This window comes from Nitrospirota bacterium, from assembly GCA_030645475.1.
Lineage (GTDB): Bacteria > Nitrospirota > Nitrospiria > Nitrospirales > Nitrospiraceae > Palsa-1315.
This window is the reverse complement of record JAUSMA010000071.1, coordinates 115,344-171,775: the sequence shown is the minus strand read 5'-3', so window position 1 is coordinate 171,775 and position 56,432 is coordinate 115,344. Positions and strand designations below refer to the sequence as shown.

General features: G+C 56.7%; 59 protein-coding genes and 1 CRISPR repeat array (2 of these 60 cut by a window edge). Of the genes, 42 read left to right on the top strand and 17 right to left on the bottom strand.

Translation table 11 applies throughout. The features are described 5' to 3' along the window. On the bottom strand, nt 1–1,910 hold the 5' portion of the coding sequence (gene uvrA, locus Q7U76_18585) for an excinuclease ABC subunit UvrA (protein ID MDO8358391.1). The gene continues 880 nt to the left of window position 1, outside the view; 1,910 of the gene's 2,790 nt are visible here — the first part of the coding sequence; its start codon is at nt 1,908–1,910; its stop codon lies beyond the left edge, outside the window. A gap of 185 nt (nt 1,911–2,095) precedes the next feature. Between uvrA and Q7U76_18580 the strand changes: the two genes are divergently transcribed. Further along, entirely contained in the window at nt 2,096–2,674 is a 579-nt protein-coding gene (locus Q7U76_18580; GenBank protein ID MDO8358390.1) for a hypothetical protein, read from the top strand. Between the two features lie 113 nt (nt 2,675–2,787). Here the strand turns inward: Q7U76_18580 and Q7U76_18575 are convergent, their stop codons facing one another. After that, the gene (locus Q7U76_18575) at nt 2,788–3,312 is read right to left on the bottom strand and encodes a PilZ domain-containing protein (GenBank protein MDO8358389.1); all 525 of its coding nucleotides are present in this window, start codon (nt 3,310–3,312) and stop codon (nt 2,788–2,790) included. 355 nt (nt 3,313–3,667) lie between these two features. On the opposite strand from Q7U76_18575, the gene Q7U76_18570 reads away from it, so the two are divergent. Then, nucleotides 3,668–4,423: an arylamine N-acetyltransferase gene (locus tag Q7U76_18570; protein MDO8358388.1), complete on the top strand. Its 756-nt coding sequence runs from the start codon at nt 3,668–3,670 to the stop codon at nt 4,421–4,423. Between the two features lie 15 nt (nt 4,424–4,438). Here the strand turns inward: Q7U76_18570 and Q7U76_18565 are convergent, their stop codons facing one another. From Q7U76_18565 to Q7U76_18555, 3 genes are read right to left on the bottom strand one after another with little or no spacing between them, the layout of a single operon-like run. After that, nucleotides 4,439–4,777, bottom strand: coding sequence for a DUF3147 domain-containing protein (locus Q7U76_18565; GenBank protein ID MDO8358387.1), 339 nt, complete (start codon nt 4,775–4,777; stop codon nt 4,439–4,441). A 31-nt stretch (nt 4,778–4,808) separates the two neighbouring features. Further along, nucleotides 4,809–5,525: a CPBP family intramembrane metalloprotease gene (locus tag Q7U76_18560; protein MDO8358386.1), complete on the bottom strand. Its 717-nt coding sequence runs from the start codon at nt 5,523–5,525 to the stop codon at nt 4,809–4,811. A gap of 8 nt (nt 5,526–5,533) precedes the next feature. Further along, the gene (locus Q7U76_18555) at nt 5,534–7,135 is read right to left on the bottom strand and encodes a TolC family protein (protein MDO8358385.1); all 1,602 of its coding nucleotides are present in this window, start codon (nt 7,133–7,135) and stop codon (nt 5,534–5,536) included. 14 nt (nt 7,136–7,149) lie between these two features. On the opposite strand from Q7U76_18555, the gene Q7U76_18550 reads away from it, so the two are divergent. Continuing rightward, a complete protein-coding gene (locus tag Q7U76_18550; GenBank protein MDO8358384.1) occupies nt 7,150–7,602 on the top strand; it encodes a hypothetical protein in 453 nt (150 codons plus the stop codon). Nucleotides 7,603–7,698: 96 nt separating this feature from the next. Here the strand turns inward: Q7U76_18550 and Q7U76_18545 are convergent, their stop codons facing one another. Then, nucleotides 7,699–9,255, bottom strand: coding sequence for a M20/M25/M40 family metallo-hydrolase (locus Q7U76_18545; GenBank protein MDO8358383.1), 1,557 nt, complete (start codon nt 9,253–9,255; stop codon nt 7,699–7,701). A 107-nt stretch (nt 9,256–9,362) separates the two neighbouring features. Here Q7U76_18545 and Q7U76_18540 point away from each other — a divergent pair, with 107 nt between their 5' ends. The 6 genes from Q7U76_18540 to uvrB all read left to right on the top strand — a co-directional run bounded on the left by Q7U76_18540 (nt 9,363) and on the right by uvrB (nt 16,674). Next, nucleotides 9,363–11,420 (top strand): thioredoxin domain-containing protein, encoded by a 2,058-nt coding sequence (locus Q7U76_18540; GenBank protein MDO8358382.1) that lies wholly within the window; start codon nt 9,363–9,365, stop codon nt 11,418–11,420. 10 nt (nt 11,421–11,430) lie between these two features. Continuing rightward, entirely contained in the window at nt 11,431–11,682 is a 252-nt protein-coding gene (locus tag Q7U76_18535) for a hypothetical protein (GenBank protein ID MDO8358381.1), read from the top strand. Nucleotides 11,683–11,725: 43 nt separating this feature from the next. Continuing rightward, nucleotides 11,726–12,505 carry a hypothetical protein gene (locus Q7U76_18530; protein MDO8358380.1) on the top strand — a complete coding sequence of 260 codons (780 nt, stop codon included), beginning with the start codon at nt 11,726–11,728 and terminating at the stop codon, nt 12,503–12,505. 267 nt (nt 12,506–12,772) lie between these two features. Further along, entirely contained in the window at nt 12,773–13,063 is a 291-nt protein-coding gene (locus tag Q7U76_18525) for an RNA-binding protein (protein MDO8358379.1), read from the top strand. Between the two features lie 150 nt (nt 13,064–13,213). Then, entirely contained in the window at nt 13,214–14,554 is a 1,341-nt protein-coding gene (locus tag Q7U76_18520) for a DEAD/DEAH box helicase (GenBank protein MDO8358378.1), read from the top strand. Between the two features lie 116 nt (nt 14,555–14,670). Then, entirely contained in the window at nt 14,671–16,674 is a 2,004-nt protein-coding gene (gene uvrB, locus Q7U76_18515; protein ID MDO8358377.1) for an excinuclease ABC subunit UvrB, read from the top strand. A gap of 210 nt (nt 16,675–16,884) precedes the next feature. Here uvrB and Q7U76_18510 read toward each other — a convergent pair whose 3' ends face one another. Both Q7U76_18510 and Q7U76_18505 read right to left on the bottom strand, forming a co-directional pair. Next, nucleotides 16,885–17,145, bottom strand: coding sequence for a DUF4321 domain-containing protein (locus Q7U76_18510; GenBank protein ID MDO8358376.1), 261 nt, complete (start codon nt 17,143–17,145; stop codon nt 16,885–16,887). Between the two features lie 101 nt (nt 17,146–17,246). Continuing rightward, the gene (locus Q7U76_18505) at nt 17,247–18,080 is read right to left on the bottom strand and encodes an IS1 family transposase (protein ID MDO8358375.1); all 834 of its coding nucleotides are present in this window, start codon (nt 18,078–18,080) and stop codon (nt 17,247–17,249) included. A gap of 164 nt (nt 18,081–18,244) precedes the next feature. On the opposite strand from Q7U76_18505, the gene Q7U76_18500 reads away from it, so the two are divergent. The 3 genes from Q7U76_18500 to Q7U76_18490 are packed head-to-tail and all read left to right on the top strand — an operon-like array spanning nt 18,245 to nt 19,423. Then, complete coding sequence (locus Q7U76_18500; GenBank protein ID MDO8358374.1) at nt 18,245–18,652, top strand: type II toxin-antitoxin system RelE/ParE family toxin; 408 nt, start codon at nt 18,245–18,247, stop codon at nt 18,650–18,652. Next, entirely contained in the window at nt 18,630–19,103 is a 474-nt protein-coding gene (locus Q7U76_18495; protein ID MDO8358373.1) for a helix-turn-helix domain-containing protein, read from the top strand. The genes Q7U76_18500 and Q7U76_18495 overlap by 23 nt, the downstream gene beginning before the upstream one ends. Nucleotides 19,104–19,117: 14 nt before the next feature. Beyond that, on the top strand, nt 19,118–19,423 hold the full coding sequence (locus Q7U76_18490; protein MDO8358372.1) for a DUF3467 domain-containing protein: 306 nt from the start codon (nt 19,118–19,120) through the stop codon (nt 19,421–19,423). 29 nt (nt 19,424–19,452) lie between these two features. Here the strand turns inward: Q7U76_18490 and Q7U76_18485 are convergent, their stop codons facing one another. Then, on the bottom strand, nt 19,453–19,692 hold the full coding sequence (locus Q7U76_18485) for a hypothetical protein (GenBank protein ID MDO8358371.1): 240 nt from the start codon (nt 19,690–19,692) through the stop codon (nt 19,453–19,455). Nucleotides 19,693–19,884: 192 nt separating this feature from the next. On the opposite strand from Q7U76_18485, the gene ffh reads away from it, so the two are divergent. From ffh to Q7U76_18430, 11 genes are all read left to right on the top strand, one after another. After that, complete coding sequence (ffh, locus tag Q7U76_18480) at nt 19,885–21,231, top strand: signal recognition particle protein (protein MDO8358370.1); 1,347 nt, start codon at nt 19,885–19,887, stop codon at nt 21,229–21,231. Between the two features lie 47 nt (nt 21,232–21,278). Then, nucleotides 21,279–21,575, top strand: a complete 297-nt coding sequence (rpsP, locus tag Q7U76_18475) for a 30S ribosomal protein S16 (GenBank protein MDO8358369.1) — start codon at nt 21,279–21,281, stop codon at nt 21,573–21,575. A gap of 3 nt (nt 21,576–21,578) precedes the next feature. Next, the gene (rimM, locus tag Q7U76_18470; GenBank protein ID MDO8358368.1) at nt 21,579–22,115 is read left to right on the top strand and encodes a ribosome maturation factor RimM; all 537 of its coding nucleotides are present in this window, start codon (nt 21,579–21,581) and stop codon (nt 22,113–22,115) included. Next, on the top strand, nt 22,105–22,896 hold the full coding sequence (gene trmD, locus Q7U76_18465) for a tRNA (guanosine(37)-N1)-methyltransferase TrmD (GenBank protein ID MDO8358367.1): 792 nt from the start codon (nt 22,105–22,107) through the stop codon (nt 22,894–22,896). Before rimM ends, trmD begins: the two co-directional genes overlap by 11 nt. Continuing rightward, nucleotides 22,893–23,315, top strand: a complete 423-nt coding sequence (gene rplS, locus Q7U76_18460) for a 50S ribosomal protein L19 (protein ID MDO8358366.1) — start codon at nt 22,893–22,895, stop codon at nt 23,313–23,315. Before trmD ends, rplS begins: the two co-directional genes overlap by 4 nt. A gap of 70 nt (nt 23,316–23,385) precedes the next feature. Next, on the top strand, nt 23,386–24,024 hold the full coding sequence (locus tag Q7U76_18455) for a ribonuclease HII (protein ID MDO8358365.1): 639 nt from the start codon (nt 23,386–23,388) through the stop codon (nt 24,022–24,024). Continuing rightward, complete coding sequence (locus Q7U76_18450; protein ID MDO8358364.1) at nt 24,021–24,413, top strand: YraN family protein; 393 nt, start codon at nt 24,021–24,023, stop codon at nt 24,411–24,413. The genes Q7U76_18455 and Q7U76_18450 overlap by 4 nt, the downstream gene beginning before the upstream one ends. Before the next feature lie 7 nt (nt 24,414–24,420). Then, nucleotides 24,421–25,089, top strand: a complete 669-nt coding sequence (gene ftsE / locus Q7U76_18445; GenBank protein ID MDO8358363.1) for a cell division ATP-binding protein FtsE — start codon at nt 24,421–24,423, stop codon at nt 25,087–25,089. Then, nucleotides 25,086–25,985: a permease-like cell division protein FtsX gene (ftsX, locus tag Q7U76_18440; GenBank protein MDO8358362.1), complete on the top strand. Its 900-nt coding sequence runs from the start codon at nt 25,086–25,088 to the stop codon at nt 25,983–25,985. The genes ftsE and ftsX overlap by 4 nt, the downstream gene beginning before the upstream one ends. After that, nucleotides 25,982–27,169 (top strand): peptidoglycan DD-metalloendopeptidase family protein, encoded by a 1,188-nt coding sequence (locus Q7U76_18435; GenBank protein MDO8358361.1) that lies wholly within the window; start codon nt 25,982–25,984, stop codon nt 27,167–27,169. Before ftsX ends, Q7U76_18435 begins: the two co-directional genes overlap by 4 nt. Before the next feature lie 26 nt (nt 27,170–27,195). Beyond that, the gene (locus Q7U76_18430; protein ID MDO8358360.1) at nt 27,196–28,569 is read left to right on the top strand and encodes a S41 family peptidase; all 1,374 of its coding nucleotides are present in this window, start codon (nt 27,196–27,198) and stop codon (nt 28,567–28,569) included. On the opposite strand, the gene Q7U76_18425 is transcribed toward Q7U76_18430, so the two are convergent. After that, complete coding sequence (locus Q7U76_18425; protein ID MDO8358359.1) at nt 28,566–29,042, bottom strand: histidinol-phosphatase; 477 nt, start codon at nt 29,040–29,042, stop codon at nt 28,566–28,568. The genes Q7U76_18430 and Q7U76_18425 overlap by 4 nt on opposite strands. Before the next feature lie 112 nt (nt 29,043–29,154). Between Q7U76_18425 and thiS the strand changes: the two genes are divergently transcribed. The 19 genes from thiS to cas2e all read left to right on the top strand — a co-directional run bounded on the left by thiS (nt 29,155) and on the right by cas2e (nt 49,137). Next, entirely contained in the window at nt 29,155–29,415 is a 261-nt protein-coding gene (gene thiS / locus Q7U76_18420; GenBank protein ID MDO8358358.1) for a sulfur carrier protein ThiS, read from the top strand. Beyond that, nucleotides 29,405–30,178, top strand: a complete 774-nt coding sequence (locus tag Q7U76_18415) for a thiazole synthase (GenBank protein ID MDO8358357.1) — start codon at nt 29,405–29,407, stop codon at nt 30,176–30,178. Before thiS ends, Q7U76_18415 begins: the two co-directional genes overlap by 11 nt. A 204-nt stretch (nt 30,179–30,382) precedes the next feature. Continuing rightward, on the top strand, nt 30,383–31,015 hold the full coding sequence (gene thiE / locus Q7U76_18410) for a thiamine phosphate synthase (protein ID MDO8358356.1): 633 nt from the start codon (nt 30,383–30,385) through the stop codon (nt 31,013–31,015). A gap of 225 nt (nt 31,016–31,240) precedes the next feature. Next, nucleotides 31,241–32,917, top strand: coding sequence for a proteasome ATPase (gene arc / locus Q7U76_18405; GenBank protein ID MDO8358355.1), 1,677 nt, complete (start codon nt 31,241–31,243; stop codon nt 32,915–32,917). Nucleotides 32,918–32,929: 12 nt separating this feature from the next. Next, nucleotides 32,930–34,429: a depupylase/deamidase Dop gene (gene dop, locus Q7U76_18400; protein ID MDO8358354.1), complete on the top strand. Its 1,500-nt coding sequence runs from the start codon at nt 32,930–32,932 to the stop codon at nt 34,427–34,429. A 28-nt stretch (nt 34,430–34,457) separates the two neighbouring features. After that, a complete protein-coding gene (gene prcB / locus Q7U76_18395) occupies nt 34,458–35,285 on the top strand; it encodes a proteasome subunit beta (protein ID MDO8358353.1) in 828 nt (275 codons plus the stop codon). A 2-nt stretch (nt 35,286–35,287) separates the two neighbouring features. Further along, the gene (gene prcA, locus Q7U76_18390; protein MDO8358352.1) at nt 35,288–35,974 is read left to right on the top strand and encodes a proteasome subunit alpha; all 687 of its coding nucleotides are present in this window, start codon (nt 35,288–35,290) and stop codon (nt 35,972–35,974) included. 304 nt (nt 35,975–36,278) lie between these two features. Beyond that, nucleotides 36,279–37,655 (top strand): Pup--protein ligase, encoded by a 1,377-nt coding sequence (gene pafA / locus Q7U76_18385; GenBank protein MDO8358351.1) that lies wholly within the window; start codon nt 36,279–36,281, stop codon nt 37,653–37,655. Further along, entirely contained in the window at nt 37,652–38,662 is a 1,011-nt protein-coding gene (locus Q7U76_18380; protein ID MDO8358350.1) for a M23 family metallopeptidase, read from the top strand. Before pafA ends, Q7U76_18380 begins: the two co-directional genes overlap by 4 nt. A gap of 364 nt (nt 38,663–39,026) precedes the next feature. After that, nucleotides 39,027–40,013: a WYL domain-containing protein gene (locus Q7U76_18375; GenBank protein ID MDO8358349.1), complete on the top strand. Its 987-nt coding sequence runs from the start codon at nt 39,027–39,029 to the stop codon at nt 40,011–40,013. Between the two features lie 253 nt (nt 40,014–40,266). Then, nucleotides 40,267–40,629 carry a hypothetical protein gene (locus Q7U76_18370; protein MDO8358348.1) on the top strand — a complete coding sequence of 121 codons (363 nt, stop codon included), beginning with the start codon at nt 40,267–40,269 and terminating at the stop codon, nt 40,627–40,629. Between the two features lie 67 nt (nt 40,630–40,696). Continuing rightward, nucleotides 40,697–43,339 (top strand): CRISPR-associated helicase Cas3', encoded by a 2,643-nt coding sequence (gene cas3 / locus Q7U76_18365; protein ID MDO8358347.1) that lies wholly within the window; start codon nt 40,697–40,699, stop codon nt 43,337–43,339. Continuing rightward, the gene (casA, locus tag Q7U76_18360; GenBank protein MDO8358346.1) at nt 43,336–44,889 is read left to right on the top strand and encodes a type I-E CRISPR-associated protein Cse1/CasA; all 1,554 of its coding nucleotides are present in this window, start codon (nt 43,336–43,338) and stop codon (nt 44,887–44,889) included. The genes cas3 and casA overlap by 4 nt, the downstream gene beginning before the upstream one ends. Then, complete coding sequence (gene casB, locus Q7U76_18355; GenBank protein MDO8358345.1) at nt 44,886–45,404, top strand: type I-E CRISPR-associated protein Cse2/CasB; 519 nt, start codon at nt 44,886–44,888, stop codon at nt 45,402–45,404. Before casA ends, casB begins: the two co-directional genes overlap by 4 nt. Beyond that, entirely contained in the window at nt 45,401–46,555 is a 1,155-nt protein-coding gene (gene cas7e / locus Q7U76_18350; GenBank protein MDO8358344.1) for a type I-E CRISPR-associated protein Cas7/Cse4/CasC, read from the top strand. The genes casB and cas7e overlap by 4 nt, the downstream gene beginning before the upstream one ends. 3 nt (nt 46,556–46,558) lie before the next feature. Further along, a complete protein-coding gene (cas5e, locus tag Q7U76_18345; GenBank protein MDO8358343.1) occupies nt 46,559–47,239 on the top strand; it encodes a type I-E CRISPR-associated protein Cas5/CasD in 681 nt (226 codons plus the stop codon). Further along, on the top strand, nt 47,226–47,900 hold the full coding sequence (gene cas6e, locus Q7U76_18340) for a type I-E CRISPR-associated protein Cas6/Cse3/CasE (protein MDO8358342.1): 675 nt from the start codon (nt 47,226–47,228) through the stop codon (nt 47,898–47,900). The genes cas5e and cas6e overlap by 14 nt, the downstream gene beginning before the upstream one ends. A 24-nt stretch (nt 47,901–47,924) precedes the next feature. Beyond that, nucleotides 47,925–48,845 (top strand): type I-E CRISPR-associated endonuclease Cas1e, encoded by a 921-nt coding sequence (gene cas1e / locus Q7U76_18335; GenBank protein ID MDO8358341.1) that lies wholly within the window; start codon nt 47,925–47,927, stop codon nt 48,843–48,845. Continuing rightward, complete coding sequence (gene cas2e / locus Q7U76_18330; GenBank protein MDO8358340.1) at nt 48,826–49,137, top strand: type I-E CRISPR-associated endoribonuclease Cas2e; 312 nt, start codon at nt 48,826–48,828, stop codon at nt 49,135–49,137. The genes cas1e and cas2e overlap by 20 nt, the downstream gene beginning before the upstream one ends. Before the next feature lie 78 nt (nt 49,138–49,215). Next, nucleotides 49,216–51,806: direct repeats of the CRISPR family, unit length 29 nt; unit sequence GTGTTCCCCACGCGAGTGGGGATGAACCG. A 232-nt stretch (nt 51,807–52,038) separates the two neighbouring features. Here cas2e and Q7U76_18325 read toward each other — a convergent pair. The 7 genes from Q7U76_18325 to thiL form a co-directional block, all read right to left on the bottom strand. Continuing rightward, nucleotides 52,039–52,770, bottom strand: a complete 732-nt coding sequence (locus Q7U76_18325) for a hypothetical protein (protein ID MDO8358339.1) — start codon at nt 52,768–52,770, stop codon at nt 52,039–52,041. Nucleotides 52,771–52,969: 199 nt separating this feature from the next. Beyond that, nucleotides 52,970–53,335, bottom strand: a complete 366-nt coding sequence (locus Q7U76_18320; GenBank protein ID MDO8358338.1) for a hypothetical protein — start codon at nt 53,333–53,335, stop codon at nt 52,970–52,972. A gap of 235 nt (nt 53,336–53,570) precedes the next feature. Continuing rightward, on the bottom strand, nt 53,571–53,831 hold the full coding sequence (locus Q7U76_18315; GenBank protein ID MDO8358337.1) for a hypothetical protein: 261 nt from the start codon (nt 53,829–53,831) through the stop codon (nt 53,571–53,573). After that, nucleotides 53,828–54,055 (bottom strand): hypothetical protein, encoded by a 228-nt coding sequence (locus Q7U76_18310; GenBank protein MDO8358336.1) that lies wholly within the window; start codon nt 54,053–54,055, stop codon nt 53,828–53,830. Before Q7U76_18310 ends, Q7U76_18315 begins: the two co-directional genes overlap by 4 nt. Nucleotides 54,056–54,427: 372 nt before the next feature. Beyond that, a complete protein-coding gene (locus Q7U76_18305; protein MDO8358335.1) occupies nt 54,428–55,840 on the bottom strand; it encodes an HD domain-containing protein in 1,413 nt (470 codons plus the stop codon). A 10-nt stretch (nt 55,841–55,850) separates the two neighbouring features. Further along, entirely contained in the window at nt 55,851–56,339 is a 489-nt protein-coding gene (locus tag Q7U76_18300; protein ID MDO8358334.1) for a DUF2062 domain-containing protein, read from the bottom strand. Between the two features lie 21 nt (nt 56,340–56,360). After that, nucleotides 56,361–56,432, bottom strand: partial view of a thiamine-phosphate kinase gene (thiL, locus tag Q7U76_18295; GenBank protein MDO8358333.1) — the end only. It continues 984 nt past the right edge of the window; only the last 72 of its 1,056 coding nucleotides appear in the window; the start codon falls outside the window, past its right edge — the gene reads right to left on this strand; it ends in the stop codon at nt 56,361–56,363.

Here is a 56,432-nt window from a genome sequence, read left to right as displayed (position 1 = left end):
ACCAAGGTGCTCTTGCCGGACCCTGAGACGCCGGTGACACAGACCAGCATCCCGAGCGGAATACGGACACACAGATCTTTGAGGTTGTTTTCGCATGCTCCGGCAATGACAAGAAATTTTCCATTCCCTTTCCGTCGAGCGCGTGGCGTGGCAATCTCGTCCTCGTCACGCAGGTAGCGTGCCGTGATCGACCGCCGGTCCGCGATGAATTCCTGACGTGGCGCGGCGCAGATCACCTCGCCGCCTTTTTCGCCGGACAGGGGGCCCATCTCGACGAGATAGTCGGCGGCCAACATCATCTGGCGATCATGTTCGACGACGACGACCGTATTGCCCTGGCTCGCCAGCTCTCGCATGATACCGGCGAGCGTCGCGGTGTCACGGGGGTGGAGTCCGATGGTCGGTTCGTCGAGGACGTAGAGCGTACCGACTAGACGGGCGCCCAGTTGGTTGGCCAAGGTTGCGCGCTGGGCCTCTCCTCCCGAGAGCGTGCGGGTTTGACGGGAAAGGGTGAGATAGCTGAGGCCCACGCGGAGGAGAAAGCCGAGTTTGGCTGTCAGTTGCCGGAGGATGTCGCGGGCGACCTGTTCTTCATAGGGAGAGAGGGGGAGAGACTTGACCCAGGCGGCAGTCGCTTCGATCGTGAGTGAAGAGAGCTCATGAATGTCAGTGCCCGCGATCTTCACATAACGCGCGTCCGGTCTGAGGCGAGACCCCTGACAGGTCGGGCAGGAAACCGGTGTCCGGTAGCGGCTGAGCATCACGCGCACATGTAGTTTGTAGCGCTTCCCCTCCAAGTATTCGAAGAATTGTTGTACTCCCTCCAGCTTGCCTTCCCCCTGCCAGAGGATCTGCTGGATGTTCTGTGGCAGGTCCTTGTAGGGGATGGTGAGGTCGACTCCACGCCGCTTCATGGCGAGGAACATTTGCTTTTGCCACCAATCGCCGCTGGGTTTGCTCCATGGTTCAATCGCGCCTTGGGCCAGCGACTTGTCGTGGTCGGGGATGACGAGGTCGGGATCGTACCGCAGAATATTGCCGAACCCTTTGCACTCGGGACAGGCGCCGAGCGGATGGTTGAAGGAAAAGAGGACGGGCCGAATCGGCTCGAAGGTTCTACCACATTGTTGGCAGCGAAAGTCTGTGCTGTAGGTTCGGGGGCCCTGATCGATGACCTCTACACGGCATTGGCCCTCGCCTTCGCGAAAGGCGATTTCAATCGCTTCGACGAGTCGGGATCGATTGTCTCCCCGGATCACCAGCCGATCGAGGATCACATACAGATGGTCCGGCCTGACTGTGGGAAGGCCGAGTGTTTCGTGGAGGTCGAGGATGGCCTTGCCGCATTGCACTCTGGTAAAGCCGCGCAGCAACAGTGATTGGAGAAAGGCCTGGTCCTGCTTCGGTGCCGGTGCTTTGACCGGAAAGAGGATTATGGCTCGTGTGCCGTCGCAATGACTCAGGAGGTCGTCGGCGACGCTGCCAGGATGAAAACTGCGTGCATCGATGGAACAATCGGGGCAGACAGGATGGCCCACTTTGGCGAACAGGAGGCGCAAGAGGTCGGCAATTTCGGTCGTGGTCCCGACCGTCGAGCGGGCGGTGCGGATGGGGTTCTTCTGTTCGATCGCAATGGCGGGCCGGACGTTGATGATCCGGTCGACATCGGGCCGGTTGACCTTATCGAGAAACATGCGGGCATAAATGGAGAGCGATTCCATATAGCGCCATTGGCCTTCGGCGAACAACGTGTCGAAGGCGAGAGAGGATTTCCCCGATCCTGAGACGCCCGTGATGGCCGTGACCTGATTGTGGGGGATACGGAGTGAGATGTTCTTGAGGTTGTTTTGGCGCGCGCCTTCGACGATGAGATCGCGGGACGGAGCAGGTGGCTGTCGGATCTGTGCCATAGAGCGGTTGAGAGGAAAAGAAGAAGCGGCATGGTAACAACCCGGCTGCAGGGGTTCAAGGACGGATCGAATGGGTCGGGAACAAGAATAGTTTCTCTCGGATTCGTCTGACTATTTTCTGGTAATTTCACTTTGCCTCGATTACGCTCGGCGTGAGTTTGGCTCACGGGAAGAGACGATCGATCATGACACATGCTGCGATTCCGGTGGATTACTTGGGCCTGGGGCGTCAACTGGCAGGGTTGCTGGGTGCGAGCCTTGAGAGTGCCTCAGGCGATGCGATGAAAGAGCTGGCGAGGGCCTACGATCCCTCGGCCACCGAGGCCCGTATCAGCGCCGAGGTCTTTATTTTTCATAAATATCTCGTCGTGCAAGCCTGTGTCGGCGCCTTTCCCGAGTCGCATGTCGAACGGGTGATCGGGGGACTGTTCGCCGCGTTAAACGAGAAAGCCAGGGGACTTGAGTTTAGTCAGGAACGGCAGAACGCGATGGAGCAGATGTGGCAGATGAGGGCCAAGCAGTTCGATGCGCCCTTTACGAAGGATCGGGAGCATTTTCTCGACGAAGCCGCGGACCCGACCTATTGGAAGCAGTCTATTACCAGGTTTTGCCAGAACGTCTGTGAGGTGGAGCAGCCGCCCGATATCTGGGCCGGCGGCAAGGGGCCATCACATGAGGCGAGTCACTCCGTCACCATCGCGATCGACCGGCTGGTGTCGGCCATGAGTGAAATGAACCGGTTGCACTTCAGCCATCTGGCCTAGTACGGCACTTCCTCCGTCTTCCACTCGACGCGTACTCTCATCGATGCCACTGAGCAGTGACTTGATCGTGCGCTCATCTCACGAGTCGTTCTCTTCATGCCTGTCCGGTGCACTTAGTTGTACGAGAACGGAGAGAGTTCGTATGACGCCACGGCTCTGCACGTCGGAAGCTGATTCTGCAGATAGTCGCTCAGCCTCGCGGCTGCGTCCGGGCTTAGGGTGGTGAGCTCGATGCCAAATTCGTATCCGTTGGTCCACCGGACGGTGGCCGCGTCAATATCCAGCGGGAGCGATTGATCAGGGAGATAGACGTGCATGGAGAGCGTGGCTCCGCGCATGACCGGACGTTCACCGACCACTCGCCAGCCATGCTGTGAGAGATCAATCAAGGTTCCGCTGGTGAGCCCTTCCGTGGTGAGATAGTTCATCTGACAAGACACATGATGCCGATGATTGTGCCTGGGGGCATGCCACCTTCCGGCTGCAGGCCGACTTGCCTCATCGGCCTGTCTGGACGGAGCGCGCTGCGGGGATGGATTGTTGCGGGACTGGAGCAAGAGCTGCCAGCCCTGTGATGCTCCGGCGGCTGTCAACGATGCGGTTCCAACGATCAGGGCAAATTCAATAAGACTAATCATGGCTGACCTTTCTGTTGCTCTGTCCCAACGATTGTCAACTTCCGTGGGGTCGCGCTGCGTATAGAGGTAAGCCTACCCCTGGTCGTGTGAGTTCGATAGGCCCTCGAAGTGAGTACCTCGAAAGGAGGGGCTGGAGAGAATCGAGCTTCTGAGAGCGGAGATGCGCAAGGTCGCCTTGACTGATGGAACCACTACGGCAGGGGGGAGGGAAGAGATTTCAGGGTTGAGCCGATCCGGACGGCTCTTGACTCGCACCCCGGACTGGCTAGACTGGAAAACCTCGGCAGGCGTTGGACCCACAGTCGAGGCATGCGTATAATCGCGACGAGTCCTCCTCTCCTGATGCGGGTTCCCGATGAATCTTTCAGCCTATCTCGATCGGATTAACTATCAAGGCGATCGACTGCCTACGGGCGAAACGCTTCGACAGCTGCATCTCGCACATGTGCTGGCGGTGCCGTTCGAGAATCTGGATAACTTTCTCGGGCGCGCGGTCTCGCTTGAGCCTGCCGATCTGTTTGCGAAAATTGTGGTGGCCCGGCGAGGCGGTTATTGCTTCGAGTTGAACGGTCTGTTCAGTCTGCTTCTGGAGACACTGGGATTTTCCGTGATACGAGTGATGGTACGGGTGCGGTATGGCTCAAAGCCACCATATGCTCGAAGTCATCAAGTGCTTCTCGTCAGCATGCAAGGCGAGTCCTGGTTGGTCGATGTAGGCTTCGGCGGGAATGGATTACTTGAGCCGTTTCCGTTGGTGGCTGGGTATGTCGCACGGCAATTGGGAGAGCAGTTTCGTCTTCTGTCGGCGGAACAGGATGCGTATCTATTGCAATGTCTGGTGCATGATGAGTGGGAGAGTCTCTATTCTTTTTCGCCGGAGCCTTGTCGGCCTGTCGATTACTGCTATGCCAACTATTTCCATTCCCATTCGCCGGACTCCCTGTTTATGCAACGGAGGATTTGTACCATGCCGACGTTGGAGGGGCGCAAGACGTTGGTGGATCGAGCGTTGAGCATGAGGCGGAACGGAAAGAACGAAAAGTCAGTGGTCGGCAGTGACGCCGCGTATGCGCATATGCTTCAGGAACATTTTGGTATTGTGCTGCCGTAGCGCATCGCCGGGGTGTTATCGGACAAACAACCGCACCAGTCCCACGCAGCTCATATAGAGTGTGAGTGAGCCGACCATCGCAGGCCAAAAGCCGAATCGTGGGACACCGACAATCATGGAGACGACATAGACCGTCCAGGGTGGGACGAACCACAGCAGATTCTTCGCGTAGCTGACGATGGCGTCATTGCCGCCGTTTAGGTAAATCAAGATAAATGTCGCACCGGTAATGGCCGGAAAGGTACTGGCAAAGGCGGCCAGAAACGAACGGCCTTGAGACCCCAGGTAGGTCGAGATGCTGACGATGGTGCCGCCGAGAAGAAAATAGAGTGCGTATTTCCCGAGTTCGTTCATGTCGTGATTCCTTCGTGATTTCCCATTATTCCTATGACATCAGCGCGAATCTTGCCGCGCTATACATCACGATGACTTCAATCGCATGCGCAACGATAGTGATGTAGAGATTGCCTGTGCGTGCCCGGATGATTCCCCAGATGAGACCGTCCCATAGAGCAATCCAATGGAGGTGTTGGAAAGTATTTACCATGAAGGGGTCGAAAGCAAATATCAGGGTGCTGGTGAAAATGGCAAGGGGCGAGAGGCGGGAAGCAAGATCGGATCCCCAAAGCCGCGACTCAAGAGCAGCCAGTCGCCCCAGCATAAAACCTCGAAAGTTCAGTTCCACGAAGAGCGCGATGCCGCAGATGAACCAGGGGACCATTACGAGGAGAGGGAGTTGGGCATGCGGCGTGACAGTGAGGAAACTGATGTCATAGCCCAGATGCGGATAGACGGAGAGAATCACGAAGGTATTCAGGCCACCGAGCAGCAGACCTGTCACGAGTCCCCAGCGCAGGCCATCTCTTATCTTCTTTTTCTCCAGCCCCAGTCGGGAGACAATGTTGCGGTTACTCGAGGCCCAGAGGCCAAGAGTAAGATAAGCGATTAGTTGCGGCGCGAATTGGGCAAGTGGTTGTTTCTGAAGCGAGGTGGGGAGGGTGTAGAAAGCGAGGGTCGTTGCGATGGGAAGCAGCGCGAGGGCCGCTCCCCGTTCGTCGGCCTGAGCCGGAGTCGCATGAAGACCGGGCTCAGGCGCCATCATGGAGGCCGTTAATTCAGTTGGAAATTATAGCGGTCGAGCGTGGAGGCTTTGTGCCGCGCGAGGTTGGAGAGAGACTTATTGTAGTCGACCGTGGCGCGTAACTCATTGCCCTGGGCCGTTGCAAGATCGCGTTGGAAGTCGAGGACGAAGCGAGTGGTGCTCAGCCCTACCTTCAGACGCTCCTGCTCCGCCTGCAACTGTTTCTCGGCCATGATTCTGGCCGATCTGGTGGTTTCGATCCGCTTGAAATCCGTCTGGACGCGTCGGACCGCTTCGCGCACACCCACGATGATCTGCTGCCGCACGCTGACAAGGGAGGCTTCGGCATTTTTCGCTTCGAGCTGCCGCTTGTTGTAGGTGCTCCAGGCTGAGCGGTTGCCGAGGGGATAGCTGAGGACGAGGCCCGCACCATAGTTGTAGTAGTCGCCGCTCAGGTTCTTGTTCACCGAATCGCCGTAGTCTTTTCCCAGCCCTGCCATCCCCATGGTGCCTTGGAACGAGAGGGTCGGGAGAATCTGGTTTTTGGCAAATTTGGTGTTGAGATCGCTCGTCTCCATATTCTTTTTTGCCTGGACGATTTCAGGCCGCTGCTCGATCGCCGTGTCGATGGCTTCCTGCAGGCTGATCGGTTCGAGCGTCACGGTCGGTTGGTCGAGTGGGGTCAGGCGCAAGTCTTGACGCAAATCCTCTTCCGCCGGGTTGAGTAATCGGCGCAGTTGATCTTCCTGGTCTCGAATCGTTTTATCCGCAACCAGCACTTGCTCGACCCGCGATGCGACGGCCGCTTCGGCTTGCAGGACATCGACGATCGACATGATGCCGGCCTTCGCCTTCGCCCGGTTGCTGGCCAGGAGTTCCTGTGCCGCTTTCAAGGCGGCCTCAGCGACTTTTAGATTCTCGTTGGCAAAGACGACTTCCCAATAGGTTTGCTCCACGGTGGCCAGGACAGTGAGGACGCGGTCGCGAAAGATATGTTCCTCGACGATGGCATTGTTCTGCGCCACGCGAATAAAGGTCTTGGTGACGTCGAGGCCGGCGTTGCGGAGCAAGGGCTGTGTGAGCGTCAGTGCGAGACCGCCGGTATAGGCGGGGTTGAAGAGGAACCCGGTGGCCACATTCTGATTGACGATGGTTCGAGACGGGCTATAGTTCAGGTCGACGTTGCCGCCGGTGAGCAAGTTCGTCGTGGCATCGAGTGTGACGGATTGGTTCCGTTGGTCGAAGGTCGTAATGTCGTTCAACGCCCCGCCGGTTCCACCGAACACCGGTCGGTTGAGCGGGTTCACCGTTCGATTGTACTGACCGTTCACGCTCAGCGTCGGATCGAACTTGGCTTGCTCGACCGTAATGTCAGTCTGCCGGCTCTCCTTCGTCTGGCGGCTGATATTGATGTCCAAGTTATGTTTCAGTGCTTGAAGCGCCGCGTCGGCAAGGGAGATGGTCTCCCGACGTTCAGTCGGTGGAGTCTTTCCGACTTCCAGCCCCCAACTGAGGCTGGGAGCCAGAAGCAGGCCGATGCCGACGGCATAGCCGCATGTGCGCCACCATCTCTGTATCCTGGTACTCTGCTCCATAACGCCCCCTTTGATCGACAAAGAATATTGGCCCATACTATAATGATTCCATGCAAAGCTGTCATCGACTAAGTGTAATCAACAGTCAGGGCCATCGGGGTAAGATGCGTCCTCTGGTGATTGTTGCGCTGGCCTTGTTTCTGTTCTCGCTCCCATCGCTGGACGCGATTCTGTGGGCCCAATCCGTTTCCAGTGTCCGCTCATTCGACGGAGGGGTCGCGCCTCTGTTCAATCTAACCGGTCCAGGCAATCTCTATCTCGACAATCAGGGCACTCAGGGATTTCTCTACAATCCCGGGAATAATTTTCAAACCTTCAGCTTTCGGAACCCCACGACCGGTCAGGCCTGGAGCGGGGCTGTGAGCACACTCGGGCCGCAACTCTCGATCGGGCTCATCCAAGGCGGGAACCAAAGCGGGGGCGCGCTCGTCCTCCCGGGTCCTCCCCGCCAAACCGCGCCACTGCCATTGATTCAGTCGACTATTCTCGACGACATCCCATAATCTCAGGTGCGGGGAGAGAGGCTAGAGGCGAGGGGCTGAACCTCTCTTCCAATCACACTTATTGCCCTGCCTCTCGCCCCAAGCCTCGTGCCTGTTCTATTCAGTATTTGCCAGTTGCCAGGTGAGGGCGAGGACATAGCGTGCCACGCTATGTAGAACCTCCGGATTGATTGTGTCGGCGCTATCGGTGGGCTGGTGGAAGTGTGGGTGACTTCCGCCGCTGACGACCGTGATGGTCGGGATTCCTGCCTCTTTGAACGGCACATGATCGCCGCCGGGGAAAAACCCATAGAGGTCCAGTTTGTCGGCTAGCCCTGCCGTCTGTCCCGCCTCTCCAGCGAGGCTCTTGTCCAATCCTGTTACGCCGACCGTCAGCCTTCCGTTTCCAATCCCCGCATGGTCGATGTTGATCATGGCTCTGGTTGAGCCGATGGGCACGACCGACCGTTGGAGAAAGAGCCGCGAGCCGATGAGCCCCTGCTCTTCTCCGCTAAACGAGACGAACAAGACCGTCCGCTTACTTCGTACTTTTGAGTTGGCCATGGCGCGGGCGACTTCCAACATCACGGCCGTGCCGGAGGCATTATCGTCGGCGCCGGGAAAGAGCAGGCCTGCCTGCCGTCCGAAATGGTCACGATGCGCACCGATCACGATGACCTCATGTATCTTTTCCGGATCGCTTCCAGGCAAGAGGGCGAGCACGTTCATGAGGACGCCTTCTTCCAGGCGAGTTTGCCAATCGAGAGAGGCGTAGCGGCCGGTGCTGATCGATTGCGCGGCAGGGGAACGATTCAACTGATCTTGCAAGACCTGCAGCCGGCTTGGTTGTGCCTGATCGGAAGCGGCGAGGATCTGCTCGGCTAGACCGGTATTGATCCAGGCCCCCGGGATGGTGTCCGATCGAGGGGAGAGTCCATAAAAGGCACCGGGTTTTCCCGTGACGCCGCGGCGTGACTCATAGGAGCTGAGCATCGGTCCAGTGGCCGTGAGATAGCCGATTGCGCCTTTCTGTCGTGCGAATCGCACCTTGTCTGCATGGCTGACGGTTCCCTTGTAATGGGTCGGCGTTCCGCGGAGGAAGAGGACTACGGCGTTGGTCGTATCGACTCCGGCGTAGTCGTCGATGCCTTGCGTCGCGTCGACGATTCCATAACCTGCAAACACGATCGGCCCGCGCACTTCGGCGGAGGGGGAATCGAGGATGGGGAGATAGTCTGTCCCGAGTTGCTGGATGAGCGAGTCACTGCCCGATGAAATTCGGAGGAAGGGCTCCGGTGCAATAGTTGACGCTGTGACCACTGCGGTCATCAATCCGCTGAGGACTCCAAGGTCCGGCCCGCTAGGGATGAATGGACCAACGCCGGCGTTCGCGGGTAAGAGACCTGACTCCTGAAACCTTTTCGTGATCCATGCCGCCGAGCTGGCGTCGTTCGTTGTGCCTGTTTGACGGCCGTTGAATGAAGGACTGCTGAGCATGGTGATGTCGGCGAGCATACGTTCGCTGGAGAGGCTGTCGAGTGCGCGAAGCCATGCAGGATGATGTTCCTCGGATTGCGCGATGCAGGGAGTACCGAAAGAGAACAGCAGGGGAATGATTCCCAGAAGTGCGATTGCAAGACGAGAGTGAGACGAGCTGCGCGTTGAGCCGTTCATAGGGTGAGCCTTTCGAGGTGCCGCAGGACTATACCATAGCCTGACAGGTGCGTTGCAGAGCGGCTTTGCGGCCATGTACTATGCCTGTCCACGAGGATAGACAATCGATGACAGACTTAGCGAGAGAAGACCGTGCCCCCAATCGGCTGATTGCCGAAGCCAGCCCCTATCTGCGGCAGCATGCGACGAATCCGGTGGACTGGTATCCCTGGGGCGAGGAAGCCTTGTCGCGGGCGAAGGCAGAGGACAAGCCGATTCTGTTGTCGATCGGGTATTCGGCCTGCCACTGGTGTCATGTCATGGCCCATGAATGCTTCGACAATGTCCAGATTGCCGAGCTTATGAACCAGCACTTTATCAACGTGAAGGTCGATCGCGAAGAGCGCCCGGACCTGGACGATATCTATCAAAAGTCCGCGCAAGTATTTTTGGGGCGGGGTGGTGGATGGCCGTTGACGATGTTTCTCACGCCCGATCAAGAACCGTTTTACGGGGGCACGTATTTCCCGCCGGCGCCCCGCTACAACCTGCCGGGATTTCCCGAGGTCATGAACGGGGTCGTCGAGGCCTACCGGAATCATCGCGACGATGTCCGCAAGAATGTGGACAAGGTAAAGGCCGGGTTGCTGCGGGTGGGTACGCCGAAGCCGTCGGGCGATCCTTTGACGGATCGATTGCTCGATGAGGCGGCGAAGAATTTAGGACAATTTTTCGATCCGGTCCATGGAGGATTCGGGGAGGGCCAGAAATTCCCAACGGTCCCCCCGCTCAACTTGTTGCTGCGTCAGACGGCCCGGACGAAAGACCCCTCCCATCAAGAGCAAGTGCTCTTGCAGCTAAGAACGATGGCCGCCGGAGGAATCTACGATCATCTCGGCGGCGGGTTCCATCGCTACTCCGTGGATGGCCAGTGGCTGATTCCTCATTTCGAGAAGATGCTCTACGACAACGCACAGTTGGTGCGGATCTATCTCGATGGATGGCGTCTGACCAAAGAGCCTCGGTTCCGTGAAGTCGTGGAAGAGACGCTGGAGTACGTGCGTCGTGAACTGACGCATCCGGACGGTGCGTTCTTTGCTGCGCAGGATGCCGACAGCGAGGGGCATGAAGGAATCTATTTTGTCTGGGAGCCGGGAGAGATTGCCTCGGTGCTGGGCGCTGAATTGGCTGAGCAGTTCTGCCGGCACTATGGCGTGACAGAGAGCGGCAATTTCGAAGGCAAGAACGTATTGAATCGGCTCGGTGACGTTCAGCTCACCTCCGAGGCACAGGAGGAGTTGGAGGCGTTGTTGCGGCCTGCCAGGGTGAAGTTGCTTGCCGCACGGGAGCAACGCGTGAAGCCGCAGCGGGATGACAACATTCTCACAAGTTGGAATGCGATGATGGTGTCCGCCTATCTCGATGCCTATCATGCGTTCGGGGCTCCTGCCTATCTGGCGGCAGCAGAACGGGCGCTCACCTTCCTGCTCGACTATGCGGTTGAAAACGGGCGAGTCTATCGGACGGTTACGGCAGGAAAGGGTCGCTTGAACGGCTATTTAGACGACGCGGCCTGTCTGGCTGCCGCCTTGCTGGATGCGTTTGAAGCGACGTCGCACCGGTGGTATCTGGATCAGGCCCGCGACGTGACAGACAGCCTCTTGGAACGATATTGGGATGAGGCGGCTGGTGGGTGTTTCTATACGAGCCGCGATCACGAAACCTTGCTCCATCGCATGAAGTCCGGGACCGATAGCGCGATCCCCTCCGGTAACGCCATCGTCGCCTCGGTCTTGTTGCGGCTCTTCTCTTTCACAGGAGAGCAGGGGTATCATGATCTGGCTGAACGCCAGTTCCAGGTGTTCCGGAGCGTCATGGAACATAATGCCTATGGCGCATCTGCGCTGCTCTGTTCGTTGGACTGGTATCTGACGACGCCGCAAGAAATTGTTGTGGTCGGCACACGCGGCGAGGCGATGACGGAGTCGTTGCTCGCAATGGTTCATCGACGCTACCTGCCGAATCGTGCGGTGCTCGCGGTCGAAGCCGCTCGTGCTGGAGAGTCCGACTTGCCGCTGGCTGCGGGGAAGACGAGTGTCGGCGGACAGCCGACAGCGTATGTCTGTCAGCGGCAGACCTGCTCGCCTCCGGTGACGGAAAGCCAGCAATTGGACCTGTTATTGTAGGGAGGGTACCGTGAGTGTAGGCGATTCGGGGAAAGGGCTCTACGATCATCTCTATCGTCGATTTTTTGACAATCGCGAGTCGCATAAGGGCTACGAGTTTCAGCATGCGCCCGGTGGAAGCGCGCAACTGCCGGTCGTGAAGTTTCGCGATCGTCTTCGCTGGTGGACCTGGGACCGGTGGCAACGAAGAAAAGCCATCTCGGCGGCGCGCGACCGGTTTCAGCAGGATATCCTCGATATTAAGAAACGGTTGCTGAAGTAGGAGGCAGATGGAGGGGGTCGAGGTGAGCGAACATGGGAGTTCGATGACACGTAACCCTGTCCGTATCGTGGCCGTATTCTTTGCCGTGGCTGTGATGGCCGGTGCGTGGGGCGTCTCTGTCGAGCGGTCCCATGCCATTCAGGCAGAAAGCCAGACGGAAAAAGAAGTCAACCTGAAAGGTCAGGCCAGAGAGGGCTTGTTTAATCGGTGGACGTTCGATCAGCAAAAGCTCGGCGAGGCGCCTCTCGGATTTGCGATGCTGGGGTTTGGCGAGGGGCCGGTTGCGGACTGGACGATCAAGTCAGACTCCGATGCCCCGTCGGCCTCTAACATCCTTGCCGTGAGCTCATCCTGTCAGGCCGTGACCTGCTATCGACTCATCGTCGCCAACGGGTTTCAATACGAATATCCGGATGTGTCGGTCAGGCTGCGATTTCCGCTCGATGCGGCGACGGGAGTGGGCGGAATCGTGTTTGGGGTTACGGATGCCACGCATTTCTATGCGGTGGTGGTCAATCTCGCGACGAAGACGCTGGACGTCAGTCGGATCGTCGATGGGCAGGAGACGAGGCTTGGACGGTCGGCGATCACGCCCAAAGTGGTTCCCTGGCACTCGTTGCGAATCCAGCGAAATACCATCATCAGTAAGGATTTCATCGAAGCATTTTTCGACGGACAGCTTGCCGTAACGGTTGAGGATCAGTCTCTGGCAATCGGTCAAGTCGGGCTCCTGGTGCGTGGACAAAGCGCATTAGATTTTGACAGCTTGCACGCCATCCCTCTGTTTTCTCAGCGCCCGCTGTCTTCCCCCGCGGCTTATTAAATCGGTGCACGGCATTGCGCAAGCTTGCGTCATCACTTGCATTTGAGGGGGCTGAGGAGTAAAGTGGCCCTTGTGTGTCATCGCGCAAGGCCTGGTGGTGATACCGCAGAGAGTGACAAGGCCTCAGACAGATGTTGTTTTGGTTTTGTGTAGGAATTTGAATCGGAAGCCAGCCTTTAGTCGCCATGCTGTTTGCGTCTTCGGCCCATTCCTTCCTCACTTTGATCTCAAGTCCAAGACAACACATATTCTCAAAGGAGGAGCCCAATGGGTTCTAAGATTTACGTCGGTGGTTTGCCGTATTCCACAACTGAACAACAGCTGAGCGATTTGTTTGCTGTTCATGGAGCGGTCGCTTCATCCAGAATCATCACAGATAAGTTCACCGGCCAGTCCCGCGGGTTCGGGTTCGTGGAAATGTCCTCGGATTCAGAAGCGCAGGCGGCAGTTGCCGCACTGAACGGCACGGAGTTGGGTGGTCGCACGTTGACCGTCAACGAAGCGCGCCCTCAGGAGCCGCGCACCGGTGGTGGTGGCCGAGGCGGCGACCGGTACTAATCCGTTACGAGTGTTTGACACGTCGGGGCTGCCTATCAGGCAGCCCCGCTTTTCCTTCCTTGAATTGCCCATCATCTCGATGCGTTTCTCGGCCCTCTGATCAGGCCGGACCGTGCAGTCCCAGGAAGTTTGCCCCGTACAAGGAGTTCTATGTCTACGTTTGCTGATATGAATCTACAGCCTTCCCTTGCCCAGCGCCTGTTACAGGCAGGCCTCTCGACACCGACACCGGTGCAGCAGGCTGCCATTCCCGTGGCGTTGGAGGGTCGGGACATTATGGCGCAAGCCAAAACCGGGAGCGGAAAAACGCTCGCGTTTTTGTTGCCGATTATCGAACAAGTCATGCGTCGTGAGGCCTCGGTGCCTGCGCCAGGCCCCTATGTCAAGTCTGCCGGCCCCAGCCATTCTTCAGGGCCTAAGTTTCTCGTGTTGGCGCCCACGCGGGAGCTGGCGCTGCAGATTGAAATGGAATTACGCAAGTATGCTCCAGCGTCCGTGACGTCGTTGTCGGTGTACGGTGGGACGCCGATCGAGCGTCAATACCGTGCCTTGCAACGACCGCCTTTGGTGGTGGTGGGGACGCCTGGCCGGCTGCTCGACTTGGCCGGATCAGGCCACTTGAAGCTGGGTGGTGTGACGTTTCTCGTGATGGATGAAGCCGATCAGATGTTGGATCGCGGGTTTCTGCGGGACATTCAACGGATCATTCGTCTCCTCCCCGCTGAGCGGCAGACGCTGTTGTTCTCCGCGACATTTTCAGGGGACATTCAGACGCTCGCGCAGAGCATGCAGCGCGATCCCGCGCGCATCTCTGTCGACCCTGGGATCAACAGCCCGACCACGATCGTGCATGCCTATTATGTCGTGCCAGGAGACCAGGTCCGCACACAGCTCGTCCATACCTTGCTCCAGACCATGAAGGGTGGAGAGCGGTCAATGGTGTTCTGTGATCAAAAGTATAAAGTGCGACGGTTGGCCGCCCATTTGGGTGGCGAGCCGGCTTCGGTCGGTTCGTTGACCGGCAATCATAGCCAAGCGCAGCGGGAACGGACGCTTGGCGCCTTTCGGGCCGGCAACATCCGTTCGCTTGTGGCGACCGATGTGGCAGCTAGAGGCCTGGATATTCAGGATGTCGTCCAGGTAATTCACTATGAATTGCCGACCAATCCGAACTCCTATGTCCATCGGACAGGGCGGACCGGTCGCGCAGAGAAGGAAGGGTCGACCTTCTTGATTCTCTCTCAGTCCGAAGAACGAGAGTATCTTCGCATGGTGAGGCAGTTGAAGATCGAGACGAAGAAACTCGCGCTTCCTGTGTTTGCTCCGCTTCCGGCTCCGGCCCCAATGCCGGCCAGCGACTATCAGGATCCTCGCGCGCGGCCCCGCCGAGGCGCGGAATCAACTGGTCGACGATCCCACGGGGGTGAGAACCGTGGCTCCGCTCATAGACCGGGAGCCCCGGTCGGCGCGACCAGGCATTCACGCTATTAAGTGGTACTGATGCCACCGGACCCGAAAGGGGCCGGTGGCGTTCCGTCGTTCTGTGATTGTCTGCCCTGTGCGCCACGCTGTTTTCGATGGTAAGATAACGGCCGAAAGGTCGTTCCATGCCGCCGTTTCAACTCGAAGCCCCATTCAAGCCCTGCGGAGATCAAGGTCAGGCCATCGACAAGTTGGTAGCCGGGATTACGGCTGGCCGGAAACATCAAACGTTGCTCGGTGTCACCGGGTCTGGCAAGACCTTCACCATGGCCAACGTGGTGGCGCAGGTGCAGAAGCCTACCTTAGTCCTCGTCCATAACAAGACGCTGGCCGGTCAACTCTATCAAGAGTTCAAGCAGTTTTTCCCCCACAACGCGGTGGAGTATTTCGTCAGCTACTACGATTACTACCAACCGGAAGCCTACATTCCCCAAAGCAACACGTACATCGCCAAGGATGCATCGGTTAACGACGCGATCGATCAGATGCGGCATGCGGCGACGTCCGCGCTGCTTCAACGCAATGACGTGCTGATCGTCTCGTCGGTCTCCTGTATTTACGGACTGGGGTCGCCGGAGGTCTATCACGAGATGGTGGTGTTCCTCGAAGAGGGGATGGAGGTCAGGCGGGAAAAGATTCTGGCGAAACTGGTCGAGATCCAGTATGCCCGTAACGATACGGATTTTCACCGCGGCACCTTCCGGGCGCGCGGCGATGTCATCGAGGTTTTTCCCGCTTCGAATGACGCGGTGTCTGTCCGCATCGAGTTATTTGGCGACGTGGTCGATGCCATTCACGAAATCGACCCCCTCACGGGGAAGTCGCTTGGGAAGCTGCCGAAGGTCGCGATTTATCCGAACACGCATTATCTCATTGCGCCGGACCGGTATGAGCGGGCGATTACCGGTATCGAAGAAGAGCTGGATGAACGCGTCGCCTATTTCAAAAAACAGAATCAGCTCGTGGAGGCTCAGCGGATTGCGCAGCGGACGAAGTTCGACCTGGAGATGATTCGGGCGATGGGCTATTGCCATGGTATTGAAAACTACTCGCGGCATCTGAGTGGTCGTGCAGCCGGTGAGCAGCCTCCCACGCTCATCGATTACTTCCCCAAAGACTTTTTGCTGATCGTGGACGAGTCCCATGCGACGATTCCCCAAGTGGGAGGGATGTACGAGGGCGACTACTCACGAAAACGCACCTTGGTCGAATATGGATTCCGGTTGCCGTCGGCGGTCGATAATCGCCCACTCAAGTTCGCCGAATTCGAGCGCTGTTTCACGCAGGTGGTCTGCGTTTCTGCGACCCCAGGCCCCTATGAGTTGGGGCATGCGGCGGGAGAGATCGTCGAGCAGATCATTCGCCCGACCGGTCTCATGGACCCGGTCATTGAGGTGCGACCGGCCAAAGGGCAAGTCGATCATCTCCTTGGCGAAGTGCGGGCTGAAGTGGCGCAGGGCGGGCGAGTGCTGATCACCACGTTGACCAAACGCATGGCGGAGGACTTGAGCGAGTACTATCACGATCTCGGCATCAAGGTCCGGTATCTGCACTCTGACATTAAGACGTTGGAGCGGGCTGAGATCTTACAGGACTTGCGGCGCGGCACGTTCGACGTACTGGTGGGAATCAATCTGTTGCGCGAAGGATTGGATCTCCCCGAGGTCACCCTGGTGGCGATCCTCGATGCAGATAAGGAGGGCTATCTGCGATCCTATCGGGCATTGATCCAGACGGCTGGGCGGGCAGCGAGGAACCTTCGTGGCCACGTGATCCTGTACGGTGATGTGGTGACAGCCTCTATGCAAATGGCGATCGATGAGACCGGGCGCCGGCGTGCGATTCAAGCTGCGTACAATGCCAAGCATGGCATTGTGCCGACGAGTATCAAGAAGGATGTCTTGTCTCTCGAATATGCTGTGGCTGAGCTGGATTATGTCCAGCTCGATTTGGTTGCCGAGACGCCGGCCAGCTATGGAATAGAGGAGTCTACTGCGCAGACCATCAAACGGCTGGAAGTGGACATGAAGGCCGCCGCTAAGGAGTTGGAGTTCGAGCGGGCCGCCGCTCTCCGCAATAAGATTCGCGCGTTGAAGTTGAGAGAGTTAGAATTTAAATCTGAGATCTAGTAGTTGGCTGAAAGATTGTTCCGGTAAGCAGCGGTTCAATAGCCTGTACGTCAGAGAAAAGAGGAGAGCGGTTTCGCAGGCTGCTCAAAAAGACCGTCCAGCAAGGCCGCAGCCGATGAAAGCACCGGAGGCGTAGCCTCTGGCTACGTTGAGGATGCTTTCGAGGCGAGAACGAAGCTGGCGGGCTTTTTCAGCAGCCGACCAGAGTTGCTAGACGTTCTTGTAGAGGTAAATCCCCAGAAACATCCCGAGGAGACTGAGGAGGTTAATATTCAAGATAAAACCGATGGTGAACTTGAGGAGGACTAGATCAATTGTCAGCGGGGGATTGATGCCGGGGGTGAAGTTGCTGGCGAATACTGCCTGAATGGTACCCTGTGGAGCCATGACTCTGAGGATTTCTCCCAGTACTCCGCCTAGGAGGCCACCGATGAGCACGAAAATGAGCAGAATCCAGGGTGATTTTCTCACGACAACTGCCTCATAACTCTGCGTAGTCTTAGGGAGATAATGGTAGGACCATAACGAAAGGTCGAGAGCATGTCAATAATATCTCCGCCTTCGGTAGTGGGTCAGTTTGAATCGATTAAATCTGCGATTTCCTCCAAGCTCCACACATGAGTTGCTACTCCCGCTTCCATCGCAGGCGTTACCCGTAGCGTCTGGTGAATCCTGGCGAAGTTATAGTGCATAAAGTGGAGGGCCACGGCGTGGGCCTGGTTTTCGATCTTCTTGCTGAAAGCATTGGTCAGCCGGGTCATCCTCCGCATGCTCATCCGCATGGTGAGGTTCTGCCGTTCCACAAAGCTCGTTGAGGCCTGACGCAGATCTGGGTTGCCTTGCACCTTAATCTTGCGCGTTCCACAGCATTCAGCAGGGCTGTACCGAGTCGTTCCTTTGTTCGGGGGAGCATTGTAAATCTTGTCGAGCATGGCATAGTCCACTTCCCCACCAAAGGCCCGTTCTACGGCTGTCAGATAGGCCCTGTATCCATCGGTCGTGAGTTGGACCCGATTAGCGAGACGGCTAGCAAGATCATCGATGAACTTCCTGGCATAGTCTGCGCTCCGGCCCCCAACCAGGAACGAGACAATCAACTTGCTGTCTGCATCGATGGCCGTCCAGGTCCAGACATCGCCAAAGCCAAGTTTTCCCTTCATTTCTTCCGGGACGTTCTTTTCTTTCGCATAGCAGAAGCTCCAAATCTCATCACATTGAATCTTCTTACAGGGTAGGTTCCGCAAGTATTGATCTTGATACTGTGCACAGGCCTTACCTAGATCAGCCAACAACTTCAGCACGGTACCTTTCGCTGCGCCGGTCATGCGGCAGGTAGCACGGATGCTATTGCCTTCAACCAAGGCGGCGATAATCTGAACTCGTTTGGCTTGCGTCAGCTTGTTCATGGCTCCCTCCGTGGTGACAGAGGTATTATGCTTGAGCGGTCATGCATTGTCAATAACTTCCCTTGACTCTAGGCACATCCATGCCCATCATTCGCAGCTAGCGACTTTTAAATATAACAAATACGTGATATTGTTGGCAATGGACAACATACCATTGATGTGATATGAATAAGCATTGGACGATACGGCAATATGGGGCTGTTCTTGCTGATTTCTTGGAGTGGGTCAGAAGTGACGCGGCTCTAGAGGCTGAGACCCACGTCTATCTTCAGAAGCTCGGCGAGCACGGCAATATGCTGCGACAGCCATATTCTAAGCCGTTACGTGATGGCATATTCGAATTACTCCCTCATACCGACGAAATTCAGGCTAGGCTATTATATTTTTTCGGGGTCATGAAAGACGGAAGTCCTAAGGCGGTAATTACCAATACATTCGTCAAAAAAACTCGCAAGACTCCTGATGAAGAAATAGCGCTGGCAAAGAAACGCCGTAAGGAACTTGAGGATCAAGACAAAGGGAACAGGAAGAAAAGAGGCAGTTATCATCATGGCAACAGAACAACCCATTAATCTTAATATCGGGAAGCGCCTTAAGGAGGACCATGAGTTTCGGAAGAGTTTCTTCCGTGCATTGTCTCGCAATGAAATAGCCGCACAAATCATTAAGCTGCGCAAAATGAGGAATATGCGCCAAAGTGATTTGGCAGATGCCGTAGATACTGGACAGTCGGCAATCTCTAGGCTCGAAAAGGCCGATTATGCCAGTTGGAACTACCAAACTCTCCTCGGTATTGCGGAGGCGTTACAGGCGAGACTACACATTCAATTTGAGCCAGTTGAGAATGCTATTGCCCAATATGGACAGCAAGAAGAATCGATTCTCGATAAATTCGTAACCGGCGATACATTATTTACGACAGAAGAGCGGCATGATGAATATGCCTTGGTCGATCTTGCCAAATCTCAAGAGAACGTCTGTCTTTCCACAACAGAACAACAGCCACACGAGTACAGCGTCTGAGATCATTGGGGAGCATGAAAATGAATAAGAAGAAAAAAGCAGAAGAAAAGACCTTGCAACCTAAGGCTCGTGTCAGAAAACTACTATCAGACCCGAATGTGCCGACCTATTATTCAAATACCGTAGAAATTGCCACATCCGGCTCAGACTTTCGCATTAGGATAGGTGAAATCTTAGAAGCTAGTGCGGAGGAGATTCTAGTTAAACATAGAGCTACCCTCTACTTCTCTCCCCGTCACGCCAAAGAAGTAGCTTTATTGTTCGAAAAAAAGGTGAAGGAGCACGAAAACAAGTACGGAAAAATTACTCCTACTGAGTAGAGCCAGGAAACAATCATCCAAACGGAGGATTATTTCCATCGAGCATTAGCAGCCTTCTTGGCAATCTGTGTTCGTTCCTTAGCGGTCAGCTTTTCAGCCCTGGCTTTCCCGCCCTTCAGCCCTCCTAGACGGCCCAGGGCTACGGCGGCAGGGTTCTTCTCTGGCTGGTTCTTCTTCTTGGAGGGCTTCTCTTCTGGTTTACCAGTCACAGCCTGAAGGATCTCAAAGGCCGTGACGTTTACATCAGTGGAAGGCTTCTTCTTTTTCATGCCCCAATCATACCTGACCGCTTAAGCACAGGCAAGATCATGGCAATTCAAACTGACCCACTACCCCGCCTTCCGCTCCCTTGACTTCATCCTGTCAGGTCATTTAGACTCCCCGATGCTCTTTTGCTAGAATTTTCGAGGTGATCGGAGATTTGGGGTTAAGGCTTCGATTGCCTTTTTCTTTGTGACGTTATGCTGGACGCGCTCAGCGAAAAATTCGAAAAGATCTTTAAGAAACTACGCGGTTCTGGGGTCCTCACCGAACAGAACATCGCGGAAGCCTTGAAGGAAGTTCGCCTCGCGCTGCTCGAAGCCGATGTCAACTTCAAGATCGTCAAGGACTTCATCGAGCGGGTTCGAGTAAAGGCTGTTGGGCAGGAAGTTCTTCAGAGTTTGACCCCCGGGCATCAAGTGGTCAAGGTCGTGTGGGACGAGCTGCGAGAGATGATGGGCGGGGAACGAGCCGGTTTGGCTCTGGCCTCGAATCCCCCCACCGTCGTGATGATGGTCGGGCTTCAAGGCGCCGGAAAAACGACGACGTGCGGCAAGCTCGGGCGGTACGTCAAGGCTCAGGGGAAACGGGTTCTTCTGGTCGCGGCGGATCCTCGTCGCCCGGCAGCCGGCGATCAGTTAGCGAGTCTGGGGCGTGACCTCGAGATCGACGTGCATCGGGCGGATCCGGCTCAGGCGGCCCACACAGATGTCGTTCGCATTTGCCAGGCTGGCGTGGAGCGGGGCCGGGTGCAGGGATACGACCTCGTCCTGCTGGATACCGGCGGGCGTCTCCACATCGACGATGAGTTGATGGGGGAGCTGGTGGCGGTGAGAGCAGCCGTGCAGCCGCACGAAGTGCTCTTAGTCGCTGATGCGATGACCGGCCAAGATGCCGTCACGATGGCGAGCCAGTTCGATCAACGGATCGGGCTGACGGGCGTCATTCTGACGAAGGTTGAAGGCGATGCCCGTGGCGGGGCGGTGTTGTCGATCCGGGCGGTGACCGGCAAGCCGATCAAGTTTTTGGGTGTGGGCGAGAAGCTGGACGCATTGGAGTTGTTTCATCCCGATCGGATGGCCTCGCGCATCCTCGGCATGGGCGATGTCCTCTCGCTGATCGAAAAGGCGCAGGAGACCTTTACGCTCGAGCAGGCGGAGGATGCGCAGAAGCTGCTGAGCAGCCAGACGTTCACGCTGGAGAGTTTTCGTGCTCAGCTGGGGCAGGTCAGTCGCATGGGCTCGCTCGACCAGATTTTAGGCATGCTGCCGGGCGGTCAGAAGCTCAAGGGGGCGATGGAAGGGCAGATGCCCGAGCGGGAGATGAAGCGAGTCACGGCCATGATCGACTCGATGACAACTCGTGAACGCCGCGATCATACATTGATCAATGGCAGCAGAAAAAAGCGGATTGCGCGTGGAAGCGGGACGAAGGTGGAAGAGGTGAATCGGTTGATTAAGCAGTTTCTCTCGGCGAGGAAAATCGCCAAGGTTATGGCAGGGTCGGGAGGGCGCCGGCAGTTGGCGCAACTTCTGCGCTCGATGTAAGGGGCGATCACAATCATCACAGTGTGTTGTACAGAAGGAGGATTCTAGTGGCTGTTCATTTGAGATTGACGAGGACAGGACGACATAAGCGACCGCTCTACCGCGTAGTGGCAGCGGATTCACGGAAGCCGCGCGACGGGCGATTCCTGGAAATTCTTGGGATTTTCGATCCCTTGAAAGAGGCGGGTCTGCCGGAGCTGAAGCAGGATCGGGTCTTGAGCTGGTTGCGCCAGGGAGCTCAGCCGACCGTCACGGTCAAGACGCTTCTCCGCCGTGCTGGCGTTTGGAAGACGTTTGAGGCAGAGAAAGCGGCAGAGAAAGCCGCGAAGAAGAAGGTCGCTTAGTCTGTGACCACGGCTCAGGCAGATCTGATCACGATCGGCAGGATCGAGCGCCACTTTGGTGTGCGCGGCGAGTTCAAGGTACGATCGTTGAGCGATGTGCCTGGCCGGCTGGAGCAACTCAAGCAGGTGCAGGTTTTGGAGCTGACTGGGCAGGTCGTTGAGAAGACGGTGGCTCATGTTCGGCGTGCCGGCTCGACCTATATCATGAGTCTTGTGGGGGTGACGACGCCGGAAGGTGCCGTCGCGTTACGCGGGGGATTGATCCAAGTGCCGCGTTGTTCGGCAGCGACGTTGGCGGCGGACGTGTATTTTGAATGCGACCTCATCGGGATGACGGTTGAGAACGAGCGGGGCGACGAGATTGGAGTGGTAGAGACAATTTTGGAGATACCGGACAATCACGTCTTCGTCGTTCGCAAGGGGACGGAGGAAGTCCTCATTCCGGCTGCGAAGAGCTTTGTGACTTCGGTGGATCTCGTGCAGCGCAAGATGATGGTTCGCGGGATTGACGGCTTGCTTGAGGATCGCCATGCGGTGTGACATTCTGACCCTATTCCCCGACATGGTGGCGCCGGTGTTGAGCCAGAGTATTCTGAAGCGAGCACAGGAAAAAGGTCTGTTGCATGTCACGGTGCGTAACTTGCGCGACTATACGCTCGATCGCCATCGGGTGGCGGACGATGTCCCCTACGGCGGAGGGGCCGGGATGGTGATGAAGGCCGAACCGATTTTGCGCGCAGTGGAACAGATTCAGGCCGACTATGCGCTGGCCGGGGAACAGATTCGGTTGTTGTTTCCGTCTCCACATGGTCGGCCATTCACGCAGGCCTATGCAAAAAACCTGGCGGCCGACACCCGTCGGCTAGTCATTCTCTGTGGCCACTACGAAGGGGTCGATGAGCGGGTGCGTCTCGCCTTGCACCCGGAAGAGATTTCAGTCGGGGATTATGTGTTGACTGGAGGCGAGTTGCCGGCGCTGGTGCTCATCGATGCTGCAGCCCGGTTGGTCCCCGGTGTGTTGGGTGATCCGGAGTCGATTGAGGAAGAGTCGTTTACGGATGCATTGCTCGAATATCCGCACTACACCAGACCGGCGGACGTTCGAGGGATACCCGTGCCAGAGGTGTTGCTTTCAGGGCATCACGAGGCCATTCGTCTGTGGCGTCGGAAGGAATCCCTGCGAAGCACGTATCAGAGACGGCCGGATCTGTTGCAAGATCGGGTCTTGAGTCTCGAAGATCAACAATTGCTAGACGAACTTACTCGTGAGGGCGTGGTTGGCACGCCTGTTCGATGTGGGGAGGAAGGGGTAGTCTCATGAATCGGTTAGAGCGGATACAACAGTCGTTCGTAAAGCCATCGGCGCCTAGCTTTGAAATTGGCGATACTGTCCGCGTGCATGTGAAAGTCGTCGAAGGAGAAAAAGAGCGTATTCAGGTGTTCGAGGGAGCCGTGATCGCCCGTAAAGGGTTACTGAACACGGAGACCTTCACAGTACGCAAAGTTTCCTATGGCGTCGGTGTGGAACGTATTTTCCCGATCCATTCGCCGATCGTGACGCGCGTCGAGGTCATGCGCCAGGGTAAGGTGCGCCGGGCCAAGCTGTATTATCTTCGTGGGAAGAAGGGCAAGTTTGCCAAGGTTGAAGATCGGGAGTTCGTCGCGAGTGCGAAGGCGAAGCCCGGGGTCGCTCGTAAGACTGAAGAGCCGGCCACGGCCGCTGTGGCTCCGAAGGCCTAGTCTCATTCCCTGGTTCTATCGACCACGAATGTCGGGTGCCCTTTCAACGGACGCATCGCGGGGCCACATCGTGGGACCTACCGACGAATTTGAATTGGAAGCCCGGCGGCGCGGCTATCGCCGCATCGCCGGTCTGGATGAAGCCGGACGGGGCCCTCTTGCGGGCCCTGTCGTCGCGGCGGCGGTGATCCTGCCCTCTCGTTGCCGCTTGGTCGGCGTCAACGATTCCAAACAAGTCTCTGCGTCTGATCGCGAGCGGCTCTACGAGGTCATTGTCGGACGGGCTCGCGGTATTGGTGTGGGGATCGCGACGGAGCAGGAGATCGACCGCCTCAATATCTTAGAAGCGACTCGTCTCGCCATGTGCCGTGCAGTGGAGTCGCTGACATCTCCGGCGGACTGCCTCTTGATCGACGCCGTCACCTTATCGAATCTCGCCATTCCCTCACGCTCGATCATTAAGGGCGATACGTTGTCGATCTCGATTGCCGCCGCGTCCATCGTGGCGAAAGTCACGCGCGACCGTTTGATGGAGGCGCATCATCAGACCTATCCCCAGTATAATTTCCTGTCCCACAAGGGCTATGGGACAGAAGAGCATTTACAGCGGCTCGCGCAACATGGCCCCTGCGCCATCCATCGGCGCACGTTCGCTCCGGTTGCTCGGCTCCTGAGCGGCCATGGCGAATCTCCACAGGCGATTTCGTGACCATCCTTGACCCACGAAGGCTCTTCGGGCAAGAAGGAGAGTCGGCGGCAGAGCAGTACTTGCGCGACAAGGGGTATCGGATTCTGGCGCGCAATGTGCGTTCGTCGGTGGGAGAGTTGGACCTCGTAGCTGAAGACGGTCAGGTGCTGGTCTTTGTCGAGGTGAAGGCGCGTCGCACCGATGCATTTGGCGGCGCGATCCATGCCGTGCATCAGCGGAAACAAGAGAAGTTGATCCAGTTGGCCGCGCAGTATTTGGCCCGGCACCATCTCAAGGATCGATCCTGCCGATTCGATGTAGTTTTGTTGCAAGGCACGAACGCCGAGGCTTCGCAGATCGAGCATATTCAGAATGCGTTCGACGTCCCCGGGGACGATCTTCGATGGTAAGAACACAATGATTCAATTGATTCATGTCTCGAAACAGTACGATCAGCGGTCGGCGCTGTCGGACGTGACGCTTGAGATCGGCAAAGGGGAGTTTGTGCTCCTCATGGGACCGAGCGGCGCGGGCAAGTCGACGCTGTTGCGGATGCTGATCGGGGCCGATCGGCCCGATGAGGGGCAGATCTTCGTCCATCAGAAAAATGTGACGGCGCTGAAGCCATCCGACATTCCCTATCTGCGCCGCAAGGTCGGAACGGTGTTTCAGGACTTTCGGCTGTTGCCGAAGAAGTCTGTGTTCGACAATGTCTCGCTCCCGTTGCTCGTACAAGGCGTGTCTTCTGCCGACATCCGTCGGAAAGTGACGGAGGCCTTACGGGCAGTCGGCGTCGAGCACAAGCGCGATCAGCTTCCGGCCGGCCTCTCGACGGGGGAGCAGCAACGGGTCTGCATCGCGCGCGCGATCGTCAATGGTCCGGTCGTCTTATTGGCCGACGAGCCGACCGGCAATTTAGACCCGGTGTTGACGGCTGAGATCATCGAACTGTTTAAGCTCATTAACGCGCGGGGTACGACGGTCGTCGTGGCGACACACGATCCGCTCGTGATGGCGCAGGTGAATCGGCGGGTGCTCACCTTGTCGCAGGGCCGCCTGTTGCCGGAACAGAGAGGCTTGGCATGAGGACGCTGGCCTATCTCCTGAGAGAATCCTGGGTCAATATGAGGACCAACCGGATGACGACGATGGTCGCCATTTTGACCACGGCCTTTACGCTGGCCTGTGTCGGCATCTTTTTACTGCTCTATGTCAATTTGCGGGCGGCAGCCGGATGGCTTCAGGACGACATCAAGATCATGGTCTATCTCGATGACCGGCTTGCGTCCGATTCGGTCGCGGAGGTGGAGCAGCATTTGCGGAGCGATCGTGCCGTCGCATCCCTGTTGTTTATCTCGAAAGAGCAGGCGCTGGGAGAGTTCAAGGCGCAGTTTCCTTCGGAGTCTCACTTACTTGAGGGCTTGGGTCAAAATCCCTTGCCGGCCTCCTATGTCGTGGCGCTCAGTCCGTCGTTCCGTTCGCCGGATGCGGTGAAGCGATGGGCCGAACGGGTGAGGCAGATCGCCGGCGTGTCCAAAGTCGATTACAATCAAGATTGGATCGATGCCCTCGCAACGGTGATTCGATCGATTGAGTTAGTTGCGATCGGCATCGGCGTGATCCTTTCGGCAGCTGCCGTGACCATTATCGCCAATACCATTCGCCTGACCCTATTTGCCCGACGGGATGAGATCGCCATTTTGCGTCTCATCGGGGCCACGACCAGTTTTATCCGTATTCCCTATCTGGTGGAGGGCGCCGTGCTCGGGGCCTTGGGCAGCGCGCTCTCACTGGTTATGCTCAAGTTCATGTACGAATTGTTTCGGCAGCAAATGCGGACGACGGGTCGATTTGCCGGACTCGACAGCCTCATGGCATTCTTTCCCCCGTCAGTTTGTCTCGCCCTCATTGCGGTAGGGATGGGGCTCGGGTTTGCCGGCAGTTTCGTATCGATCAGGCGTTTTGGCGAGGGTAAGGCATGAGCTGCTGGATTGGACTCAGGGTCGGAGTCATAATCTGGGGGTTGCTGAGTCTTTTCTGCCTAGCGGTTGCGATGGCCGATCCGATCGTCGACAAGATTGAGAAAGAACGCAAGGCGCTCGAACAGCTCAAAGATCGGATTGAAGAAAAACGCAAACAGGCCGATGAAGCGGGCAGAAAACGGGAGTCGCTCTTGCAGGGGATTCAGACGCTCGACGAACGTGTGTTGTATTACCGGCAGGCGCATCAAGAGGTTAGCCGGAAGTTGAAAAAAAAGGATCAGGAGATCGAGGTCTTGAATGAGCAGTTGTCCGGGCTAAGGGGTAGTGTGCGCGAACGGCAGGATGCGATCTTGGCGCGATTGAGGGTCCAATATATGGAAGGCCGCTTCGGGTATTGGAAGACCTTGCTGGCCTCGGATTCGTATGGAAACTTTCAGCGGAGGCTTCAGTATCTTTCGGCTGTGTCTGAACGGGACTATGCGCTCATGGGCACCTTTCGGACCGATATGACCCGTATGGAACAGGCGGAGCGACAGCGGGAAGAGGCACGAGTCGGGATGCTCTCATACAAACAGAGTACCGAGAAGCAGCTCTCCGAAATGAAGTCGGTCAAACGAGAAAAAAAGATCTATCTCACCAAGATTACCCAGCAAAAAGAGTCGTACGAACATGCCCTTCAAGAACTGGAGCGGTCCGCCTCGCGTATCGACAGTCTGTTGCATGAGTTGGAGACGCGCCGTCGGGCGACAGCCGTTCGGCCTCCGACCGGGGGGATGGCCCCTCGGGGAGCGAAGGGCGCCTTGCCCTGGCCGGCTGATGGGAGCGTGATCTCTTTCTTCGGTCGTCAGAAACATCCGACCTTCAATACCTATGTGCAACGCAGAGGGATTGAAATTAAGACGGTCGAGGGGAGCGATATCCATGCGGTGATGCCGGGGGCCGTCGTCTATGCGGACTGGTTGAAAGGGTACGGGCTCGTTATAATCCTCGATCATGCGAATGGCTTCTTTTCGCTCTATGCTCATGCCTCGAAAATTCTTGTGACGGTGGGCGCACAGGTCGAAGCCGGACACGCGATCGGTGAAACAGGCGATACGGGCATGACGGGTGAAAATACTCTATACTTTGAGTTGCGCGAGGGGGCGGAGCCGTTGGACCCCCTTCAATGGTTAGCAAGGCGATAGGGAACGGGAAGAGGAAAGGACGTTATATGATGGAACAGTATCCCCGACGACGATTCTGGATGGTAGGCCCGACGGTGGTGGTGGCGCTGGTGCTGGGCGTGATGCTCGGCAAGGGTTGGGAACGGACCGGGCATGCCACGGAAACCTACGAAGAGTTGAAAACGTTTTCCGAGGTGTTGACCCAAGTTCAGAAGAGTTATGTCGATGAAACGAAGGTGAAGGATCTCGTTCAGGGAGCCATTCGTGGGATGCTTTCCACCCTCGATCCGCATTCGGCCTATATGACGCCGGATATGTATAAAGAAATGCAGGTTGAAACGAAGGGTGAGTTCGGGGGCGTGGGTATCCAGATCGGCGTGAAGGAGAACCGGTTGGCGGTGATCGCGCCCATCGAGGGGACGCCGGCCTACCGGGCGGGGATCAAGCCAGGCGATTTCATTACCAAGGTGAACGACGAAACGACCAAAGACCTCACGCTGATGGATGCGGTTCAGAAGATGCGCGGCCCCAAGGGCTCGAAGGTCAACTTGACGATTCAGCGCGACGGGACTCCCGATCCGCTCCAATTTACGCTGGTTCGCGACACCATTAAGATCGAGAGCGTGAAGTCGAAGGTGTTGGACAATATCGGCTACGTTCGGCTGACGCAATTCCAGGAGTCGACAGGGCGGGATTTGAGTAAGGTGCTCAAGCAGTTCAGGGAGCAGAAGCTCCAGTCGACCATCCTGGATCTCCGCAATAATCCAGGAGGATTGTTGACGGCCTCCGTGGAGGTCTCCGAGCAGTTTCTCCCTGCCGGAAAACTCGTGGTCTATACCAAAGGACGCGAGAGCAAGAAGGATGAATGGATTGCCAAGGGGAAGGATCAGATGGACGATTCGCCCATGATCATTCTCATCAATGAAGGATCGGCGAGTGCATCCGAGATCGTAGCCGGTGCATTACAAGACTACGGGCGGGCGGTGATTGTCGGGACGACCTCGTTCGGCAAAGGGTCGGTGCAAACGATTCTCCCGCTGGGGGATGGCTCCGGTCTCCGCCTCACGACGGCGAAGTACTACACGCCAAAAGGGCGCTCGATCCAATCGACCGGCATCACGCCTGACATTGTTGTCAAGGCGCAGCTCCCGACCACGGTGGCGAAGGCAGGTGAGACAAAGGCTGGGGAAAAAGAAGTGGAGCCGAAGCAGGCCAAGCCTGCGGTTGTGCCGGGGAAAGATCAGCCGGCTCAGAATGGTAAAGCGCCTGAAGAGGGCCAATCGAAGAACGGCACCGTGCCACAGCCTTCTTCCGTCGATGCCTCTGGCGATCCTTCGCTCGAGCAGGACGTCCAACTGCAAAAGGCGGTGGAAATGTTGAAGACCTGGAAGATCTTTAAGGAGCTTCCTCGCGCGTCTTAAATGGGGGGCTGTTGCGAAGCGGTGATTGCGTCAAGCAGCCGTTCTTCCGATCCTGAGAACCCTGGTACGGTGCGCAGCATGTGCGACCGTACCAGCCGTTCGAGGTCGGCCAATGTGGTAATGCAGAGGCGGGTATAGAGGTAGGCCACGAGCGATTCGGATAGTCCCGGGAAGTGAGCCCAGGCCTTCACCGACTCTGGGAGTGGCGTTCGCAAGGCTTCATAGGCCTGGATTGCTCCCGTTCTGAGAAATTCCTCAATCTTGTCGGCCAGATCTCGGCCGATTCCATCAATGTCTTCCAATCCCTGCCGTGCCGCGACCTCTGCGATGTCCTCTTCCAAGGCTTCGATGGCATCCGCTGCCCTTCGGTAGGCTCTGACCCGATAGGGGTTCGCCCGCTGAGCGCCTAAGCGTTCAGCGATCGACCGAAAAATGCCGGCAACCTGCTGGTTATGTTGTGGCGATGTGACCATAGTTGAGCTGGCGCTATTCTGACGTGATCAGGGATAGGGGGCAAGGGGAGAGTCCCCTCGGCCCCGCAGATTTATTGACATTCTGAATTCTGCTCCCCTAGGATGAGTGACGATGGCAGAGGCGATTCAGATTCATGTGAACGGCGATCCACGGGACGTTCGGGCAGATGCTACCGTGGGGGATCTCCTGCGTGAGCTTGCCATTAAGACCGAGCGTGTGGCGGTGGAATTAAATTTAGAAATTCTCGATCGCAAAGAGTTCGACCAGCGAAGTCTGAAACAAGGGGATCGAGTGGAGATCTTGAGCTTCATCGGCGGCGGTGCGCCATTGGATGTGTACGGCAGAGGAAGGGGTTTCGTCCATGCAGAATGATCCGTTGACCATTGCCGGTCGTGTGTTTACGTCTCGGCTGTGGGTGGGGACAGGCAAGTATAAGGACTTTGCAGAAACCAAGAAAGCCATCGAAGCGTCGGGCGCCGATGTGGTCACGGTGGCGGTGCGGCGTGTGAACATCACCGATCGCTCCAAAGAGAACCTGCTCGACTATCTCGATCCAAAGAAGTACATCATTCTTCCCAATACCGCCGGCTGCTACAACGTGGAAGATGCGCTGCGTTATGCCCGTTTAGGCAGGGCTGCCGGTGTGTCGGACTTGATTAAACTGGAAGTGCTCGGTGACGAGCGGACCCTGTTCCCCGATACCGCCGGATTGATCGAAGCGGCAAAGATCCTCGTCAAAGAGGGCTTTATCGTGCTGCCCTATACCAATGACGATCCCATTGTGGCCCAGAAGCTCGTTGACGTGGGCTGTCCAGCGGTCATGCCCTTGGCGGCGCCGATTGGATCGGGACTCGGTATCCGCAATCCCTATAACCTCAAGATCATCATGGAAATGATCAAAGTGCCGATCATCGTGGATGCCGGCGTCGGGACCGCGTCCGATGCCGCCTTTGCGATGGAGTTAGGGGCGGATGCGGTACTCATGAACACGGCCATTGCTGGGGCCAAAGATCCCATTGCGATGGCTGAGGCCATGAAATATGCAGTCTATGCCGGACGTCTCGCGTATAAGGCCGGGCGTATTCCACGAAAACTGTATGCCACAGCCAGCAGCCCGATCGAAGGCATGCTCTAGCAGGATGCTGAAAAAGGGAGCGGGGTGGCTGGGACGATCCCTTTGCTCGCGCAACGCGCGGTCTCAGAAGACCCTCGTTGGACGCGCGCAGTTGGGATCATCCCATCCACCCCTAAATGAACGGTCGATCGCCTGCGGCCTTGCTGGACAGCCGTTTTGAGTATCCTGCCCAGGACTCAGCAGTCAGGATTCAGCACTTCTCCGATGCCGAAACTTTCTAGCCGCCTTCTTGTCGTCACGGATCGCCACCAGACCAAGGGGCGGCCGTTGGTGCCTCTTCTGCAGCGAGCGCTCACTGTTGGAGCGCCTGCCATTCAACTCCGCGAGCGCGACCTTTCTGTTCGAGACCTCTTGGCGCTTGCGCGTGAGGTGCAAGCGGTAACGGCCGCGCACAGATCCCAACTCCTCATCAACGATCGGATCGACATCGCATTGACGCTGGAAGGCGCCGGCGTGCACCTGCGCAGCAATAGTCTGCCGGTTTCCGTTGCCAGGCAGTTGCTGGGGACAGAGCGCCTTCTGGGTCTGTCTGCCCATGGGGTAGAGGAGGCGGTGCAGGCAGAGTCTCAGGGCGCAGACTACGTCATCTTTGGCCCGATCTACGAGACCCCATCGAAGCAGGCATTCGGTCCTCCGCTCGGACTGCATAGCCTTGAGAAGGTTTGTCGATTGGTCCGCATCCCGATTATCGGAATCGGTGGAGTCACGGCGGCGCGCGTAGGTGAGATGCGGCAGGCCGGCGCATTCGGTGTGGCGGTGATCACGGCGATTCTTGGCGCAGACGACGTGGAGTCGGCGACAAGTGAGCTGTTCGATGCTGTCATGCGCGCGACGTGACGTCGTTCAGTCACGGTTCTCGTGCTGTCGCATGCTGCGGTCCGGTTGACCACCTCAGGAACGGATGATAGAATCCGCGCAGATAAGGGCTTCTCGACGCAGCAAGGGTTTTCGCGTTCTTCGAGTAACGCCATGGCTGGCAAGAAAGACAGTCCGAGTCGATTCCGGTCTCTCCGAGATTCCGTCACGCAGATCACCAAGCGGCTGACAGAAGGAGAAACGGACATGGCCTCACGCAGCGACGAACAGACCCGCGAGGTGGAAAAGCTTCGCGTGCAGATCCAGTCGATGGAAGAAGAAATCCGTCGGCTCTACCAGTCCCGCTACCAGCTCGACCAAGCCACCAAACAGAACGAGAAACTCGTCACCACGCTCCAGGAAGCGAAGGCGCAGATCGAAGCCTTGCGCGCCGAGGTTGAAAAATTGACCGCGCCGCCCTCTGCCTACGCCATTTTTTCCAGTCTCAATGATGACGGAACCGGCAATGTCTTCGTCTCCGGACGAAAGATGAAAGTCAGTTTGCATCCGTCCATCAATGGCGCGGCCTTGCGCAAGGGGCAGGAAGTGCTCCTGAACGAAGCGTTGAACGTGATTGAAGTGAAGGGCTTCGATATTCAGGGTGAAGTCGTGAGGCTCAAGGATGTGCTGGAAGGCAATCGCGCCTTGGTGACGTTGCATTTCGACGAAGAGAAAGTGGCCGAACTTGGCGATCCGCTGATAGCCGAACGATTAAGCGTCGGCGACCATCTGCTCTACGATCCTCGCTCCGGCTATGTCATCGAAAAGCTGCCGAGGTCAGAGGCGGAAGAAATGGTGTTGGAGGAAGTGCCCGATGTCGACTATGAGCACATCGGCGGGTTGCAGCATGAGTTGGAACAGGTCCGTGATGCGGTGGAGCTGCCGTTTCTTCATACGGCCCTGTTTTTAGAGTACAAGTTGAGCGCGCCCAAAGGAGTGTTGCTCTATGGGCCGCCAGGATGCGGGAAAACCTTGATCGCAAAAGCGGTCGCCAATTCGATTGCGAAGAAGCTCGGACATCTCACCGGCAAAGAAGTGCGGAGTTACTTCTTGCACGTGAAGGGCCCGGAGTTGCTCAATAAATATGTCGGCGAGTCCGAGCGTCAAGTCCGCGAAGTCTTCAAGAAAGCGAAAGAGCGGGCGGCGGACGGGAATCCCGTCATCGTATTCTTCGACGAAATGGATGCGCTGTTCAGAACGCGGGGCACTGGGATTTCCTCCGATATCGAGTCGACGATCGTCCCGCAGTTTCTCTCAGAGATCGACGGCATGGAACGATTGCGCAATGTGATCGTGATCGGCGCCAGCAATCGCCAGGATCTCATCGATCCGGCTGTCCTTCGCGCCGGCCGGTTAGATGTGAAGGTCAAGGTGGGGCGTCCCGATGCCGTGGCCGCGAAGGATATTTTCTCGAAGTACTTGAGCGTCGATCTGCCGTTTGCCGAGGAAGATTTGAAGCGCCATGGCGGAGACGCCAAGGCCTTGGTTGAACAGATGGCCGATCTCACGGTCGGGGCCATGTATGCGTCCTCGGAAGAAAATAAGTTCATCGAAGTCACCTACGCGAACGGTGAGAAGGAAGTGCTCTACTTCAAGGATTTTGCGAGCGGGGCGCTGATCGAAGGTATCGTGTCGCGCGCGAAGAAGTTCGCCGTCAAGCGGACGATTGCGAAGGAAGGCCGGGGCCTTCGATCCGATGACTTAATCCGCGCCATTCGGGAAGAGTTCAAGGAACACGAAGACCTGCCCAATACGACCAATCCTGACGATTGGGCCAAGATCTCCGGGAAGAAAGGCGAAAAGATCGTGCATCTTCGGACGATCAGCGGCAGCCCGGACGAGTCGCGTCAGATCGAAACGGTCACAACCGGACATTATCTCTAAGACGTCACACCTATGCAGGAATGTAACTCGTTGACGACTCCCCGCGTATTGGGAACAGAAACAGAGTTCGGCATTGCATCGCGCGATCCAGCCGCCGCAGACCCCGTGTCCAACTCCATTGCCGTCATCGGGCATTATCCTGGCCTGCCGGCTCCGTTAGCGGTCTGGGATTATGAAAATGAAAACCCGTTGCTCGATGCGCGCGGCTTCGAGGTCGAAGGGGAACCAGAGCGGCCTAATCCTGAGTACAATCGTCAGCTGAACAAGGTGCTGGCGAATGGGGGCCGGCTCTACGTCGACGGCGCCCATCCGGAATACTCCACGCCCGAATGCACCAATCCGCGAGAGATCGTGGCGTTCGAACGAGCCGGTGCGCACATCCTGGCTCAGTGCCTGGAACAGATGGCGCGCGCGACCGGGCGGGATCATTGTGTGCTGTACAAGAACAACTCGGACGGCAAGGGCAACAGCTACGGCTATCACGAAAGTTATCTCATGTCGCGTGCGGTGCCTTTCGAGCGCATCGTGAAGGTTTTGGCGCCGTTCTTTGTCACGAGGCCCATCTTCGCAGGGGCGGGGAAAGTCGGCGCAGAGAATGAGACCAGCCGTGCGGATTATCAGATCTCGCAGCGTGCGGATTTCTTCGAGTGCCTCGTCGACCTCAATACGATGGTCCGGCGCCCCATCGTGAATTCACGCGATGAGCCGCATGCGGAGCATGCCAAGTATCGGCGGCTGCACGTGATTGTCGGAGATGCCAACATGGCGGAACTGTCGACCTATCTCAAGGTCGGCACGTTGTCCATTGTGTTGGATCTGCTGGACGCCGGTGCCGATGTGCCCCAGATCGAGTTGGAGGACCCGGTTCAAGGCATCAAGCAGGTGTCGCGCGATTTGACGATGAAGGAGCCGCTTAGACTCATGGGGGGGCTGTCGACGACGGCGGTGGCGATTCAACGCGCCTATTTGAAGGCGGCCATGGGATACTATGCCTGTCACGACCTCTCACAGGTTACGAAAGATATTCTCGTTCGCTGGGAAGACGTGTTGGATAAGCTCGAACAGGATCCTCGGCTGTTGGTGCGCGAGTTAGATTGGGTGGCGAAGCGCCAGATGATGGAATCCTACATGGAGCGCAAGGGCTGTGGGTGGGACGATTCTCGCATTCGGCTCATGGATCTGCAGTATCACGACGTGCGCCCCGATAAGGGCCTCTACTTTACGCTTGAACGCAGTCATCTGATCGAGCGTATCGTGCAGGAAGCCGAGATTGCGCGAGCGGAGTTCACCCCGCCTCCGGGAACACGCGCCTATTTCCGTGGACGCTGTGTCAGCAAGTTTACGAAGTCGGTCTATGGAGCCAGCTGGACGTCGGTGCTGTTCGATGTTGGCAACAAGCAGGTCAAACGGGTGCCGCTGATGGACCCGCTTCGAGGGACAGCATCATTGACGAGTGACCTCCTCGATCAGGTTGACACCGTCGACGAATTGCTGGCGAAACTGAAGGCATGATGAAGAAGGATCACCCGCGATTCACATTATGAAATTGCCATTTCTTCCTAACCACGACGACCCGAGTTTCTTCGACTTTTTAACCCAGCACCACCCCGCGCTGACGCCGGCCGGCCGCAGCGGTTTTCTGTCGCCTCAGGCCGGGACAGAACCGATGCGAGGAGCCGGACCGATGACGGTCCCTCACGCCACCACAGTGCTGGCGATCAAGTATCAACAGGGCGTCGTGATTGCCGGAGACCGCCGGGCGACGGAAGGGTTTCAAATCGCCGAGCGCCGGATCGAGAAAGTCTTCAAGATCGACGACTATTCCGCGATGGCGATCGCCGGTGCAGCCGGTCCCTGCATCGAAATGGCCAAGCTGTTCCAGGTCGAACTGGAACATTACGAAAAAATCGAAGGGGTGCAACTCTCCTGTGAGGGAAAGGCCAACAAGCTCGGGCAGATGGTCAAGGCCAACCTGCCGATGGTCTTTCAAGGGCTGGTCGTCATGCCGCTCTATGTCGGCTACGACGTGAAGCGCGCAGAAGGCCGCATCTTTAAGTACGACCTCGCAGGCGGCCGGTACGAAGAGTCGGATTATCATGCCATCGGGTCGGGGGGGAAAGATGCACGCAATACGATGCGGGAACATTTCCTCAGGGGCCTGGCTGAGCCCGACGCACTCAAGTTAGCATTGCTGGCCCTGTACAATGCGGCTGACGATGATGTCGGCACCGGGGGGCCCGATCTGGTACGGGGCATTTACCCCACGGCGAAAATTGTGAACGAGCGCGGCATTACCGATGTGCCAGAGCAGCAAATCCGCAGCATCTATGACGGGTTGATCGCGACCCGCCGCTCCAAGGAGAACTAAGCATGCCGATGCCCTATTACGTCTCGCCCGAGCAGATGATGCAGGACAAGGCGGAGTATGCCAAGAAAGGCATCGCCAAAGGCCGTTCCATCATTGCCATCGAATATGTGAATGGCATTCTTCTCGTCGCGGAGAATCCCAGCGCCTCGCTCTATAAAATCTCCGAGATCTACGACAGCATCGCCTTTGCGGGGGCCGGGAAGTACAGTGAGTTTGAAAATCTCAGGAAAGCCGGTATCAGACATGCCGACCTCAAGGGATTCATGTACAGCCGTGAAGATGTGACGGCCCGCTCTCTGGCAAATGGCTACTCGCAAAGCCTGGGCACCATTTTCAGCCAGGAGCAGAAGCCTTTAGAGGTGGAAATCCTGGTGGTGCAGGTCGGGCATAACGGCCATGCGAACGAGATGTACCGCATTTCCTTCGACGGGAGCATCATCGATGAGCGGACCTTTGCGGTCATCGGAGGCAAGTCGGAGGCCGTGCAGGCTCTGTTAAAGGAGAAAGGTCTTACACAACCGCCTGAGCTACGAGAGGCCCTGTCGCTCTGTATTGCTTCACTTGAGCAGATTGGAAGCCAGAAGCTCTCGCTGGAATCGCTGGAAGTCGCAGTCCTCGACCGCACCCGCGAGGGCCGACGGTTTCGACGGTTGTCGCCTGCCGATACCAAACCCCTCCTCTCTATTTAGCCGGATGCTGAAAAAGCCCGCCAGCGCTCTCAAGCGCGCGACGGGTACGCCTAGCGCGACAGGCGCGACGAGCAAGCCCTGATTCCGAGTGTCTCACCTTTCCCGCCAGTCTCGCGTGTCTCGCTCGGCTATCCTGTCTGGTATTCTCCCATTCCCCAGACGCCGGACCTGTTCATTTCTATCGTGCCGCAATAGTTTTCCCGCAGCCTGCTAGTCTCACCTCATCGGCGGATCGTGTGCTTCTGTTGAACAAGGCGTGGCCTGCTGGTATTCTGTGCATACGCCTATGCTGGAACCAAGTCCTCTGAGACGACGGATCTTCGGTTTGGAGAATGAGTATGGTCTCATCTTTTCTCCAAACGGGAGGGTCTATCTTCCGATGGAGAAGGTCCTGGGCTATATTTTTGAAGGCCTCATTCCGAACAGTTGGCCTTCCAACGCGTTTCTGGCGAACGGGGCGCGCTTCTATCAAGACACCGGCTGTCATCCTGAGTATTCCACCCCCGAGTGCGACAACATCCGGGACCTCGTCATTCATGATAAAGCCGGTGAGCGGCTTCTGGAAGCCTGCTTGCCTGCGGCCGAAGAACGCTTACGAGAAGAAGGCCTGTCCGGCGAGATCTACATTTTCAAGAACAATACGGACTCCCTCGGGAATACCTACGGCTGTCACGAAAACTTCTTGATGCGCCGCGACGTCGATTTCTGGAAAGTCACGGAGCAGCTCATTCCCTTCTTCGTCACGCGGCAGATTTATAGCGGAGCGGGAAAAGTATTAAAAGTGTCCGGCAAGCCGCAGTACTTCATCTCGCAACGGGCCCAACATATTCACGAGAAGACTTCCTCCTCGACGACCTCCTCGCGCAGCATCATCAATACCAGAGACGAGCCGCATGCCGATGCAGAACGCTACCGGCGGCTCCATATCATCGTCGGGGACTCCAACATGTCGGAGTTCGTGACCTATTTGAAGGTTGGCACGGCGGCGTTGGTCCTGTCGATGATTGAAGAGGGGTACGGAGTCACGGGGATGGAACTCGAGGACCCAGTGAAAGCCATTCGGGAGATTTCTCGCGATCCGACGTTAAAGCGGAAGGTCAAGCTGGACGATGGCCGCCAGCTGACTGGCGTGGAAGTTCAACGGGTCTACCTGGATCGCGCGCAGGAATATCTGGCTCAACAAGAACACGATCCGGCCCTCGACGATGTGTGGAAGAAATGGGCCATGGTCCTCGATAAGCTCGAAGAGGACCCGATGCAGCTGGTGCGAGAAATCGATTGGGTGACCAAGCGGCATCTCATTCAATCCTATATCGACAAGAAAGATTGCGGCTGGGACGACCCGCGCGTCTTCCTGCTCGATCTCCAATATCATGATGTCAAACGGACGCGTGGCCTGTATTATCTGATGGAGTCGAAAGGGCTGATCGAACGGGTGGTGGAGGAGGACGCGGTGCAACGGGCCATGTCGATTCCGCCGCAGAGCACGAGGGCGAAGGTGCGTGGCGATTTCATCCGATTCGCCCGCGCAAAGAATCGTTCCTATACGGTGGATTGGACCTATCTGAAGCTCAATGGCTACTGGGAAGAAACGATCCTCTGTATGGATCCCTTCAGCGCCGTGAATCGGCGCGTGGACGAATTGCTCTCACAGGTGGGGGGGCTACGGCTGTACCGATGATGCTGACCGCGTTCAAACAGGCGCAGTTACGGATTTCACGATTGGACCGAACGCTGATCATGGCGGTCGTGTTGCTGTGCAGCGTTTTCCCCGTCGAGTTATTCCCGAACACGCCGCCTCCCCCGAAGGGCCTCGACGGCCAATACAGCGGCAAGCAGGGGCAGGTGCTGGTGGTGAAGGTGAAGGGCGAAGAGCAGGCGACGGAAGTGAAGGGCAGATTTCTTGAACGGACGATTCCATTTTTTCGGGAGTTTAGGCCAGGAGAGCCGGCCGGCTTTGTCGGGCTGCTCGGGATCGACATGCAGGACGATCCCGGGACCTATGAACTGGCGGTTGAAGTGAGACAGGGCGAACAGGCGAAGCAGCTGAGTTTCAACGTGCTGGTGGCCAAAGAAAAGTTTGCCGTCGAGCATCTGAAGCTGCCTAAAGAGAAGGTCGATTTGGACGAGAAGGCAGTGGCCCGTTGGAAAGCCGAGCAGGAACAAGTGAAGCAGGCGCTCGCGGAGAACTCACGGCTGAAACTCTGGCACAGCAACTTCGTGGAGCCGGTGAACGGCAAACGCACCGGGATTTTCGGCAGCGTGCGCATTATGAACGGTCAGCCGAGGAATCCCCATAATGGTGAAGACATCGGTGCACCGATGGGGGCCGATGTTGTTGCCACGAACGACGGAATCGTCCGCATCACCGTCGATCATATTTTCTCCGGCAGAGGCGTCTTCGTCGATCATGGCCTGGGTTTCTATTCGATGTACTTCCACCTGTCGGAGATCCTGGTCAAAGATGGTGACCTGATCACCGCGGGCCAAATCATCGGCAAAGTCGGGGCGACCGGCCGAGCCACTGGCCCGCATCTCCACTGGGGCGTCAAGCTCAACGGCGCCCGTGTGAATCCCTATTCATTGCTCGATCTGCCGTTCAAGAAGGGTGTAATGGCTCCTACTGCAGTGACAATTCCAACCCCTGAACCCCCGCCAACCCCACAAGCCGTTCCAGTCAGAGAATAGCCTCACAAGATGCTGGAAAAGTCCGCTAGGAAACGCTGAACGTGAGCAATGATCGATGAAATGATGTTCATTCAGCGTTCCGCGTTCATGGTTCAAATCGTCGGTATTCGCTCGCTGAACGGCCTTCGTGCGCATCCTGAGACTATTCAGCCACCGACACCATACGGAATGCGTCAACCGAGTTTTTCCGTATCCTGCTAGAAATCTATCTGCTGCGCGGATCTGTCCCGCAACCAGAGAGACCTGTCCCGCGTCCCGCCCTTCTCGCCCTGTTCTCCATAGCCAGAATTGGGGTTCCTTGCGTGACCATGGCAAAGCAGGTATCCTCTGTCGCCCTTAGGAAATCACCATTGAGAGGCGCTGGGTGCCACGAAACGATCAAGCCGTTCGCCAATTGGTGATTCTGCATAAGCTTGAAGCCTCCCGGCAGGGATTGACACTCGAACAATTGACCCGGGCGCTGGACCCTGGCTCAACCCGCCAGCCGCGCACACTCCGTCGAGACCTTGCCGCCATTGAAGCGACCGGCTGGCCTCTCGTCACAGAGCGTGTCGACGGTCAGGTGCGCTGGAAACTCCTTGAAGGGTTCCGCAACATCCCGGCGCTTCGCCTCTCTCCCACCGAACTCATGGCCTTGACGGTCAGCCGACGCCTCATTGCGCCGTTGGAAGGGACGGAGCTTCACACCTCGCTGCAATCGGCACTGGGCAAAGCTTCAGCGGCATTGACCCCACAGGGATTGGAGCTGGCGCAGCAACTCGAACACACCTTTTCGGTCGGACTCGGCCCGCATAAACGCTATCGGCATCATCGTGAGGTGGTTGAGCGGATTACGCAGGCCATCGTGCACAAGATGCGCATCCAAATGCGGTACGACTCCGCGTCCCGTGGCCGGATGACGCGCCGAGAGGTCGATCCGTACCGACTCTGGTACGCTTCGGGCGGGCTCTATCTCGTCGGCTACTGCCATCTGCGCAACGAGCCGCGCATGTTCGCGGTGGAGCGCATCAAGTCCGTGACGCCGACCGACTTGCCCTACCAGATACCTCTCCATTTCGACTTCGATGCATTTATCGAGGACTCCCTCACCGTCATGCGCGGGCCTCGCATGACCGTAGAGCTGGAATTCGATAAGCCGACAGCCGCCTGGGTCAAAGATCGTATCTGGCATCCCAGTCAGCAGCTCAAACGATTATCGAAAGGGCGCATGCAGATGACGCTTGCCGTAGCGAACAGCCGTGAAGTGGTGGGGTGGGTGCTCAGTTTCGGCAGCGGAGTGAAGGTGGTCGGGCCGGACTCATTGCGCACGGCGGTCAAGCAGGAAGCCAGGAAAATGTTCGAGGCCCTGTGACAGGACCTGTGTAAACGGGTCTGTCTGGTTCGTCTGGTCTATCTGGGTTGGCCCGTTCAACCAACACAACAGACCAAATAGACCAGAGCACCTTCTTTCTGGATTGACCCAGAATGTCACCCGCGATCTGGTCGAGGTATCGAAAGGGAGCGAGTATTGCGGCGAAGTTGCATGTCTCCATAAGGACCTTCGATGTCACAGTCGTCCAGTATCATAGGGACGGTACGATGAATCTGCCGACAAGGAGGCAATCATGAAATACAGCATGCTGCTTGCGACGATGTTGTGTCTGTGGACCACGCCGAGCAATGCCGAGATGGGCTTCGATCAACGATACGAGCGAGACTACAACATCTTCAACCCGGCCATGCAGTATCAACCGGACAACCCGCGCAATCCGGCCAATGCCTACGACCCCAACAGCGCGTTCAATCCCGTCAACCGTTACGATCCGGACAATCCCGAAAACCCGGTCAACAGATACAACCCGAATAATCCGTTCAATCCGGTGAACCAATATCATCCGGACAATCCGCTGAACCCGGCGAACAAGTATAACCCCAACGTGCCCTTTGCGCCGTTGGATGGAGGGAGCGGAAGGCAAAAGACACGGTAACGCATAGCAGTTGATTTATAGGGCGCATCCTCACAATGCAGAATCATTTGATCCCAATGGCTAGGTGATGAACAAAACACTGACAAACCATTGGGCGAAAACTTCCAAGGGCGTTGATGGTCGGTGGCATCCTCTTATTCTCCACATGTTGGATGTGGCTGCCAGTGCGGGAGCCATCCTGGAGCGAGAACCGGAGTCAACGCGCGAGAGGATGGCGGCAATTCTGGGAATGACGTGGGAGGATGCCCGCGCGTGGCTTTTGCTCGTGGTCGCTTGCCATGACTTGGGAAAGGCCTGTCCCGGGTTTCAATGCAAGTGGAAGAATCTGTCCGGCATGGCTGCTGGACGGAGTCCAAATACAGAGATCAACCATGCCTTTGTAAGCCAGATTGCCCTGTCGGAGATTTTACAGAAGAATAGCTGGCCGGAAGAATTGGCGGAACTAGTGGCCGATGCGGTGGGGTGTCATCATGGAGAGAGGGCTTCCCCAAGCATCCTTGATCGTCTGATGGGCGATAGGCGTGCGTTGGGGAAAGACGAATGGACTGAGGCGCGCCGCGGTCTCGTGGAACTACTCCTGGCGGTTCTCAATCCCACCATGACTCCCACGAAGCAGACTCTTACTGGCCCCGATTTCATGTTGCTGTCGGGCCTCACAAGCTTTGCCGACTGGATCGGCTCCAACGAGGATTGGTTTCCTTTTGGAACCGCTGAAGATTGCGATGATCTTCATGATTGGTTTCAAAAGCGCCGCATCAGAGCCAATCAGGCTCTAGATAGCCTTAGGTGGGAACCCAGAACTCCGCTCAGCACGGAGGCAAAGTCTTTCGAGGAAGTGTTTGAATTCGCTCCACGACCCTTACAGCAGGCGGTAGCTGATGCGTTGGCTGATTTGAAGATGCCAGCCATCCTACTGCTGGAAGCTCCCATGGGTGAAGGCAAGACCGAGGCGGCTTTTTTTGCACATTTGGAACTTCAGCGACGTTTTGGGCATCGCGGTTTATACATAGCCTTGCCGACCAAGGCCACGGGCAATGCCATGTTTACGCGAACGCTCGAATTTCTGCGGAGCCAAGGAACAAATCGACCACTCGACTTACAGCTACTGCATGGCGGAGCGTTGTTGAACGATACCTTCCAGGGCCTGAAAGTGTCTGGCATACACGACTCCAAAGCGGGCGGCGAGGTTCGCGCGGGAGAATGGTTTTCCAATAAAAAGCGGGCGCTGCTCTCAGAATATGGCGTCGGCACGATAGATCAGGCTCTGCTGCCCATTCTGCCGGTGCGACACAACTTTGTGCGACTGTGGGGTCTTGCGAATCGAGTGGTGGTCTTCGACGAGATCCACGCCTACGATGCCTACACGGGTACGCTTTTGGTTCACCTACTTCGCTGGCTTTTAGCGTTGGGCTCATCGGTGGTACTTCTTTCCGCGACCCTGTCTCCGTCGATTCGTCGCAAGTTGGCAGGTGTAGTTGGTTCTCACTTGCCGGAACCGGAGAAGCCATACCCACGCCTTTCCATCTTCTGTCCCGGTGAGAAGGTATACCAGAAACATTTCGAGGCCGATCCTGCGCGTCGTCAGACTGTCCGGCTACAAGCAATTTCACCGGACTTGTCTGGTCTGCGCACTGCGTTAGAGGAGCATCTTACCCGTGGCGGAATGGGGTTGGCGCTGGTCAATACGGTGCAGCGTGCGCAGGAGCTGTACCGGCTTTTCCCTGATGGCGAGTCTCTGGAGCGCGAAGGCATGCGTCTTGGCAAGCGGCTCTCCGATGGAACGGAAATTTTTCTCTTTCACGCACGTTTCCCAGCAGACAGGCGACAGAAACGCGAGGAGGAGGCGTTAGAGACCTTTGGAGAAGGGGGTAATCGAACTGGCCGAAAAATCCTCATCGCGACCCAAGTAGTGGAACAAAGTCTGGATCTGGACTTCGATCTGATCGCAACCGACCTCGCGCCTATCGACCTCGTGCTCCAACGCGCGGGGCGCTTGTGGCGACATGCGCGAACGTCCAGGCCTGTTTCCGAACCGATCCTTCTGGTCGCGGGATTAGCCGGAGACGAACCGCCATCATTCGGAAAACCTCTTTGGTGGGGCAAGGTGTACCGGGAAGATGTTCTCTTGCGAACCTGGTGTCTTTTGCAGGCGAAACGGGACTTGAGGCTGCCGGATGAGATCGATACCTTGGTGCAAAGTGTCTACGAAGAACAGACAACAATTCCAGAGTTTCTTGATGAGCGAATGAACAAAGCTGTGCGTGCAGAAGGAGAAGCCATAGCTCAGCGTCAGCAAGCGAACATGGCCATCATGGGGTTGCCTGACGACGCATCTTGGAATGATCCAGCGAAATACGTGCTCTACGACGAGGACGAACCGGGCGTGCATCGAACCCTCATGGCCCAGACCAGACTTGGCGAAGACTCGGTCGTCGCTATTCCATTGTGGTCGGAAGACGGTTTCGGCTCTGAGACGACGCCGGACTTCGTACAGTGCAAAGCGTGGTTTCTGCGAGCTGTGAGTCTTTCGCGCAAGGGGGTAGTCCAGCAACTCCGAAAGTTGGGAGTGCCAGAAGGTTGGAAAGAGTCGTCGCTCCTGCGCAACTGTTTTCCACTGCGGCTGAACGTGGATGGACGGTGGACAGAAGATGCCACCGTGCGACTCGATGAAGACTTGGGATTGGTGTATGAGGCAAAGGAGAGCGAATGAGCCGATTCAGCCTGATTGATGAGAAGTGGATTCCGGTTCGATTCCTCGACGGGACCCGTGGGGAATTGGGTATTCAGGACACTCTAATGCGGGCCAAGGAGATCACGGCTATCGAAGACCCGTCCCCGCTGGTTGTGGCTGGCCTGCACCGATTCTTGCTTGCCGTCCTGTACCGTGCGCTGGAGGGGCCTACTGACATTGACCAAGCCAAGAAGTTGTTCAGGGATGGGCTACCAAATGAGCAGATCACGGCCTATCTGAACAAGTGGCGGGATCGGTTCTGGCTATTTGATGAAGAATATCCGTTCGGACAAATTCCAGGGTTTCACCCAAAAGAATGGAAAGCTTGGTCAAAACTTGCTGCAGAGCATAACGCAGATAATGCAAAGGTTCTATTTGATCACCTGGATGTTGAGAGTCCCGGCCCTATTGCATTTTCCGCTGCTGCACGTTGGCTGCTTGCGGCGCAAACATTTGACCTGGCAGTTGCAAAGAGCGAATTTGTTCAGCCTTTAGACGCACCTTCCGCCAGAGCGGTTTTCTTCATTGTGCTAGGGGCAACTCTTCACGAAACCTTGTGCTTATGTCTCAAGCCGCAGGCCAAGCACATTAGCCAGGGTGATTCGGCGTTATGGGAAAGGAAGCCAGAAGCTGTAGAAGCCCTCAGGCGCGGGCTGCGCAGAACGATTTGTGGATATGCTGATCTGTATACATGGCGTTCTCGCACAATAGCTCTACAGGATGAAGGATGTGGCGCAATTCGGCGCCTAGGATTTGCGTCAGGGGTGAGTAGAACCGATGGCACTACGTTCACTGATCCGATGCTTTCCTATCAGGAAAATCAATCACTGGGACTCGTGCCTCTCAAATTTCGCGAGAATAGAGATTTCTGGCGAGATTTTGATTCGGTCTTGCCAGGAGGGAACAGCAAAACCCCACTAGTGATCGAGAATGCCATCTCACTCTGCCGATCTGAAAAAGATAGATGGCCAATTGGAGTTTATGTGTGTGGACAAAAGACCAAAAGTGGTCAGGCAAAGGTGGATTTCTGGCGCAGCACACTATTTGTATTGCCTCGAGCGTTGTCCAGGGAGGTGGATGTCAGGTCCTCCATTCGGTCGATTCTTGTTGCGACAGAAGAAACTGAAAGTGTATTGCGTTCTGCCCTATGGAACTTCTACCGCTTCATTTTAATTCGTGGCCACAGAGAGAAGAGCACAAGTTTAAGAAAAGAGGAGAGAGCACAGATAAGCACAATGGCTGATGCCGCCGCTCCAACTCATATCTATTGGTCCAATCTTGAGTCCGCCTTTCACCACATCCTGAGCGAATACACTCCCGACTATGACTCTGAAGGCATCCACTCTCAGTGGCTCAAATCAGTACGGGATACTCTGGGAAAAGCATGGGAACAGCATCGCGCCTCAGTCTCCATGGGCGATGCCTGGGCCATCAGAGCGCTGGTAAAAGCCGAAGGGCCTGTACGGGCGAAGCTGAAAGAACTCGACGAGGAAATCCTCAAACTCACACCGGCGATGGAGGGGACATGAGTGGATTCATTGAGTGGCTGGAAGGCCTCAACAAGAAAGATACCAAGGTCAGGGCGGTGTTGCGACGTAGCCTGGCGTTTGATCCGGGAGCCTTCGTACCTGCTTATCCCTATGTCGAGCCGTTCTTGAAGGGTGAGAATAATTCCTGGCGGAGGGAAATGCTTTACCTCGTAGCTGGTCTTTGGGCAGCCCACTGGCGGGAAGGCGGTCTCGGTACCCCGATGACTATTGGAAAGGCATGTGCGGCTCATTGGGCGGCAACTGGCTCCACCAGCACCGAACGCCGGTTCATCACGTTGCTTGATTCCGATAATGATCAATTGCCTCACCATCTGCGTCAGATGGTTGCTCTGCTCAAAGATCAGCCCATAGACTTCGAGGCCCTTCTGACAGGTCTTGTGTATTGGAATGACGATAGAAAGCGCACTCAGAACGCGTGGGCGCAAGATTTTTACCGAAACATACAAGATGACATGGAAACAGAACCCACTATCCAAGAGGAGAAAACCGCATGAAGACCTTGATCGAGATCCATGCCCTGCAACATTTCGCCCCCTCGAATCTGAATCGCGACGACACTGGTGCTCCCAAGGATGCTTGGTTCGGCGGTACCCGCCGTGCGCGGGTTTCTAGCCAGTGCCTCAAGCGGGCAGTGCGCAGCTATTTCGGTGAAAAGAAAAGCGAGGGGTTTTTTAGTCCCGATGAACTCGCGGTGCGAACCAAGCGGGTGTATCAGGCCATTGCCGATCTGCTGGGTGATAAGCGCGCAAAGGACGAAACGTTGGCCAAGGCGGAAATCGCCTTGTCATACGTCAAACTCAAAGCTACTGAAGGGGGAAAGACTCAATACCTGCTCTTTCTTGGTCAGAAAGAAATAACAGCTTTGGCCGACGCGATTCATCAGTTTTGGGATCAGATTGTTCCTGAGGCGATAGAAGCTGGTGGAAAGACCAAAGGGAAAGGGAAAAAGGCGGCTGCTGGCAGTGCGCCGAAGGAAGTTCATGACCGCATAGACTCCATCTTCAACGGCGGTAAAGCCGTGGATGTGGCGCTTTTTGGGCGCATGCTGGCGGATATGCCTGAAAAGAATCAGCACGCCGCATGTCAGGTTGCCCACGCGATTTCGACCCATGCGGTCGAACGGGAGTTCGATTTCTATACGGCTGTGGACGATCTGAAACCAGAAGACACGGCTGGCGCTGACATGATGGGAACGGTGGAATTCAATTCGGCCTGCTTTTATCGCTATGCGGTGGTTGATTGGGAAAAATTAAAAGACAATCTTCAAGGCGACGCAGAACTTTCGGAAAGAGGATTGAAGGCATTTCTTGAAGGCTTTGTGATCGCAGAGCCAACCGGCAAACAAAACACCTTTGCGGCGCATAATCCGTCGGAGTTTGTGGCTGTGTCGGTGCGTCGCAACACTGCGCCGCGCAACCTTGCCAACGCCTTTGAAACGGCTCTTCGTGTGGGCAAGGATGAATCGTTTACCAAGAAGTCTGCGGAGAGACTTGTCGAGAAAGCAAAAAAACTGAACGCTGTGTACGGTGGTGACGGACAAACCTTTGTGTTGAACCTCACGGAGACCAAACTTGATGGATTCGGAACATCGGTTAGCACGTTGAAGGAACTGCTGGAGAAAAGTCTCCATGCTGTGAAGGAGTAAATCATGTCCACCCTGTTGCTACGATTCATAGGCCCCATGCAATCGTGGGGGACGACCAGTCGCTTCGATCAGCGCGATACAGGGAAGGAACCCAGCAAGTCAGGTGTTGTGGGCCTGCTTGCCGCTGCAATGGGAATCGATCGCGAGAATTGGGATGATCTGGAACCGTTGACGCAACTTTCCATGGGTGTCCGTCATGACCGGCCGGGAGTTCCAAAGCGTGATTACCAGACTGCGCAGCACATCATTTCTGCTGATAGGTCGAAGATCCACGATACGGCTGTGACTACGCGAGACTATCTGGCCGACGCAGCCTTCCTGGTTGGGTTAGTAGGCGAAGACCGTACGTTTTTGGAACGAATACATGCTGCACTGCGCGATCCCGTCTGGCCTCTAGCTCTGGGCAGAAAATCCTATGTACCCTCCGAGTCGATCTGGATGGAGAACGCTGTGCAGGATGTACCGTTGCGCGAGACTTTGGCGCGGTGCCCGTGGATCGCTACGCTGCGGAAATGGGAGGAACTGCCTGAGAAGTTATTGGTCTCTTTCGAGTCCGAGGACGGTTCGGGCGTACTCAAAATGGACCAACCGCTGTCATCGTTTGCCGAACGGCGCTTCGGCGCGCGGTTTGTACACTCTGAATGGATTCCTTTCCCTCAGGGGGTGACGCATGTTTCTGCATAGAATCCATCTCGACCCACGCTGTCGTGAGGCCCGGCGCGATCTGGCAGACCCGTATCAACTCCATGCCACGCTGTGTCGCGCATTTAGCCCTCCGGATCGTAAATGCCCGGAAGGAGAAATTCTGTGGCGGCTTGAGCCGGAGACCGGTTCCGATGGATGTCCACGGGTTCTCGTTCAGAGTCGGACGATCCCAGACTGGGAGGGCATAGGTGTAAAAGGATGGCTAGCGAAGACCGATCCTTCTGTTGATGTGAAGAGTCGTTTGAAACTCAATGCACTCGCAATCGGCCAGCGCTTTCGTTTTAGATTGCGAGCCAATCCTTGCGTCACTCGTGCTGGCAAGCGGTTGGGCTTGCTGCGACTAGAGGAACAAGAACAGTGGATTACGCGAAAAGGCCACTTGCACGGGTTTGCACTTCCACTACTGTCCTCCTTCGATCTTTCAGAAGTGGGGCCAGATCGGATTGATGTACGGGTTTATCAAGAACAGATGCTCAGTGGCACACAGCAGCACGGCAACGCGATCCGTGTCTTTTCGGTTTTGTACGATGGTGTCATAACAGTGACCGACGCGGACGCATTTGTGAAGGTACTGCATACGGGTATCGGGCATGGCAAAGCCTTAGGGCTTGGGCTCCTCTCCGTGTCACCGATAGCATGACGTGAAAAGGATTGGAGTCTTTGCATGGCTGACATTCTGCCCCCGCTCAAACCCATTGCCATCAAAGAACGTCTGTCTGTGCTCTATATTGAGTATGGTCAACTCGATGTCCTCGACGGGGCCTTTGTGGTGGTGGATAAAAACGGTGTACGGACGCATATCCCTGTTGGGGGTGTCGTGTGTTTGATGCTGGAGCCTGGTACGCGAGTATCTCACGCAGCCTGCGCCCTGGCGGCTCGTGCAGGTACGTTGCTGGTATGGATAGGCGAAGCCGGTGTTCGACTCTACTCGGCTGGCCAACCAGGAGGCGCCCGCGCAGATCGCCTTCTCTACCAAGCCAAGCTGGCGCTCGATGATGAACTGCGCTTGAAAGTGGTCCGGAAAATGTACGCGCTCCGGTTTGGCGAGGAGCCGCCCCAGCGCCGCTCTGTGGATCAGTTGCGCGGCATTGAAGGCGCACGGGTGCGTGAGACCTACAAACGCCTCGCGGCCCAATGCGGTGTGGAATGGAAAGCTCGTAACTATGACACCAGTGAATGGGACAAGAGTGACTTGCCGAACCGCTGCCTATCTGCCGCCACATCCTGCTTATATGGCGTCACCGAGGCCGCTGTCCTGGCCGCTGGGTATGCGCCTGCCATCGGCTTCATCCATACCGGTAAGCCGCTCTCCTTCGTCTATGACGTGGCCGATGTCTACAAGTTTGAAACTGTCGTACCATTAGCCTTTCGCATTGCAGCCAAGAATCCGGCGAATGCGGAACAACAAGTTCGCCTGGCCTGCCGCGACAGTTTCCGTGAAACGAAGCTGCTAGAGCGCATCATTCCTGGCATCGAAGAGATGCTGGCGGCGGGAGAAATTCAACCGCCAAAGCCGTTCGAGGAGCAAGTTCTTCCGGCCATCCCCAATGAGGAGAAGATCGGCGATGCTGGTCATCGTGCTTGAAAACGCGCCGCCTCGACTACGCGGGCGGCTTGCCATCTGGCTATTGGAAATTCGTGCTGGTGTGTATGTCGGGAATTATTCAGTCAAAGTGCGGGATCATATTTGGGAGCATGTGAAGGCTGGTCTTGGGGAAGGGAATGCCGTGATGGCATGGCGCACCAATAACGAAGCTGGCTTCGACTTCGTCACGTTGGGAACCAACCGCCGAATTCCCGTAGAAATAGACGGCGCAAAACTCGTCAGCTTTCTTCCAGAGTACGACGAAGATGCTTCAAACCCACAACCTTCATGATGCGTGCCAGGCTCAGAGAAATTCGGTGGATTTTAAGGGCGATGGATTTGCTTGGTAAAACAATTGGCTAGAAGAAGTGTGTTCCCCACGCGAGTGGGGATGAACCGTGATATCGTGGTTGCAGGATCGAATGGACGCCGTGTTCCCCACGCGAGTGGGGATGAACCGCTGTGCCCGGACGTGGATCGGTTGGCTATTCTGTGTTCCCCACGCGAGTGGGGATGAACCGTCTAATTCCGAACTGAGGTGACCAATGTGGACGTGTTCCCCACGCGAGTGGGGATGAACCGACATCCATCGCGGGCACAGTGCGGATCTCGGAGTGTTCCCCACGCGAGTGGGGATGAACCGCATACCCTTTCGGGAAACTCGACGGGGCTCGTGTGTTCCCCACGCGAGTGGGGATGAACCGCCTTGGCAAGGTTGAATTAGGCATCGTGCATTGTGTTCCCCACGCGAGTGGGGATGAACCGCGCAGTGCGGCTGTGCATTGACGAGAAGATTAGTGTTCCCCACGCGAGTGGGGATGAACCGTTCGATTAGCTGAACCGCACGAATGTTGGATAGTGTTCCCCACGCGAGTGGGGATGAACCGATTTTCCGTCTGTCAACAATGCGGCCTGGATCGTGTTCCCCACGCGAGTGGGGATGAACCGCACCACGTCGATATCAAAATTCTCCCCACTGAGTGTTCCCCACGCGAGTGGGGATGAACCGGGTCGTTGGTCAAAATTTTCTGCTCGAAAAAAGTGTTCCCCACGCGAGTGGGGATGAACCGACAGCGGAGCACATGTGATGAATCGGTGTACTGTGTTCCCCACGCGAGTGGGGATGAACCGCGGGTAGAGGGGTAGCCTCTTTTTCATGTGGAGTGTTCCCCACGCGAGTGGGGATGAACCGTCATTGCACCCCACTGCAATCGTGTTATGGTGGTGTTCCCCACGCGAGTGGGGATGAACCGTCGTGACATTCTACGCCTGTGTTAATCGACTCGTGTTCCCCACGCGAGTGGGGATGAACCGGTGATGTAGATTCTCGTTTTCGGGGGGTAAACGTGTTCCCCACGCGAGTGGGGATGAACCGGGATTTATGGTCAAATTGTTAATACTATAGCAGTGTTCCCCACGCGAGTGGGGATGAACCGGTCGCGGAATATGCAGAACGGATGCAAGCAGGGTGTTCCCCACGCGAGTGGGGATGAACCGCGTTTTAGGATGGTCAAGGAAATCTAGGTCTAGTGTTCCCCACGCGAGTGGGGATGAACCGAATGCCCCAAGTCGCCCAACCCTGTCAATGTTGTGTTCCCCACGCGAGTGGGGATGAACCGTAGGTACATCCGTGCTCGATGGCCTTTCCTCTGTGTTCCCCACGCGAGTGGGGATGAACCGACCTTTCCTTCACATGAGGATCGTGCCAGGTGGTGTTCCCCACGCGAGTGGGGATGAACCGACGGCTTGGAGTTGCAAGTGATGGATGTGAACGTGTTCCCCACGCGAGTGGGGATGAACCGGAACTGCGCATGAGCCTGACTGAACTCGACGAGTGTTCCCCACGCGAGTGGGGATGAACCGCTGGAGCACGCCACCGCCCGGCTGCTCTCGCTGTGTTCCCCACGCGAGTGGGGATGAACCGTTTTTGATCGAGTTCCCCTTGACCACGCGGGTGTGTTCCCCACGCGAGTGGGGATGAACCGGCCGTGGGTGCGGATGGATTCTGCCAGGCTCTGTGTTCCCCACGCGAGTGGGGATGAACCGGTACACCGGACCCCTCCCTCTCGGATTGGAACGTGTTCCCCACGCGAGTGGGGATGAACCGTCTATTTCCAAACTGAGGTGTTCAATGTGGACGTGTTCCCCACGCGAGTGGGGATGAACCGTTCTCATTGAACGGAGTCGTTCCGGTGCCGATGTGTTCCCCACGCGAGTGGGGATGAACCGGCGATTATCCGACATGGGCATACCGGGCAAGCGTGTTCCCCACGCGAGTGGGGATGAACCGGAATCGCGTGACGTGAAATCGTGGTAGTCTCCGTGTTCCCCACGCGAGTGGGGATGAACCGGCGGCGGTGGTGGTCTGGGATGTCGTGCGCGGGTGTTCCCCACGCGAGTGGGGATGAACCGCTGTTCTGGGAATGGAACAGGCAGGAGCCAGAGTGTTCCCCACGCGAGTGGGGATGAACCGCCGACCCTTTCGGGCAATTCAACGGGGCTAGTGTGTTCCCCACGCGAGTGGGGATGAACCGCCCGATCATCTGAGAGGAAGTCGGAATACCAGGTGTTCCCCACGCGAGTGGGGATGAACCGCCATGCCGAGGCGTTTGCCATGATGGCCAGCTGTGTTCCCCACGCGAGTGGGGATGAACCGTAGGGGATACGGGAGAGTTTTCCATTGCTCGAGTGTTCCCCACGCGAGTGGGGATGAACCGGCGATGAGTACGTGGGAGAATCGGAAGCTGGCGTGTTCCCCACGCGAGTGGGGATGAACCGCATGATCGGGTCACGACGATGGGCGCAACTGGGTGTTCCCCACGCGAGTGGGGATGAACCGTGATAGAACGACTCGCTCGCCTCGGCATTGCCGTGTTCCCCACGCGAGTGGGGATGAACCGGATTGGAGCAGCCCATGACGAAAGCACAGGCCGTGTTCCCCACGCGAGTGGGGATGAACTAGGTCTGGGCAACCGCTTGCCGGGAGACATCGTAGCGCCCGTCCTTCGGGACGGGCGAGGATTGAAACCGGCTCACGCGGGGAGGATCTCTGGGGTCGTTGCTTGACGTGACACCATGTTGTCGGAGTCTTGCGTGATCGATGTGACGCGATGGTTGCAACTGCAGGCGATCGCCGAGTCGTCCGTTGGAGGGGGGTGTGGAGAAGGGAGCGCTCAGCGGTTTTGATGCGAGCTTAGTAGGTGAAGGCGCTTTTTCCGATCAGAAGGAGGCCAGAGGCAAGGAGGAATCCAGCGAGGATCGTTCTATAGCGGTCTCGATCGAGTTTGGAGTACAGGGTATGTTCGACGACGGCAAATGCCCCCAGTCCGACTAAGGCCAGGGGGATAGTCTGTGTCGATGCCTGAGTGATCGGGTGAGAGGAGTTCAGCAGTAACAGCAGCTGGATGAATACAAATGTTCCATAGGTCGCTGCCGTTGTGGCCCGTGCGGTGTGTTTGTCGTAGGGTTTGGTCTGAATCAGCGCGCTCAGCAACGAGCCTCCGAGACTGGTCAGCCCTTGCACGGCTCCCATGAGCGCGCAATAGACGCCTTCGTGTCGCATGAGGTGTGTCAGGATAGTATTGGTACGAGACGAGATGTGTTGCAATGCGACGAGAATGAGGAGCACCCCGATGATAGGGCCGATAGCAAGATCGATGTGGGTAATAACGAGTGAGCAGGCAATCACCCACGGAAGACTCACAAGTAGGCTGAATCGATAGAACCTCCAATCGACGTGTGCGTAATACAAGACGACCTGGAGGAGATTAATCGCAAGCGCGATGGGCAGCAGCCATTCGAGGATCGTCAGGTAGTCATATCCTAACAAAAGAAGAATGGGCGTGCCGAATAGGAGGAGTCCTACGCCGAATAACGCATGAATTGCAGCAGTTCCAGCGACAATGAAGAAAACCGTGAGTGCCATAAAATCCGGGGAGGGCTCTTGGAGTGGATGGTGTGATCGGCTTGTACCAAATCTGGTCGTAATGCGCAATGGCGGGGAGCGAGTCTTGCGGGATGTGTGCAGTTGCCGGATCGATGTCGTCGCGTAGGCGAGCCCGGTGTGAACGGCTGTTCGAGCGAAGCTTGGCGCAAACCAAGTTGCGTAGCCGAGCAGGCCGGCGCTACTTGCCGGCTTCCATCATTCCATTCAGCAGATTCGGCAGGTTCTCGGCGTTGGGATGGTTCTTCATGGCCTGACCGATGTCGTCGAGCAGGGGACCGGCTTCGGGGTTGAGGCCTCTGATCTTTTGATCCAGATTGCCCGACATCAATTCCTCGTGCATCTGTGCGTCGGTCAGCTTTCCGTCTTTCACATTCTGTTGCAGGATCTTTCCTAACGCCTCAACCTTCTTCATCGTGTCAGGCGGCAGTTCCCCTAGCAGCTTCAGGATGCCGGCTTGGTTCTGTCCGCTAAGTGGCATTTGCGCGTGAGCGCTATCGATCACGAGACAGAGTCCCAGGAATAGGAGTCTGAAGAATACCTGCATGATGGTCCTCCGCGCAGATGGTGGTCGTCATGGATACCGCTGTCGTCAGTATTGCAGTGCAGCCGCAGGCTGTCAGCTTTCTCTTCAAATCCATCTAGGGCTGTGCCGGAGGCTGAGCGCATGTTGCCGTGCAGCGGGAAGGCGCGAGCTGGGTGGCGATGGCGTACTCGGTCGGTCTCCACGCATCCTCCGACCTGTCGCATACGTCGCTTACAGCATGCTGCGCGTGGGCCGTTTAGAGCCGCCGCTCATAGGTTTGGTGGTTGCCAATCCAGAACCACGTGATGGTGTCTTCGTCCACAATTCCCAGCGCACGATAGCCGAGTGTGATGCGGACCGACCATACGCGGTCGTCGTGGTTCACGCACTTAAAGTGGAGGGAGGGGTGAGCGGGGGATTGTTTCCAGAGGAAGAAGGCCTTTCGCGCGGCCTGTCGAATGTGATCGGGAAGGCGATAGTACGCTTCCCAAAAACTGGGTAGCGTGAGGGAGGTCAAAGCTTGTTGAAATCCATCGGAGCAGCCTTTCCTGCTAGGACTTCTGCTCGGGCATTACGAGCCGCTGCGGCGAGCATATTCTGGCTTCCCTGAAATAATGTATCCCATTGTGCATCATCGTTCGATTCGGCGACAAGTTGACGCAGGGCTTCGAGTACCTGCATCTGCGCCTCTTCCGGCAAGCGTTCAAGCAACTTCATGGCTGTCTCTGTGGTCTGACTCATGAGGAACCTCACTTGTCTCAGTACTGTAGCAGAGGTTCGTTTAAACTTCCAGGCGCGTGCGAATCTTCAGGAGGGGATTGGTTCCTTCTTCCTCAGAACAGGGCATGGATGTCTGGTTTTTCAGGTCAGTGCTTCGCATTTTCGTTTGCGTTCTCAAAGGCTGTGTCGTCGGCTGAGCGCACGTTGCCGAAGGAGCGGGTTGCCCACCGAGGCTTGGCCGAGAAGGAAAGCTGGAACTGACTGAAGCCTGCGATTGTCAGATCGCAGCGGAAGGAATTCCAGAAGGGTTCCACTCGGCCGAGCCCGGAAGGGCTGCTCCGAGAGGCACGAAAGCGAAGCCCTCCGGCCCAGCCCGCCTTCCGATTCGTCATTCTATTCGAGACTCGACGGGGTCTTGTTCAGCACCGTCGCCGTGGCGCGGGAGAGGGCTTCATCGTGGTCATGGTCGAGGGTATAGACGCGGAATTGGACCAGGCGTGTGGGCAGTAGGTCGAGGAACTCTTCTAGTGGGTCGGTCGAGACGCCTTTGGTGCCGGGGTCATACACATAGAGGGGATTGCCGCGCCGGTCTTTGGGGTCTGGCCTTGGGTCGAGCGGCGCCATGTCGACGCGGAACTCCACTTTTTTGAGCTTTGCCGGTAATTCTTTTTTGATCTGTTCTTCGAAGTGCGCGTGGCTGGGAAAGTCCATGCCTCGCTCCTGGCCCTTTTCTTTGAGCACGGTGCTATAGGCCATTTTCCATTTCACGTCGCGGACGAGAATCCGCTGCCATTCCGCGCCCAGGCGCCGTTCGGTCGCATGGCGTGAGGTCTTCCATCCCCGTACCTGTTCCAGTAGAGACCAGTCGGTCAGCATCAGGTACTCCTCCATCTTCTTGCGGGGGTCGTGGGGGAAGAGGAGTTTCATGGTGTCGCCGAAAATGTCACGGAGGTGGATGTCGATGGCGCGTGTGGTCCGGTGATAGTAGACGTTGGAATAGAGATACATCCGGGTGTTGAGGAACATCTGCAGGGCCGGAAGGCCGGTCTTATGGATCGTGAATCCCTTGTCCGTGATGATCGTGTAGTGAATGAGTCTGGAGAGATCGACCGGGCCGACTGCGACCCCGCACATATAGGAGTCGCGCAGGACATAGTCGAGGTTGTCTGCGGTATAGCTGCCGGAAATGACCGGTTGCAGCATGTTGAGCCATCGGGGAATGCGGGAGTTGTCTTTGCCCTTTTCCTTGAGGATCACATGGGCGATCTGGTCGGGGTTGAGTTCCTCGCCTTTGGTGAAGGGGCCGGACGGGCTGCGCCTGATCTTGCGGATGATCGGGCCCAGATGGTCGCGGATGATGATCTGCCCGAGTTTTTCATGACTGGCGCCGAAGGCGTGCAAATAGTTGTCGTCGAAGAAATGGCAGAAGGGCCCATGGCCGATGTCATGCGCGAGCGCCGTGACGCGGAGAAATTCCTCGACATAGTTCGCTGAGGGGACGTCTTTGACCGCTTTCTTGAGAAACGGATAGAGATGCCGTGCGAAGCGGCCTGCCACATGCATGGTGCCGAGCGAATGGACGAAGCGGGTATGTTCCGCAGAGGGGTAGACCCAACGGGCGCTTTGAAGCTGATAGATATAGCGCAGGCGCTGGACCCAGGGGGAATCGATCAGATCCTTTTCCGTCCGTTCGTGCGGGTCCGGAGTGGAGAATGGCACGGTGAAGGAGACGTATTGGTGGATGGGATCGGCGATCAGTGCCGACCCATCATAGGGAGCATTGGAGTGATGACCGGATTCAGTCATGCAATCGATCTTAGCCTACATCTTGCGGAGGCAGCAATGGCTCTGTTTGGTTCAGTGGGTGTGACTGCCGATGTTTGGCCAGGAAATAGTAGGCGAGGGGGTAGGCGAGGATCGCACCGAGGAGGCTCAAGACTAATCCGCCGAGAAAGAAGGGGACGGCGTAGGGCATGACCTGTTCATAGATTGCCGTGAAACTCAGATCGTGCCAGTCGAAGGACGGGCCGTCCGAACGGCCGAGCAAGAGTGCGCCGACCCAGTAGGTGGCGCCAAGGATCGGGACGATGGTCCAGGGGTTGTTGATGAAGGCGCCTATCATGAGGGCGAGAAAGTTCAAGCCTAAGGCCCAGGTGCAGAAGAGCACCATGAGGGTGTGCAAGCCATAGGTCGGGGAAAAGGCAATGAAGACGCCAATGGCAAAGGCCATGGCCGTTCGCTGCGGCGATTCCCGCAGATGGAGGACCTGTTTCAGCAGCGATCGAAATGATGGGAGCCTGGCCATAGGTATGGTTGCGAGGGCCGGTTACCTGAAATGTTCGTAACTGGTGATCGGCAACGGGCGCTTCTTTCCATCGGGGCCAACGGCTTGGACTCC

Bases quoted from the DNA above. Each gene is read 5' to 3' on its own strand.
- Q7U76_18580 (MDO8358390.1), top strand. From the start codon at position 2,096: ATGACACATGCTGCGATTCCGGTGGATTACTTGGGCCTGGGGCGTCAA.
- cas5e (MDO8358343.1), top strand. From the start codon at position 46,559: ATGTCCACCCTGTTGCTACGATTCATAGGCCCCATGCAATCGTGGGGG.
- ftsX (MDO8358362.1), top strand. From the start codon at position 25,086: ATGAGGACGCTGGCCTATCTCCTGAGAGAATCCTGGGTCAATATGAGG.
- trmD (MDO8358367.1), top strand. From the start codon at position 22,105: ATGCGGTGTGACATTCTGACCCTATTCCCCGACATGGTGGCGCCGGTG.
- Q7U76_18495 (MDO8358373.1), top strand. From the start codon at position 18,630: ATGGCAACAGAACAACCCATTAATCTTAATATCGGGAAGCGCCTTAAG.
- Q7U76_18530 (MDO8358380.1), top strand. From the start codon at position 11,726: ATGACACGTAACCCTGTCCGTATCGTGGCCGTATTCTTTGCCGTGGCT.
- Q7U76_18435 (MDO8358361.1), top strand. From the start codon at position 25,982: ATGAGCTGCTGGATTGGACTCAGGGTCGGAGTCATAATCTGGGGGTTG.
- Q7U76_18310 (MDO8358336.1), bottom strand. From the start codon at position 54,055: ATGAGTCAGACCACAGAGACAGCCATGAAGTTGCTTGAACGCTTGCCG.
- rplS (MDO8358366.1), top strand. From the start codon at position 22,893: ATGAATCGGTTAGAGCGGATACAACAGTCGTTCGTAAAGCCATCGGCG.
- cas1e (MDO8358341.1), top strand. From the start codon at position 47,925: ATGGCTGACATTCTGCCCCCGCTCAAACCCATTGCCATCAAAGAACGT.
- casA (MDO8358346.1), top strand. From the start codon at position 43,336: ATGAGCCGATTCAGCCTGATTGATGAGAAGTGGATTCCGGTTCGATTC.
- Q7U76_18575 (MDO8358389.1), bottom strand. From the start codon at position 3,312: ATGATTAGTCTTATTGAATTTGCCCTGATCGTTGGAACCGCATCGTTG.
- Q7U76_18525 (MDO8358379.1), top strand. From the start codon at position 12,773: ATGGGTTCTAAGATTTACGTCGGTGGTTTGCCGTATTCCACAACTGAA.
- Q7U76_18370 (MDO8358348.1), top strand. From the start codon at position 40,267: ATGAAATACAGCATGCTGCTTGCGACGATGTTGTGTCTGTGGACCACG.
- Q7U76_18570 (MDO8358388.1), top strand. From the start codon at position 3,668: ATGAATCTTTCAGCCTATCTCGATCGGATTAACTATCAAGGCGATCGA.
- thiS (MDO8358358.1), top strand. From the start codon at position 29,155: ATGGCAGAGGCGATTCAGATTCATGTGAACGGCGATCCACGGGACGTT.
- Q7U76_18500 (MDO8358374.1), top strand. From the start codon at position 18,245: ATGAATAAGCATTGGACGATACGGCAATATGGGGCTGTTCTTGCTGAT.
- casB (MDO8358345.1), top strand. From the start codon at position 44,886: ATGAGTGGATTCATTGAGTGGCTGGAAGGCCTCAACAAGAAAGATACC.
- Q7U76_18550 (MDO8358384.1), top strand. From the start codon at position 7,150: ATGCAAAGCTGTCATCGACTAAGTGTAATCAACAGTCAGGGCCATCGG.
- ftsE (MDO8358363.1), top strand. From the start codon at position 24,421: ATGATTCAATTGATTCATGTCTCGAAACAGTACGATCAGCGGTCGGCG.
- prcB (MDO8358353.1), top strand. From the start codon at position 34,458: ATGAAATTGCCATTTCTTCCTAACCACGACGACCCGAGTTTCTTCGAC.
- Q7U76_18505 (MDO8358375.1), bottom strand. From the start codon at position 18,080: ATGAACAAGCTGACGCAAGCCAAACGAGTTCAGATTATCGCCGCCTTG.
- Q7U76_18430 (MDO8358360.1), top strand. From the start codon at position 27,196: ATGATGGAACAGTATCCCCGACGACGATTCTGGATGGTAGGCCCGACG.
- arc (MDO8358355.1), top strand. From the start codon at position 31,241: ATGGCCTCACGCAGCGACGAACAGACCCGCGAGGTGGAAAAGCTTCGC.
- Q7U76_18565 (MDO8358387.1), bottom strand. From the start codon at position 4,777: ATGAACGAACTCGGGAAATACGCACTCTATTTTCTTCTCGGCGGCACC.
- Q7U76_18560 (MDO8358386.1), bottom strand. From the start codon at position 5,525: ATGATGGCGCCTGAGCCCGGTCTTCATGCGACTCCGGCTCAGGCCGAC.
- cas2e (MDO8358340.1), top strand. From the start codon at position 48,826: ATGCTGGTCATCGTGCTTGAAAACGCGCCGCCTCGACTACGCGGGCGG.
- Q7U76_18305 (MDO8358335.1), bottom strand. From the start codon at position 55,840: ATGACTGAATCCGGTCATCACTCCAATGCTCCCTATGATGGGTCGGCA.
- Q7U76_18325 (MDO8358339.1), bottom strand. From the start codon at position 52,770: ATGGCACTCACGGTTTTCTTCATTGTCGCTGGAACTGCTGCAATTCAT.
- dop (MDO8358354.1), top strand. From the start codon at position 32,930: ATGCAGGAATGTAACTCGTTGACGACTCCCCGCGTATTGGGAACAGAA.
- cas3 (MDO8358347.1), top strand. From the start codon at position 40,697: ATGAACAAAACACTGACAAACCATTGGGCGAAAACTTCCAAGGGCGTT.
- ffh (MDO8358370.1), top strand. From the start codon at position 19,885: ATGCTGGACGCGCTCAGCGAAAAATTCGAAAAGATCTTTAAGAAACTA.
- cas7e (MDO8358344.1), top strand. From the start codon at position 45,401: ATGAAGACCTTGATCGAGATCCATGCCCTGCAACATTTCGCCCCCTCG.
- Q7U76_18425 (MDO8358359.1), bottom strand. From the start codon at position 29,042: ATGGTCACATCGCCACAACATAACCAGCAGGTTGCCGGCATTTTTCGG.
- prcA (MDO8358352.1), top strand. From the start codon at position 35,288: ATGCCGATGCCCTATTACGTCTCGCCCGAGCAGATGATGCAGGACAAG.
- Q7U76_18485 (MDO8358371.1), bottom strand. From the start codon at position 19,692: ATGAAAAAGAAGAAGCCTTCCACTGATGTAAACGTCACGGCCTTTGAG.
- uvrB (MDO8358377.1), top strand. From the start codon at position 14,671: ATGCCGCCGTTTCAACTCGAAGCCCCATTCAAGCCCTGCGGAGATCAA.
- thiE (MDO8358356.1), top strand. From the start codon at position 30,383: ATGCCGAAACTTTCTAGCCGCCTTCTTGTCGTCACGGATCGCCACCAG.
- Q7U76_18555 (MDO8358385.1), bottom strand. From the start codon at position 7,135: ATGGGCCAATATTCTTTGTCGATCAAAGGGGGCGTTATGGAGCAGAGT.
- cas6e (MDO8358342.1), top strand. From the start codon at position 47,226: ATGTTTCTGCATAGAATCCATCTCGACCCACGCTGTCGTGAGGCCCGG.
- Q7U76_18320 (MDO8358338.1), bottom strand. From the start codon at position 53,335: ATGCAGGTATTCTTCAGACTCCTATTCCTGGGACTCTGTCTCGTGATC.
- Q7U76_18415 (MDO8358357.1), top strand. From the start codon at position 29,405: ATGCAGAATGATCCGTTGACCATTGCCGGTCGTGTGTTTACGTCTCGG.
- Q7U76_18520 (MDO8358378.1), top strand. From the start codon at position 13,214: ATGTCTACGTTTGCTGATATGAATCTACAGCCTTCCCTTGCCCAGCGC.
- Q7U76_18380 (MDO8358350.1), top strand. From the start codon at position 37,652: ATGATGCTGACCGCGTTCAAACAGGCGCAGTTACGGATTTCACGATTG.
- Q7U76_18545 (MDO8358383.1), bottom strand. From the start codon at position 9,255: ATGAACGGCTCAACGCGCAGCTCGTCTCACTCTCGTCTTGCAATCGCA.
- Q7U76_18540 (MDO8358382.1), top strand. From the start codon at position 9,363: ATGACAGACTTAGCGAGAGAAGACCGTGCCCCCAATCGGCTGATTGCC.
- Q7U76_18300 (MDO8358334.1), bottom strand. From the start codon at position 56,339: ATGGCCAGGCTCCCATCATTTCGATCGCTGCTGAAACAGGTCCTCCAT.
- Q7U76_18490 (MDO8358372.1), top strand. From the start codon at position 19,118: ATGAAAATGAATAAGAAGAAAAAAGCAGAAGAAAAGACCTTGCAACCT.